A 45613-nucleotide genomic window follows, 5' to 3' on the forward strand; every position below is an offset into this window, starting at 1 on the left:
AGGGGCGAGACGTGCCTCGCCCCTGTGAAATGCAGGCAAAGCCGGCTTGGTCCTTGCAAGGGTGTTTTCACATCGAACGCGCGACCTCGCTCGTCATGCGGGGCCTCGGGACAGCCGCTAGGCGAACTTGACCTGACGCAGGTTGGCCGCGAGTTCGCGGGCGGTCTGGAATCGCTCGGCGGGCGCTTTCGCGACGCATTTCAGGACGACCTGGTCGAGCAGTTCCGGGATGCCCTCGACCAGTTCGCCCGGACGCGGCGGGTTTTCGGTCTGCTGGCGACTCAGCACGTCGCCGTCCAAGAAGTAGGTCTGTCCGGTCAAGATCTCATGCAGGACAAGACCGAGGGCGTAGAGGTCGGTCCGGGCGTCCACTTCTTCGCCGCGGCACTGCTCAGGCGACATGTAGCACGGCGTGCCCATGACCATATTCGGGCTGGTGAGGCGCATGCCGGTGCCCTTGGCGAGGCCGAAGTCCATTAGTTTCACGAGGCCGCCGCGGGCAATCACGATATTGTCCGGCTTGATGTCGCGGTGGACGATACCGGCGTCGTGGACGGCCTGCAGCGCGGAACATACCTGGCCGATGATGTTGATAGCCTCCCGGGGCGGGATATGCTGCTTCTGCCGCGTGTACCTGTGAAGATCCATTCCCTCTATATATTCCATGGCAATATAGGCGCGGCCTGCGCTGTCGCAGATGTCGTAGATACTTACGATGTTCGGGTGCGAGACCTTGGCTGCGGTGCGCGCCTCGCGCAGGAAGCGCATCCGGTATTCGTCCGAGCCATCGAGCAGTGTGCCCAGGAACTTGAGCGCGACTGGCCGGTCGAGCTGGGTGTCGCGCGCGAGGTAGACGACACCCATGCCGCCGCGTCCCAGTTCCTTTTCAATACGGTAGCGCGCGCCGATGGCGTTGGCGACCATGGTCATGATTTGCGTGGCGTCGTCCGGTCCGGAAGCGTGCTCCGTTCCCATTGCGCTGCCGGCGGGGAAGGCGGTGCGACCAAGGCCGTGTCCCATCGAAATGCGAGACTCGATACTGGACAGCCGCGTCTTGACATCGCGATACCCGACGTTCACGCTCTGGATCTTGAGCAGGACCTGCCTGGATTTTTCGAGTTCGCCAAGCTGTTCATAGGCCAGCGCGAGCATCCAGAAATACTCGATGTTTCCGGTGCGGACTCGTTCGCCCATGAGGTGGTTTTCGAGGGTTGCGGTGCAGTGGGCATAGTCGTGGAGTTCGTAGAAGCACCGGCCGAGCAGGGCGCGGGACTCATTGAAGTGCTGATGGTCTTCTTTCACGTTCTGGAACATCGCGATGGCGCTGTCCCATTTGTCCGCATGCACGAGAGCAAAGCCGGCGCCAAAAAACTCGCCTGCTCTTTCGTAACACTCGGCGGCGCTGACGGGGTCGAGCGCCTTCGAGAAGCAATCGCCCGCCTTTCGCCATTCCTGGCCGCCGCGGTAAGCCATGCCGGCTTCCTTCCAGAGTTGCTTCGATTCGTAGTAGCGCGCGCCGATGAGCACGGCCTCGCGTTCTTTGCCTGCTTGCTTCTTGCAGCGCGCGGCGTCCTCGAGGCGGCCCATGTGCAAGAAGACGTCGCCCGCACGATTGAAATCGCCGGCGGCCATAAAGAGGCGGGCGGCAAGGTCAAAGCGCTGCGCGGCCTCAAAACGGGTTGCCACGGCCTCCGCGAGCGCGCGCCTGTCTGCCTCGGGGAGTTTGTCCTTGCCTGCTGTCTCGCTCAGCAGGGCGTAACACTGGTCGGCGGCTTTGACCTGAAGGTCGCCCCCGTCGCGCGTCTGGGCGAAATAGTTCTTGAACATCGCGGCGGCCTGCGGGTAGCGGCCCGCTTTTGCATAGGCGGATGCGGCGCCGGGCAAGTCGCCCAGTCTGGCATATGCTTTCGCGGCGGCCATGTCTTTGCCCTTTTCCGCGAAGAAACGCGCGGCGGTGGCGTAATCGCCCGCGCGCAGGAGCATGCGCGCGGCCTTGAGCGTCTTGCCGGCCTTGGCCCATTCCATTGCGGCGCGCCGCTTGTCGCCGGCCTTGCGAAACCAGCGGGCGGCCTCTCGAGGCCGGTTCAACGAAGCATAGATCTCGCCGAGACGGTCATAACGCTTGGCGCGTTTCAGAGGTTCGATCGTGCCTTCGAGGTCCTTCGTGGCTTCAATTGACTGCACAAACCTGGAGTCTTGCGGACCCAGAGGGGAAGCGGTGGTGCCATCGAGCACGACGGCATCGCGCAACTTGCGTTTGCGCACGATACGCAGAAAGTAGAGGTACAGTTCGTAAATGACGAAAAGGATGACAATCGAGAGCAGGATTTTCAGGACCAGTGGCCAGGGCGGGTCCAGCGGTTGTCCTTTGAAAAACCATTGCTGGATGAGCCCGAGGAATTTGCCTAATATCCCATCCCAATACCAGGAAATGAACTTGCTCATGATTAGCACCCCGCGGGAAACGGCCTCGTTACCCGCGCAACATCGTAAAGCATGCCTTTTGTGTAGCGCAAGCGTGTCGGGATTCGCCCCTGCGAGGGCAGAAAGAGCCGTCTCTGAAACATTTGAAACTGTACGGAGTTTACAGGCAGAATAGCGTCACGAAAGGCCCTGATTGGCGAGTCTTCACCGGGTAGCACGAACTTGGATGCGGCGGCGCTGAGCGGGGAGGTGGTGTGCGCGAATCCCGGTCTATTCTGGGCGACAAGAGCCTCTGTGCTTTTGCCGAGGAGGTGTTTCGTTTGAGGTACGCGATCATTTCAGACATCCACGCGAATCTGGAGGCGTTCGAGGCTGTCCTGGAACGGATCGATGTACTGGGCGTGGACCAGATAGTCTGCCTCGGCGACGTGGTAGGCTACAACGCCAATCCGAATGAGTGCGCCAATCTGGTGCGGGAACGGAAAATCCCCACCATTATGGGAAATCATGACGCAGTGGCATGCCTGCTGGAGGAGCCGTGGGGCTTCAATCCGGTGGCGCTGGCTGCCGCATTGTGGACCCGAGAACAGCTTTCCGAGGAGAATCTGGCTTGGTTGCAGGGCTTGCCGGGACAGATACGGACCGAGCATTTCATGGCGGTCCATGGCGCGCCCGGCGACCGGGACATGTATCTGTTCGGCTGGGAAGATATCAGCGCCCATTTGCCGTTCTTGGAGGAGAGCGGAAGCCGCTTATGTTTGTTTGGGCATACGCATACGCCCGGGATATTCTCGGCGGACGGCGTTTACACAGTGGACGACGAGGGCAAATTCTTCTTGACCGGCGAAAAGGCCTTTTTCATAAATCCGGGTTCCGTGGGACAACCGCGGGACGGCGACCCGAGAGCGGCCTTCGGTTTGTTGGATACGGAGAAGAATGAATACGAGCAGGGACGCGTAAGTTATCCGGTTGAACGCGCGTACGCGCGAGTTATCGAGGCGGGATTGCCGCCGTTTCTGGCGGAACGGCTGACTATGGGCCGCTAACCAGTGGGACGATTCGAGAATGAGGCAGGCAAACATATCGCGCAGCACGGCGGAGACGACGATCACCGTTGTGCTGAAGCTTGACGGCGAAGGCAAGGCCGAGGTGCGCACGGGTGTCGGTTTCCTCGATCACATGTTGACGCATATCGCGCGGCACGGACTGTTTGACGTGACGGTGTCCGCCAAAGGCGACCTCGAAACGGATGCGCACCACACGGTTGAAGACATAGGCATCTGTCTGGGCAAGGCATTTCACGCCGCAGTAGGCACGCCGGCGGGATTGTCGCGCTTTGGCCACGCGGTCGTGCCGATGGATGATGCGCTGGCGGAAGCGGCGGTGGATTTCTGCGGCCGGCCGTTCCTGGCATTCGAAGCGGCCTTTGCAAAGCCGCAGGTAGGTGAATTCGACGTGGAATTGACGGAGGAATTCTTCCGGGCATTCGCGACACACAGCAAGGTGACGCTGCACCTGCTGTTGCGGCACGGGAAGAACGTGCACCATTGCATCGAAGCGCTGTTCAAGGCGTTCGCGCGCGCCATGCGCGAGGCCGTGCGCATCGACCCGCGGATAGCGGGCATTCCTTCGACGAAAGGGACCTTGGAAGCGTGATCGCGATTGTTGACTATGGCCTGGGCAACCTGCGCAGTGCGCAAAAGGGTTTGGAGAAGGCCGGCGCGCATGCCGTTGTCACGGATAATCCGGTGCGGATCGCGGCGGCGGACGCCGTCGTGCTGCCCGGCGTCGGCGCGTTCAAGGACTGCTATGATGGTCTGGCGTCGCGCGGATTGGTTGGGCCGGTAACCGAGGCCGCTAACAGCGGGCGGCCCTTTCTCGGTATCTGCGTGGGGCTGCAATTGCTGTTCGAATCCAGCGAGGAAGGCGAAGGCTCGCGCGGCTTGGGTATTTTCCCGGGCCGCGTCGTCCGTTTTCCGGACCTGCGCCGGGCCGGTCTGAAGGTACCGCACATGGGCTGGAACCGCGTGACGCGGACCGGACAGGACTGTCCGTTGCTTCCGAATGGCGATGCGCCTTACGCATACTTTGTCCACAGCTACTATGCGCAACCTTCAGACGCGCGGCTGGTGCTGGCGACCGCGGAGCATGGCGTAAGCTTCCCGGCCATCGTCGGGCGTGACAACGTGTTTGCGGTCCAGTTTCATCCGGAAAAGAGCCAGGAAGCGGGTATCGCGCTGCTGCGCGCGTTCGCGAGACTGGCAGAGGGCGGGACATGATCAAGCGTATCCTCGTGCCTACGGATGGCAGTGATGCCGCTGCGGTGGGCGTTCGCTATGCGATTGCCCTGGCGCTGAGGTGCGGGGCCACGGTATGCGGACTGCACGTGGTCGACGTGAAATTGCTCGAGGGGCCTTTTCTGCGCGATTTGTCGGCCTCGCTCGGGACGGCGCCTTACGTGAACTACCAGGGCAACATTGCGCTGCTGCTGGAAGAGCGGGGTCGCGCTGCCCTTGATGCATTCGAGCGGATGTGCGCGGAAGCGGGCGTGCCCTGCGAGGTGGCGCAATCCACGGGCATCGTGCCGCGTGAGATTGTGGAACGCAGCGGCCTCGCGGACGTCGTGGTGATGGGCAAGGGCGGAGAACACAGTCCCTGGCTCGAAGGCGTGCTGGGTTCGACTACCGAGGCAGTCGTGCGGCGCTCTCGCCAGCCCGTTCTCGTCACCGGTACGGACCGGCTGGGCAGCGAGAGACTTCTGGCGGCCTACGACGGCAGCCCGCACGCGGACCGCGCCCTGAAAGTGGCGGCGGAATTGTCCGCTGCATGGAGAGCGGCTTTGCACGTGTTGGTAGTGGGCGATGAAACGTGCGCGGATTCCGCCGCGGAAGCGCGCCAGTACTTGCTGGCTCACTCCGTAGAGGCGGCCTGGGAACACCGTGGCGGCGATCCGCGCGAGGAAATCGTGGCGTACGCCAAGACGTTCAAGGCTGACCTCCTGATTATGGGCGCGTACGGGCACAGCAAGGTGCGCGAACTCGTCCTTGGCAGCACGACGAACTACACCGTCCGCCATGCGCCGTGTCCCGTGCTGCTTACACGCTAGCACGAGGACCGGCCGGTGGCGCGTTCGCCGGGCAGATGGCATTGAGGCATGGCGGGAAGGGGACCGGTCGTGGCAGGTGTTGCAGATAGTCGCGTCCCATCAGGGACGCAGGGAAGGCGTAATAATGCATGCAGAAGAGGCATTGGAACGAGTAATAGCGTCAGTAGGCGACCTTCCGGCGATGCCGGCGGTGGTTTCCGAGGTCCTGCGCATGACGGAAGACCCTGCCTCGGAACTGGCGCAGGTGGGCCGGACCGTTCAGGCCGACCCGGCGCTGACGGCGAAGATCCTGCGCGTGGCCAATTCCTCGTATTACGGGATGAAACAATATGTGGGGACGCTGAAGCTGGCGCTCGTGATTCTGGGGGTGCGCGAGATTCGCAACATTGTCCTGGGCATAAGCGTATTCGAGACGCTGCGCTCCAAAAGCGACGACGTGCGCACGGGACAGGAAATCTGGTCGCATTCCCTGCGCGTAGCCGCGATTGCCAAGAGCCTGGGCGCGGAGATGGGCCTGGGCTTACAAGGAGAAGAATTCATTACCGGGTTGCTTCACGACATCGGCAAGATGGTGCTGCTTTGCCAGTTGGGCAAGGGCTACGCCCGTATCTACGATGAATACAAGAACGATCAGCAGGCCCTGTACACGGTCGAACAGGAGGAGTTCGGATTCACAAACGCCGATGTGGCCATGGCGCTGGCGCGGCGCTGGAACCTGCCGCAGGGACTTGCCGACGCGTTGTGGTATCAGTACCCGGACCCGGACCGGCCTTTGAGAAACGCCAAAGACCCCAAGCTGGCCGCAGTGGTCCGGATTGCGAAACGCGCCGCGCGCGACGACTTTAGTCTGGCCGAAGCGACGGCGATAAAGGCTCTGCAGGACACGGAGGCATGGGAGTCGCTGGAAGGAGTGAAACGGGTCATCACGCCGGACATGCGCCGCGAGGTTCTGGCTCGCTTTGTTCAGAAAGTCACGGAAGGCCCGGAGATTCCGTTCTGATGCAACTGTGGCCGTGCACCGCAAGCATGACGGCACAAGGCTGATATAGGGTAGGCTATGTCCAAGAAAGAAAAAGTGACCCTGGTACGGTCTGATGATTTCGAGAAGGTCGACCAGGAATTGACCGACGCCATGGCCCTTCTGGATTCCGCGAATGACCGCGTGAATGCGCTTTTGCAGGCGGCGCCCGAGTCGGAGAGAAGCGCTGCCGCGCAAGCACCGTCGGCGGACGGCGCCGCGGAGGACGCCGGGCGGGCGCCCGAGGGACAGGGGTGAACCCGAGAGCCTATCCGGCGGTGCCGCGGAACCGGGCTTACAATGAGCCTGTGCGCGGGGAATCACTCCATATATTGATGACGGATCCGCACTTGGCGGGTGGTGGTCAGGTCCGTTACGTTTCGAATCTGGCGCGGGAACTGCGCCGGCTTGGTTATCGCGTTACTATCGGGTGCAAAGGCGGCAGCGTGCTGGTGGCGCGCGCCGCGGAAGCGGGCGCGGAGCCTTATGACCGGTTCGCGTTCAAGGGCGGGCTGAGACCCCGGGCCTGGGCGCGCGATATCTGGCAGGTGAAGTCCTATATTCGTGCCGCATCGCCTGATGTGATCCACGCAAGCGGTTCTCAGGACCACTGGGTCTGCGCCCTCGCGAACCGCCTCATGGGGAGGCCTGTCTGCCTGGTCCGGACCCGGCATAACACCTATCCGGTGAAAGACCACCTGCCCAACCGCGTGCTCAACCACGACTGGACCGACTACCAGATTGTCGTCTGCGATGTCGTGCGGCGGAACCTGGCCGCCCAGCGGGCGTTTGACGCGGACCGCATGTGCTCAATACACAACGGGGTCGATGCCGCGCAGTTCCGGCCCGACCCGGGACTCCGCAGCCAAATGCGGGCCGCATTCGGCTATGGGGAGCAGGACTTTGTGTGCGGCATAGCGGCGCGGCTGGTTCCTGCCAAAGGGCACGAGTTTCTTTTCAAGGCCGTCGCCGCGATTCGGACAAGCGCGCCGCACGTCCGCGTGCTCGTGCTGGGGCAGGGCGACCTGGAGCAGCCGCTGCGCGCGCTGGCGGACGGCCTGGGTATCGCGGATATCGTGCAGTGGGCGGGTTTCCGCGAAGATATGGCCGCGTGCGTGCAGGCCTTTGACGTGGGCGCGCAGCCGTCCATCGACTGTGACACGTCGTCGTTCAGCCTGAAGGAGCAGATGGCCGCGGAGATTCCCGTGATTGCCTCGGATTATGGCGGCCTGACGGAAATCCTCACGGACGGGGTTGAGGGCTACATCGTGCCAGCGGGCACGGTGACGCCGCTTGCGGATGCCTTGCGGCGCCTGTTCAAGTCGGATGCGGACCGGAAGCGCATGGGCGCGGCGGGCCGGCAGCGTGTCTTGCGCGAGTTCACAATCGAGGTGTTCGCGGCGCGTACGGTCGAGGCCTATCACCGGGCAATATCGGTTCACCGCGAACGCAGGGGAAGACCGTCGTGATTGTCGCGCACTTGGATGAGCAGATGGACTGGCGCGGCGGCGAGCAGCAGGTCAGCTGGCTTGTGCAGGGACTTGCCGCGTCCGGCCACGGCGTGATCCTGGCCGGAAAGCCGAAAAGCGCGTTTCTGCAATCCGACCATGGAGGAATTACCGCCGAGCGGATAGAGCTCCCAGTGCGCGGTGAATGGGACGTGTGGTCTGCGCGGCGTCTGGCGCGTATCATCCGCGAGCGGTCCGTGGATATTGTGCATGCGCATACAAGCCACGCTCATGCTGTCGCCTGTATGGCGCGGAATTGGGCGGGACGCGGCAAAGTCGTGGTGTCGCGGCGCGTGGATTTCACGCCGCGCCGCGGACCGCTCAATCGCTGGAAGTACCGAGCGCCGGACCTGTTTCTTTCGGTGTCCCGCAAGGTCGATGAGGTGCTGGCGGCATACGGTGTTCCGGCGCGGTTGCGCGCGGTCGTGCACAGCGCGGTTGACCTGTCACGGGCTGAGGCGCCGCCGTTGTCGCGACTCGAACTGGGTGTCCCGGAAGCCGCGCCGTTGCTCGTCACCGCGGGGGCGCTCGTTGGACACAAGGACCACGCCAATCTGGTTGACGCGATGCCCGCGGTACGGCACGATTTCCCGGGAACACGGCTGCTTATCGCGGGCGACGGCAAGTTGCGCCGGGAATTGGAGAGACGCATCACGAACCTTGGGCTGGAGGAGTGTGTCACGCTCCTGGGGCATCGCTCAGACGCGCCGCGGATTATCCGGGCCGCGGATGTGTACGTGTCGTCGAGCTGGTCCGAAGGGCTGGGCACGTCGGTCCTGGAGGCGCTGGCGGGCGGCACGCCCGTGGTCGCGACGATGGCGGGCGGGGCCGCGGAGATGGTGCTGCCAGGCGAGACGGGCTACCTCGTGCCTTGCCGCGACCCGGAGGCGCTGGCCGACGCGATCGTGATGAGTCTGCGATACCGCGACAAGGCGCGCGCCATGGCCGCCCGGGGAAGAAACCTGGCAATCGAACAGTTTGGGGTCGAACGGATGGTCCGGGAGACTATTCGGGCGTATGAAATGCTGCTGCGGTAACGAGCGCGCCGCGATCAATCGCCTTCGCCCAGTTCTTCGAGATACTCTCCTTCCGTGTTGACGTTCCAGACGTTCGCCTTGTCCGTTTGGCCCGCGATGATGTTGTCTACGGCTTTCATTGCCGTGAGCATCGAGTGATCCTGATTGTTGTATTTGTGCATGCCGTTGCGGCCGACCAGGAACAGGTTCTCGACGGGGTCCAGACATGCGCGAATTTCGTCAAATCGGTTATACGCGCCCCAATAGGCGGGATAGGCCTTTTCGACGCGGACCACGACACCGTCCAGCACATCTCCCGGCACGACCGCGCCGAGCCGCGCCAATTCCTTGGACGCCAGATCGAGTATCGCTTCGTCGGAGAGGCGCCAGACCGCGTCGTCCCGGGTGCAGAAATACTCGAGGCCCAGCCAGTAATGGTCCGGCCGCGCTACCATATAGCGGCTCCAGTTGTTGTAGATCTGCAGTCGCCCCAGTTTCACGTCTGGTTCCTGGACATAGAGCCAGCTGTCCGTCAGCGGGCCTTTCGCAGCGCCTTCGTGAAGGCGCAGTTCCCGTACGCACATGCCCACGGTGATGAAGTCCCGGTAACACAGGCCCTGCGCCACTTCGCGCACCGCGTCCGGCGGCGCGGGGTCGAGTCCCGCGACTACTTCGGACACCGGCATGGACGAAAACACGAAGTCGGGCGTGAAGCGTTCGGTCTCTCCCGTTTGCAGATTTACCGCGCGCACCTCCGTAATGCGATTACCGGCAAGGGCGAGCCCGGTGACGCGCCGGTGATGGAGCAGCACCCCGCCGCGTTCCTTCACACGCTGTGCCGCTTCTTCCCAGAGTTGTCCCGGACCGAACTTCGGATACAGGAAATTCTCTGCCAGCGACGTGCTCGTTTGCGCTGCGTCGTGCCGCGCCAGCCGGAGTTGGCCGCGCAACCAGTGGCCCAGCGCCTTCGCGACGGACAGGTCCTTGATGCGTTGCGCGCCCCATTCGGCGCTGATGGCGTGGCACGGCATGCCCCACACCTTTTCCGTGTACGACTCGAAGAAAGTGTGATACAGGGCGTCGCCGAAGCGGTTGATGAGGAAGTGTTCCAGGTTTTCGACAGGCCGAACGGGCGAAATGGCCCGGCGCAGGTAGCTGAGGCCGATACGCGCCATCCGCTGCAGGCCGAGTTTGCGCAAGACGGAGGGCGTCAATCGCAGCGGATAGGGGAACAGCTTGCGGTCGAACAGGATGCTCGATTTGCGCCCGCGCAGCAGCATGACGCGGTCTTCGATATCGGGATCCGGGCCATCGCGCGCCCCCTGCACGTGGCGCGACCGATTCTGGTAGCGCAGGGTGATCGCATTCGCGTCGCAACGCTGCAGCGGCAGAATGTTGAACCACCAGTCGAGCACGCGATCGGATTTTGAAAAGAACCGGTGCCCGCCCATGTCGATGCGATTGCCCTGAAATTCGTGCGTGCGCGCCAGACCGCCGACATAGCCGCTGCGTTCCAGAACTACCGGAACGATGTCCGTGCGCGTGGCGAGTTCATAGGCCGCGGTGATGCCCGCAGGACCCGCGCCGATGATGATGGCGTGTCGCGACGTTACAGGAGCCATGCATTGCCTTTTCTTGACTTATCCCGCTGAAACATTGCGCATTTCAGGACGGTGACGGCATTCTAAATGATGGACCGTACGGGATGAAATTGCGAGACCGGATGCAGGCGTGACGGTGTCTTGTTTGGGCGGTAGCATTCACGTGAGGACGCGTCCCAGCCAAGGGAGGCGGTTGGACGATGTTCGAGGTAGTGCAGACAGGATGGGCTCTGCCATAAGGGCGCGCCGCACAATCGCAACCAAGGGGACGGGCGTGGTTCCCTGCGAGGGGACCTCTGGTGCGCGCGCCCGGCAGGACCGATGGCGGCGCGGACAGCGGGGCCTCCAATTCGCCCTCCGTCATCGCCCCGGGCAGTGGCCAGCATACCCCTGCCCGCCGTTCCAGCGGTTGGACGCGCCGGTGCGAGGCTCAGCTGGAATAATGCCGGAATGGGGTGGAAGCGGGGATCGTCGCGTGATACACTGCGTCGCCGAAGCCGAAGCAGGGACTGTAGTTCATGAATATCTTCACGAAGACGAAGACGATCTACGATTTTATCAAGTGGCGGGTCACGTGGGACTGGCGGAACACGCACTATAGGTACACGGTGCCGGGCAACCCGCGTTTCATGGGGCCGCGCGACGCGGTGAAGCTTATTCGCGACGGCGCGGTGGTGGGCCTGACGGGCCTGGGCGCAAACATGCGCGCGTCGATCATGTATTGGGCCATGCGCGAGGTGTTTCAGGAAACGGGGCATCCGCGCGGGCTGACGCTCTTGTGTCCCGGCGGTTTCGGCGGGCGCGGGCGCGTGCCGGGCACGCCGGAGGAACTGGGGCTGGACGGGCTCTGCACGCGCCTCTTCACGGGGCACACGGAGACGTTCAAGTCCCTCCTGCGTCTGGCGGACCAGGGCAAGCTGGAATTGCAGTGCATCCCGCAGGGCACGTTTATCCTGCTGATAGCGGCGATGGCGGATGGCGCGGAATCGCTGTTGACGGACACGGGCTGTGGCACGTTCATCGACCCGCGCGTCGGCCCGGGTTCGCGGGTCATGAACACGGGTCCGCAGTACGTTCAAGTGGAAGACGGGAAGCTGCGGTACACGTGCCCGAAACTCGACGTGGCGGTGTTCAATGTGCCGGCCGCGGACCGCAAGGGCAACCTGTACGTGAAACGCGCGGCCATGATCGGCGAGAGCCGCGAGATGGCGCGGGCGGCAAAGAGCAACGGCGGCATCGTGATTGCGAATGTAGGCAAGATCGTCAAGGAGGGTTACGACGAGGTGTTCCTGCGCGCGGACGAGGTTGACGCCGTCGTCCATTATCGGAGAACGGAGCAAACCGGCTCGAAGTACCATCGGCGCCCGCTGAAGTTCCTGACCACGGAGAGCAATCTGTCGCTGGACGAAGCGATTGAGCGCGTGCGCTACGTCAACCGGCTCGTCGGCGTGACGCCGCTGCGCTCGGAAGTTGACGCGGCCGTGGCGCGCCTTGCTGCGGTCGTGTTCGAAGAGCGCCTGCGCAAGGGCTGCCTCGTCAATTTTGGCGTGGGCATGCCGGAAGAAGTGTCGCGCCTGCTGTACGACAGCGGCCTGTTCAAAGACATGACGGGCTTCACGGAAAGCGGCGTATTCGGCGGCGTAGCCGCGCCGGGCATCTTCTTCGGCGCGGGCATTAACCCGACGGAGGTGGTGTCGTCGGCGGAAGCGTTCCGGCGCATGTACCGGCATCTGGACGCGACCGTGCTCGGGTTCCTGCAGGTAGACGCCGACGGCAATGTGAATGTGTCGAAACGCGGCGAAGGCGCGATCAATTACGTCGGTCCGGGCGGCTTCATCGACATCACGACGTGCGCGCAGCATATTTTCTTTGTAGGCGCATGGATGGCCAACGCGAAGTTCGCCATTGCCGACGGCGGCATCCGCGTCGAAAAACCGGGGCCTGTGAAGTTTATGGAACGCGTGGACGAGATCACCTTCAGCGGCGTGGAAGCGCTCAAACGCGGCCAGAAGGTCTTCTACATCACGCACGTGGGCGCGTTCCGCCTGACCGAACGGGGCATGGAATTATTCCGTGTCATGCGGGGCATCGACGTGCAGCGCGACGTGATCCAGGCCACGCCGATGAAGATCGTGCTGCCCGAAGACGGGGCGCCGCCCGTTGTCGATGCGTCGGTGATTACCGGCCGCGGCCTGAAACTGTCCCTGCCCGCGTAAGGCTATTCGAGCGGCTCGAGGCGCACCATGCGGAACTCGATGGGCGTGCCTTCGCTCTGCAGGCCGATGTAGCCGTCCGTTACCGTGCATTCCGTGGCGACGTTCTGCAATATGCCATTTACGTACACCAGAATCCGGTCTCCCCGGCATTCGATCATGTATTCGTTCCACTCGCCCAGCGGTTTTTCTGTCGCCGTTTCCTTCTTCGGCACGCGGCGGTCGATCTGGCCCTTGTGCTCCTTGAACTCCGTGCCGCCGATGACCCAGAAATCGCCCGCGTTGCCTGACATGAGTTGCGCTTCGATGGATTTCGGCCAGACTTCGTCCTGGTCCTGGATATGCAGCAGCACGCCGTTGTTACCGCCTGCGCCCGGCCAGCGCCATTGCACGCGCAGCCGGTAATTGGCGTATTTCGTTTCCGTGCGCATGTAGCCCGCGGGACTGCCTGTGCAACGGATGACGCCGTCCTGCACGGACCAGACGGCCGCCGGGTCGGCATTGGGGTCGGGGAGGAACAATTTCCAACCCGTGAAGTCCTTGCCATTGAAGAGGTCCACCGGTTCCTTTACGCACGCCACAGGCGCCACAGGGGCGGACTCCGCTTGATCCTTCGCGCATCCGGACGCCGCTTGTTCCTCCGCGCATCCGGACGCCGCGAAACCTGCCAGGGCCAACAGCAGCAACGCGTTTCTCATGAGCACCTCCTCAGCTTTCATTCGTTCGTGTTTCGTGACATCGGCGTTCACATCGCACCAGCGCAACCATTGTACTAATCGCTGCCGTGCCCGCAAAACCGGATGCGAGAACGAATGCTTCCTTGGAATTTCCGCTTCGCCGGTGTATTTTGTATGACCCTCATGGAGAGTTTTGTTCAACGGGAGAATCTCGGCATGAGAAGCAGCAGGAGCATCGTCGTGATTGGCGGCGTTGCGGCGGGCACGAAGGCGGCCTCGCGCGTGGCGCGGCTTGACCCCGCCGCGCAGGTAACGGTAATCGAAAAAGGCGCGCACTTCTCGTACGCGGGGTGCGGGCTTCCTTATTACGTGATGGACCTTGTCCCTGAGCAGAAGGCTCTCTTGAGCACGCCCGCGGGCGTCGTGCGCGACGCGGGTTTCTTCGCGAAGGTCAAGAACATTGCCATCCGCAGCCGCACCGAAGCCGTCGCGATAGACCGTGAACAGCGCCGCGTGCGCGTGCGCGACCTGAACACGCAGGAGGAGACCTGGGTCGGCTACGACACGCTCGTTCTTGCCACGGGGGCGCGCCCGGTGGCGCCGCCGCTGCCCGGCATGGACCTCGAAAACGTCACGCCCGTGCACCACCTGAACGACGCGGAACGAATCAAGGCGTTGCTGGGCTCCGGGGCCGGGCGCGAAGCGGTCATCATCGGCGGCGGCCTCATCGGCGTCGAGATGGCCGAAGCGCTTGTCGAGCGCGGATGCCGCGTAACGCTGGTCGAGATGCTGCCGCAAGTGCTTGCCATGCTCGACTGGGACATGGCGAAGCTCGTCGAGCAGCACATGGCCGCGAAGGGGGTACGCGTGCTCACCGGCGCGCGCGTGATGCGTCTGCAGGGCGAGGGCCGAGTCACGGGTGTCGTGACCAACGAAGGCGAGTACCCGGCCGGCCTGGTTATTGTGGCGGTGGGCGTGCGGCCCAACGCGGAACTCGCGAAGGCCGCGGGGCTTACGGTAGGCGCGCTCGGCGGCATTACCGTGGACGCGCAGATGCGCACGAGCGACCCGCACATCTACGCCGCGGGTGATTGCGTCGAGAACACGAACCTGCTCACGGGCAAGCCGTGTCTCGCGCCGCTCGGTTCCACGGCGAACAAACAGGGCCGCGTCGTGGCGAACAACATCTGCGGCGCGGCAGACACGTTCCCGGGCGTGCTGGGCAGCGCGGTCTGCAAGGTCTTTGACTTTTGTGTGGCGCGCACGGGACTCAGCATGGCGCAAGCGCAGACCGGGGGTCGCGATGTGGTCTCCGTTATCGCGCCCGGACCAGACAAGCCGCACTACATGCCCGCGGCCAAGCCGATTATCCTCAAGCTCGTCGTCGAAAAGATGACCCGGAAACTGATTGGCGCGCAGGCCGTTGGCCCGGGCGCCGGCGACAAGCGCATTGATGTGGCGGCGATGGCCATCACAGCGGGCATGACCGTCGACCAGCTTGCCAAGACGGACCTGTGCTACGCGCCGCCGTTCTCGCCCGCGATGGACAACATCATCACCGCCGCGGACGTGGCGCGGAACAAGCTCGACGGTGTATTCCAGGGCGTCAGCGCGGCCGAGGTGAAGGAGAAGCTCGACCTCGGCGACGATTTCATCCTGCTCGACGCGCGCAGCCCCGGCGAGTTTCGGGAAATGCGCCTGCCGCGCAGCGTCAACATTCCCCTCGGCGCGCTGCGCGCGCGGCACGGCGAACTCAGCAAAGACAAGGAGATTGTCACGTTCTGCAAGGTATCGCTGCGCGGGTACGAGGCCGCCTTGATCCTGAAGGCCGCGGGCTTCCAACGCGTGCGCGTCCTCGATGGCGGCATCGCCGCCTGGCCTTACGACAAGGAGACGTGAAGCACGTCCGGGTCTCTCTGGATTGCGGCTCGCTTTCTCGCCGTTACCAGCCGCGCTTGCGCATTGCGTCCATGGTTTCGCGGTCCGTCGCGAGCGGCGGGTCGATCGACAGCGCAGCGACCGCCGCCCGCTCCTCGGGCGTCAGGCGCAGTTCGAGACAACGGAGCGTCTCGTTGAATTGTTCGAGGTTGCGCGCGCCCACGATCGTCGATGTGACCAGCGGATGGCTCATGACCCACGCCACGGCCAGCGCGGCTGGGGAACGCCCGCGCTCCGCGGCATAGGCGATGAACCGTTTCGTAACCTCGACGTATACCGGGTTGCCGTAGCGCTGGCGGTACATTTCCACCTCCGTCAAGCGTCCCGCCTCGCCGCGCAGGTATTTGCCCGTCAGCATCCCCGCGCCAATCGCGTTATACGGCACAATCGCCAGCCCCGCATAGGCCGCAAGCGGAAGAATCTCCACTTCCGCCTGCCGCTTCAGCAGGCTGTACATCGGTTGCGCCGCTACGACCGGAGGATATCCTCGCGCCTCCGCTACGGCCAGGGCCTTCATCGTCTGCCACGCCGCGAAATTCGACACGGCGATATACATGACCTTGCCCTGTTCGACCAGCGTGTGCGCCGCTCCCAGCGTCTGCTCGATGGCCGCGTTCTCGTCCCAATGATGCAGATACAACAGATCGACGTAATCCGTCTGCAGCCGGCGCAGGCTTTTCTCGACCGCCCGCAGCAGGTTGCGCCGCGACAGGCCCTCGTCGTTCCTGCCTCCGCCCGTAGGAAAATAGACCTTCGTCGCGAGGATCAGTTCGTGCCGGTGCGGGCCGATCCACCGGCCCACGATCTCTTCCGTAACGCCCTTGTTGTAGTTCGTGGCCGTGTCGAAGAAATTGATGCCGGCGTCGAGCGCGCGGTCCATCAGCGCCCGCGACGCCGCCTCGTCCGCCTCATTCCCGAACGTCATCGTCCCCAGCGCCAATTCCGACACCAGCACACCCGTCCTGCCCAGCCGCACGTATTCCATCTGGCTTTGTTCTCCTCTTTCCTGGTCTATGCCGGTTTCGAGTTTATACTCATCCTTCCACGCCTCTGCAAGCGGCTTGGAGAACCCGCGTCGGGGATTGGCCCGAGCGAGCGAGTCCTCGATCGCGACGTGCCTGTACCTTGCAGGGGGGGATACTTGCAGATGACCGGCTGCTCCTCGTCCGCCAATTCGGTGTCGCTCTACGGCGGGGTGGTCCATGTCGAGTCTGGGACTGCCCGTATCCTCAATTGTACCTTCGGAAAAGGCTACTACCTGAGAAACAACAGCGCGGGAGACTCTGGAGGGGCCATTTTCGCGGCGGGAGGCGACATTGCAGTACTGAACAGCACGATTACTGCGAACGCGGCCGCATTGAGCCGCGGAGGCTATGGCGGCGGCCCTGCAATTGATGCCGCAGGCAGCGCGATTTGCCGGGTGGGAAACACAATCATTGCCGGAAACACTGCGATGACGGGCGAGCGCGGGGCAGAGATAGCGGGCGCTTTCGTGAGCCTCGGTCATAATCTCATCGGCGAGGCTGAAGGAGGCACAGGTTACGCGCCAACGGACCTCCTGGGTTCGCTTGACACGCCCTTGCTGCCGCTTATATCCCTTTCGATTGACGACGGAGGCGGTCCGGCAAGTCCGGACCTCACCTACATCCCCTACCCGGCAGCCCGGTGATCGACGCGGGGGACAAAGCGCTGCTGTTCCATCCCGATTTCGTGGGCGGGGCGTGTTTCGATGCGAGGCTGTCGTGTTGCCCGCGGGTGCGGGGGGCCGCGGTGGGCGGCGGCTTGACCTGCACGGGCACACACAGCGCCGACTGCGCGCCGCAGAACTGGCGCATCGAGATTATCGAACTCCTGCGCGTGGTCCAGTTGTACAACATGGGCGGGTATCACGTGTGTTTAGAGTGTGTTTAGAGGGAGAGGACGGGTCTTGCCCAAACCCGTAGCACGGGCGTCTCGTCCGTGTCCGTTCAGGTCGTCATGTTTGCTTGAGTATGGGTGAGACGCCCGCGCCACGGGGGAGTACTTGCCGTGATGTTGCAATGGGCCGGCGGGAACGGTAGGCTAGGTTCCGGTGTATTTCTGGAAGGTTGTGGGTTCCGGGCTTGTCATCCGTGGTTGTTCCGGGAAAAGAAGGCGAATCCTTCGCGGACGTGACCGCTACGCAGGCGCCGCAGTCCGCCGGAAACGCCTTTTCCGAAGAATACGGTTCGTTGCGGTCGCTGCGATTCCACGCGGCGGCGGAAGAGCGCGTTTCGGGGCTGGAGCGCGTGCTGCAGTGCGTCTGGTATGACCATCTCTTCCCGGAGGACGGGCTGCGCTTGGACGACGGCCGCCCGTTGCGCGTGCTGTCGCCCGGGTGGTGGAATCATGGGGAAGGGCCGGACTTCAAGAACGCGCAACTTGAGATAGCGGGCCGGCTGCGCACGGGCGACGTGGAAATCCATTTGCAGCACAACGGCTGGGAGGCCCACGGGCATCACCTGGACCCGCGCTATGACCACGTGTTGGTGCACGTGGTCTTTGAACGGACGCCGCCGGAATCGCCGCCGCACACGTCGCAGGGAAAGCCGCTGCCCACGTTTCTGCTGGCCGATTATGTCGATGCGTCGCTTGAGCGCCTCGCCGAGACCGTGGTGACGGACGCGTATCCCTACGATGTTCCCGCGGCGCAAGGTGCCTGCGCGGCGCTTGCGGTCTGGCGCGACACCGCCGCGCTCGAACATTTCCTCAACCTCGCGGGCGACTGGCGCATCCTCTACAAGGCCCGGGCGCTACGCGAGCGCATGGACCAGCAGGGCGAAGCGCAGGCGGTTTATGAATCGCTTCTGGCCGCGTGCGGCTACGGCCCGTTCAAGCAGCACTTCCGCACTATCGCGCGCCACCTCCCTTACGACCGCGCGCGCCAGTTGGCGCAGCAGGACCCTCTTGTGCTGGAAACGGCACTCTTCCAGGTCGGCGGACTGTTTCCTGAGTCGGCGCCCCCGGGAGGCACGGAATCGCCCCATCACGCGCGGCTCAGCACGCTGCGCCGGGAGCGCCTCGCCGGCCTGCGCGCGCTGCCCCTCGTGTGGCGGCGCACGGGCGTCCGGCCGAATAACTACCCGGAACGCCGCCTTGCCGGGGCCGCGCGGCTGGTTGCGCGCACTGCGCAGGACGGACTGATCGACAACCTGGAGAAGGTCTGGCGGCAGGATATGTCCCATGTGGCGCGGCGGCGGGCATTCGAGGCGCTGTTTCCAGGCCCGATGGGCTTCTGGGCGCAGCACTGCACGTGGACGGGCGCGCCGATGACTCGGCCGATTGCGCCGATCGGCGCGGACCGCGTCCGCGGCATCATCGGCAATGTGTTCGTGCCCGCGGCGCTGGCCCGGGCCCGCCGCGACCGGGACCGGCTGCGGGAGGAACAGGTTTTCGCCTTTTTCGCCGCCTTGCCGCGCGAACCGGAGAACCGGATCATGCGAGTCATGCTGCCGCGCATCCTGGACGGCAGCGTCGCCCTCAAGATGACCTTCCGTATGCAGCAGGGTCTGCTCCAAATGCACGAAGACTGGTGCGAACCGAACCCGTCCTGCCGCAATTGCGCCCTGCTTGCTCATGTGGCCGCGCAACAGCCCAGCCCGCACCCGAAGCAGGGTTTCCCGCCTGGCGCAACGCCGTTGTGATAGACCCTCTGGACGAAAGGGACGACGCAGGGGGGGTGCAGCCGGACTGCGGCCCCACTACTTGGCCGGAAACGGGGTCATCAAGTACACTTGGGGAAGAGTCAAGACGGAAACGCGACGCAGGTGCAGGTGTATTATTACCGCAGCTTCCTGGCAGCAAAGGACTTATGCGGAATCTTCCCCAAAGATGCATCATTCCGGCCCTGATGGTTCTTGGACTAGTCCTGTTACCTCACGGCTATGCGGAGGAGGATTGCGCGTCCTGCGGCGAGCCGGTCCTGGACGCGGTTTCTGAATCACGCCTGGCCGGAGCAGGATTCCCTCTGGACGAATTCCGTCTCTTGACGGCCTGGGAAGAGACTGCAAACGATGGCGCCCTGGTATATGGGTTCCGGATTGCGCCGCGCGAGGGCGGCGCGCCCTTCGACGCATATCTGGACGCCTCAGGCGCGCTTCTGGGCCTCGAAGACCTCGCCAGGATTGGCGTCTTGGCAAAAACCTGGGACGCCCCGCCTTTTTACTGGCCCGCGGAGGTCCAGCCGGGCCTGCCGTTGCTCCGCGAGGAGAGGCCCGCTCCTGCGCCGGTACGCGAGCGGGCGCCGCAGGCGCACGTCACGCTGCCGCCGCTCGACCTTGAGCCGGTGCGCCGCGAAGACGCCGCCGCCGAGGCTGCCGCCCCCAAAGCGCCCGTCCGTTTCGGGGTCTTCCGCGACCTGCCGGTTCCATCGCGCGCCCAAGTGGGGGAGGATGCTTGGGCGGCTCTGCCAAGTGGCGAATCCATCTGCAGCCGGGTGATCGCATCTCCCGGCGCTATCGGCATGCGCGTGCACATCGCGCGCTTCGATGCTCCTGATTCGGCGCTAGTGTACCTGTTCAATCCGGACGCTCAAGACGAGTGCTACGGTCCGTTCGACCCGTGCAACGACTTCTGGACGCCGACCTGTTTTTCAGACCGAGCGGTGGTGCCGTGCGTGCTGCCGCCGGGCGCGAATCCGGCGGATACGTCGCTTGAGATCGACCGGATCATCCATATTTATAAGGGATTCGGCGAACTTCCCTGGAGCAAGGCCGCGGGCGCGTGTAATCTGGACGTGGCCTGCTACGGCGATTGGGCCAATATCGCGCTTGGCGTCGGTGGGCTCGGCACCATCGGCAACGCGGGTTATCTTTGGTGTACGGGCAGCCTGGTCGCCGACGGGGACCCGGCCACGCAAACGCCATTTCTGATGACGGCTCATCATTGCGTAGGTTCGCCATCCGGGGCGAACTCCCTGGAAGTGTACTGGCTTTATCAGCGCCCGGTCTGCGGCGGCAGTGCGCCGGACCCGAAGACCGTGCCGCGCACTACGGGCGGCGCCGACTATCTCATCAGCAGTTCGTCCGAAACCGGAACGGATTTTTCGCTGCTGCGCCTGCGTAACGCGCCGCCCGCCGGTCTGATTTATCTTGGCTTGACCAGCGAAGCGCCCTCTTTGGGAACTGGCGTCACGTGTGTGCATCACCCGAGCGGCGACTATAAGCGCATCTCCTTCGGCGCGCTCAGCGACAGCGGCAGCCCCTCGCTCGGCGGCGCGCCGATGCAACCCCGGACGCGCTTCCACGAAGTGCTGTGGAACGAGGGCACCACGGAACCGGGCTCATCCGGGAGTCCATTGCTGCTTACGGAGGCACAAGTGTTCATCGGCCAGTTGTGGGGCGGCGGCGCCTCGTGTTGGCACCCCGAAGAGCCGGATTACTTCGGCCGTTTTGATGTGACCTTCCCGCTCGTCTCGGACCGCCTCGGCCCGGTGGTGAGCCCGTACGACGTTGACGGCTCGGGTGCCGTGAATGCTTCGGACCTGCAGGTTGTTATCAACGTACTGCTCGGCGAGGCCACCAGCGCCGCCGCTGATGTGGACCGCTCCGGCGGCGCGGACGCGCGCGATTTGCAGCTCGTTGTGCAGGCCATCTTGAGCGGGCGGTGAACATGAGGGTGTTTTACGTGATTTGCATGCGCATGGCCAGACAGAGATGCGCCACGTTGCAGACCGTTATGGCGGCATTGTGCGACCACAGCCGCCTGCGCCGTGCCGCGCGTGCGCGGCTGTTTCTTGTCTGCTTCCTGCCCGTCTGCTGCCTGGACGCGGTCTCGCTGGATGAAGCGCCCACCTATGAACAGGCGGCGGCGTTTCTCGCGACGCAAGGCTATCCCACGGGCCAATACACGCTGCTCCTGACGTGGTGCGAACGGACAGACGGGGACGAGCGGGCCATAGTGACCGGCTACCGCGTTGCGCGTGCGGGCGGTGGCGATCCCCGTGCCTTCGATCTCTACGCCAAGGACGGGCGCTTGCTTAGCCCCGAGGAACGGCACGCGCTCGGCATACGCGCGAAGACCTGGACGCCGCGCGCGATTTCCGCGCCGGCCGAGCCGGGCGCGGCCGTGGCGCTGAGTGCGCCGCAGCCAAGGACGCCCTGGTCCGTGCGGTACAGCATCGGCTTCGCGCAGGCGGCGCTCCTGCCGCCCCTAGACCCGGGCGCGTTCCTTGAGGAAGACGCGCGCGCCGACGCGTCCGGCGGGAAAGGTGTCGTGCGTACGGGCGTGTTCCGCGAGGTCATCCCGCCGTTGGAGACCGGTATAGGCACAGGCGCGGGCCCATGGCAGGCGCTGCCGGATGGGTCGCGCGTCTGGAACGTGCTGGTTCAATCGCCGAAAGCTATTGGATTGCGTATTGAAATATCAGCTGCAACGCTTCCCGCAGGCTGCGAAGTATTTGCCTACAACATGGGTGATACAAGGGAATGTTACGGCCCCTTCACGGCAGCAGACGCGGCCGGCGGGACATTCTGGACTCCGACCTGCTTTTCCGCGGACGTGGCGCTGGAATGCCGCGCGCCGGACAGCGTGGCCCCTGAAAGCGTCGCATTGCGCGTCGCGCGTGTAGCGCACTTGTACCGGGACCCCATTGCACTGCTCGAAACCCGCGCCTTCGCCGGCGCGTGCAATCTGGACGTGACTTGTTATCCGGCGTGGGCGGGCACGGCGCGCGGCGTCGGCGGCCTCGGCACGATCGGGCTGACGGGTTCGCTCTGGTGCACGGGTTCGCTCATCGTGGACTTGGATCCGTGCACGCAGACCCCGTATCTGCTCACGGCCAACCACTGCATCCCGACTGTCCAGCGGGCGGACTCTCTTGAGGTGTACTGGCTCTATCAGACGGATGGCTGCAACGGGGTCGCGCCGCCGCCCGCGACGGTGCCGCGCACGACGGGCGGCGCGGACCGCCTGGCGTTCATGGGCGGTCGCGGGGACACCGGCGGCGGCAATGACTTCTGTCTTCTGCGTCTGCGCAATGACCCGCCGCCCGGCCTTACCTTTCTCGGCTGGGCCACGAGTGTGCCGCCGCTCGCGACGCCCGTCGCGTGTATCCATCATCCGCGTGGCGATTTCAAGCGGATATGCTTCGGCGGCCTCACCAACACCGATAACCCGCATTCCACCTGGTTTCACGAGGTCACCTGGAATGCCGGCACCACGGAACCCGGGTCCTCGGGCAGTCCGCTGATGACCTCCGCGACCCAGCAAATTATCGGCCAACTTTGGGGCGGCGGCGCATCCTGTTCAACGCCAACCGATCCTGATTACTACGGCCGTTTTGATATCACGTACGTTATCATCAAGGATTACTTGAATTCCGTTGCCCAGGCGGGTTTCGCCGAGACGGCCCTTTCCGCCGCCGAAAACGCGGGTGTGTTTCCGGCCGGTGTCAGTCTGAGCAAGCCCGCAGGCGCCGCGGGCGCCGCCGTTTCCTACGCCGTGGCCGCAGGCAGCGCAACGCCCGGCGAAGACTTTATCGAGGAGTCCGGCTTACTGCACTTTGGCCCCGGCGAGGATGCGGCCAACATTGAACTGGTCATACTCAAAGATACCAGCTTGGAACCGGCGGAGACCGTGATTCTGACACTCAGCGACCCGCAGTGCGCAGAACTCGACCCGGCCGCTTCGTCCGTTGTCGTCACGATTCAGGATAACGACGTGGACACCGACGGCGACGGGCTTTCGGATGCAGCCGAGACGAGCGGGACCTATGGATATGTGACGGACCCCGGCGCCGCCGATACCGATGGCGATGGGCTAAGCGACTACGACGAGGTATTCGGCACGCAGGGACACGAGTCGAATCCCACATCTCGGGATTCGGACGGCGACGGCATCGATGACTTCACGGAGATCATCATGGGGTTAGATCCGGGCGACCCGGATGACGCGGACGCGTTGAGCAGTCTTCGCGTCCCCTGGTTTGGCGCGAATTACTCGAGGTAGCCGATTGCCCGAAGCGTTTCGTCCCGCTCGACGTCGACCGAGACCACTTGCTCGGCCTTGGGGCGGAACCGTTCCCGCAGCGTCAATTGCTCCGGCCAATGTTGCCGCACCCGTTGCTCCAGCGCCTCCACAAGTCCGCCGTGGTCCTTGCGAACGCTGCGTGTTTCGCCCGGGTCTTCATCAAGGTGGAACAGCCTCTTGCGCGGCGAATACAGGGGGCCAAACAGCTTGAACGCGCCTTGCATGGCGCTTATGCCGGTGGTCTTGCGCGCATCGCGGCCTTCATAGGAGAACAGGACGCGGTCCGGCGCGACCTGCGAAGCGCCTTCCCGCAGCGTGGGCCACAGGCTCATGCCCTGGAAGCCCGCGAAGGGCGCCAGGCCGGCGGCGTCGAGGAAAGTCGGCGCCAAGTCGAGCGATTGTACGTTTTCCGTGATGCGCACGCCCGCGGGGATGCGCCCCGGCCACACGGCGATCAATGGTACGCCGACTAGTTCGTCGTAAGGCTCGTAACTGTGGATTATCCGCCCGGGGTGCGCGCCGAAACCTTCTCCGTGGTCCGCCGTGAACACGATCAACGTCTCGTCCGCGAGGCCGAGCGCCGCGATTTCGTCCCAGATGCACTTGAAGTTCGCGTCGCTGAGCAAGATGCACTCGTCAAAAGCGTTGAGATGGTCTGCCGGATGCGCCGTCCACTTTCCCTGGTAGGGAGGGGCGCTCTCGTAGAACATTTCGCCTGCACCGCGGATGTGCACGTGGCATTCCATCGTGTGCACGTACGCGAAGAAGGGGTAGTCTCGGGTTTGTCTCAGGAACTCCTGCACGCGGCGGCGCGTGTCGCCGTTCCGGCCCGCGCTAAGTTCGTCGAAGTCCTCGACCATGCCGTAGGCGCGGCGCTTGGGCGCATCCGGCGGAGTGTAGGGGTTTTCCGTGAACGCCGCGGTGTTGTAGCCCGCTTGCCTCAGGAATTCGACAAACGTCGGGATGCTGCTGATTTCCGTGCTGTCGAAGCAATCCAAGCCGTGGGCCAGCATGTCTACGCCCAGAAATATCGAGGCCATGGACGGGCGCGTGCACGTGGCCGGGGCCAGGCAGCGGTTGAAGACCATGCCCTGTCGCGCGAAGCCGGTGAGGTTAGGCGCGGTCATACGGTCATAACCGTACATGGGCAGATGGTCTGCGCGCAGGCAATCCACCACGTAGAAGAGAATGTTCGGGACCTCTTGCGCGGCGATGGTCTGACGCTGCTGCACGATAATCGGGTTGGCCCACAAGGCGATATTGCCCGGCATAACGCAGTCCGTGCGCAGGACCAGACGCACGTCCTGATTCGCGTACGCGGAGAGGTCGGCCTCCATGTCGAGCCAGGAAGCGTCGGAAAGTACCTCCAGAGACGAGAGCGTACGCGACCCCGCGGCGGTGTACACGTCGAGCGAAAATGTCACGGCTGGTGCTTCGTTCACTATGCCGGCAGCGGCCGTGAAATGTGCGTCCGGCGGCAGGCGCAAAGCATATTCGGTTTTCGCGGGCGTGCGCACGTAGAGGCAGGAACGCAGCGAGTTGCCGATGCGAAATTCCCGGGCGCCCGCTCCCGATGGGAAGAGCGCCTGCTGCGTATTCAAGGTGGCCTCGTGCAGGGTCAGTTCGCCACCTCGCGGCAGGATGATGCGGAGGCCGTCGATTGCCCGCGCCTGCCAGCGGGGAAGGCTATCCACCCGGACGGCGTAGGTCTGCGGCGTGCCGGGTTGTGATACGCGGATAGGGATGATGCAATTCCCGTCTTCGTCGCACCAGTCCCACAGTGTGCCGGTCGGGTGCCACGATACCAGCACCTCATCCGAGCCGGAAACCGTCATGCGAATCGTAATCGAGTCGACCTCCGGCCCGTACCACGTGATGGACAGCGGGGATTGCAGGAAGTCACGGTCCTTGGCCGTTAAGGTGATGCCGTCTTCCTCGACTTCGAATACGGAGTCATGCTTGCCCGGTGTCCACCCGCCGGCGCCGGGAAACAGCGCGACAGCGCCGGGCTGCGATTCCCCGGAGGGGGGAGATGTCGTCACGGCTTCTTGGAGGTGCTCGTCCAGACGGTAGGCGTAGAATCTTCCTGGCGCCGCGGGGATCTGCGGAGTTGGAGCGCGGCTGGCCGTTGCCGGAATCACCATTTCCCGCAGCACCGAGCATGCCGGATATGCGGCGCGCACTTGTTCGAGGGTGCGGCGGGCCGCCTCCGGCTGGCTCGATGCGGCGAGCGCGCGCACCCATGCCACGGCCACTTCACCAACAAGACTCTCGTAAATGTTCGCGCCCGTCGGACTGTCGTCCCAGCCAACCTCGAACAGCCTTTCCGATAGCGTCTCGGGGTCGAGCGACGTTTCTTCCACCGTGTCAAGGATGCGCTTGTACTGTTCCGCGGCATCGCAGAACCGTTGCTGCTGTTCCAATGCCCGTGCGAGGTTCCATCGCAGCGCCGCATCTTCGAGCGAATCCGTGAGCGCCGCGCTGAAGGCATCGATTTCGGGGTCTTTCTGCAAGCGAACGAACCCCTGGGGCCGCGCGCAGGCATATAGCAGCATGTTCCAGCGTCCGGGAAAGACCGTCTTGGCCCACCGGATGTTCCGCAACGTGCAGTAACGCTCAAAGCGGCTGCCGTGGGCCGCGCCGACAATTGACGGGGGACGGCCAATGACCACCCAAGCGCGGTTCGTGCTGACAAGAGCCGTTTCAAGCGCATCGTAAAGGCCGGTCAGGCGGCGGCAGCCCGAAAGCGGCGGGTCAGGCCGCGCGAAGTTCATGCCGAACGCGTCCCTATCGGAATCGGGGCACAGCAGAATGGTTTCCCCCGCAGTCCAGCGCGCCTCGATATATCGGATGGGCCCGACATAGTTCGGGCCTGTCGGCAAGACCAGTTCGATCGAAGTGAGCGTGACGAAGGAGGCCAGGACCAAGGCTATGCCCGCCCTGCGCAGACCGTGCCGTGCGCAGTGCGCGCATGCGCCTGTGATAGCCAGATACGTTGCAGGCAGCACGTAGATAACATAGCGCGGCTGGAAGCAAGGCACGATCAGAAACGACAACGTGACTGTCAGGACGGTGGGCAGGACAATCCAGAGGAGTAGGAACGCAGCTTGTTCGCTGCGATATCCAGCGGCAGGCTCGGCGGTAGCCGGCGAAGCGGCCACGGGCCGAAGCGGACGGACCAGTGTCCCGAAGTATGCCAGATACGATACGATCACGCCGCCCGTCCAGACGCCGGCGGCGATTGGAAACGCCGTTGTGAGTGCGGAAGCCGCGGCGCCGAGGACCAGTTCGTCTCCCGCGATACGCACACCGTCCACTGCCATAGCGATACGATAGGCGTCCAGAAAGAAATAGCTTGCAAGCCAATCGTACCAAGTGGACGTCAGGGACGGTTCCGCCAGGCTGGACCGGCTCAGCACGAAATAAAGCAGCGGAACGATGCCCGGTGCGTGCGCCAAGGTCCAAAGCGCCGTGCCGCGCCAACGCCGGGGGCGAAATGCCAGCAGGGTCAACCCTTGCGCGAGCAGGAGCCAGCAGCCGAAGAGGTGTGACCAGACGAGCAATACGTTACAGAGCACATTCAGGCCCCACCACAGAAGGCCGCCCGTTTGCAGGGTCCTGGAAAAGGCGAATGCGGCGCACAGTCCCAGCAGCAATTCGAGAGGATACGGCCGTATCCCCTGACTGTGCATGATGCCGTAGGGAGACAGGGCCAGCAGCAGCGCGGCAAACCAGCCCCATCTACGGCCGAACATGCTTCGTCCGTAGGCGTACATCACGGGAATGGACAACGCGCCGATGACGACGCTGATCTTCCGCCAAGCCGCCAAGCCGCCGCCGAAGACGGCATCCCAGAGGTAAAGCAGCGCGAAGTAGAGCGGCATTTGTTCGCGGTTTCCGTGGTCCATAGGAAGCAGGCGGTAAAACTCGTGCGTATCCTGGAGCATCGTGACCGCGCAGTATTCATCGAACCACATGGACTGCCGTTCCAGGTCATGCGCGCGCAGCAAGGCCCCCACGGCCGTCAGAAGGAGGAGGCCGGCGATTGTCCATGCGCGGGAATAGTTGCGGCGGTCAATCTGCATTGGCGGTATCTCATTTACAGCGGGCCGGACTATACGCACATTCTAATGAACCGGGAACGTCAAACCAAAGAACACGCGGGCCTCCGCGGCGGCGCGGAACGTTGTGGTTAACCCTTTTGGCCTTTTTTCGCGCTTTGCTGCAGTTGTTTGGCCGTCGCAATCGAGCCGATATATTTGTCCCTGCCCACCCAATGGTCGAGGATGGGGTTGGTCTTGCCGGTCTGTTTGCAGCGTCCGTCGATCCAGCCGTTCATGCGCGCGCGCAGCATGTCCACGATTTCGGGCTCCTGGCCGGCGAGGTTGTGCGCCTCGCCTGGGTCTTCGATGAGATTGTAAAGCTCCACGGGCGGCTTGTCGTGGAAATCCGGTTCGAGCGCTTCCCAGAATTTCCAGATGGGGGTGCGCCAGCCGTGCTTGCGCATCCACGTGCACTCGGTGATGTAAAAATCGGAGCGCGGGCTGCCTTGCCGGTCCTCGAAATAGCGTGATAGCGAGACTCCATCGAATGAAAGGCCCTTCGCGTGTTGTTTCAGGCCGCAAACGTCCAGCAGTGTCGGAATCAGGTCCTGGTGCAATGAGACGGCCTTCGTGCGCGCGCCTTGCGGCACGTGCCCCGGCCAGTAGTAGATGAGCGGCACGACCAGCGTGGGCTCGTAGAGGCCGTGATGGTCGAAGAACGCCTCGTGATCGTACAGCGTTTCTCCGTGGTCGCCAGTGACCACGATGAGAGTGTCTTCCGCGCAACCGAGTTCCTCGAGCCGCGTCAGAATGCGCTGGCAGCAAGCGTCCATGTATGCGATTTCGCCATCGTACTGAGCGATCACGTAATCCTTGTCCCGGACGCCGGGCGGCATCCAGGATTTGAAATAGTCCGCGAAGGGCTTGAAGGCGAACACGGGCTTCATGGTGTCCGGCAAGCGCTTGTTGCACGGGTCCTTCGAGTAGAACAACTGGTCGAACGGCGGCGGCGGCAAGTAGGGTGAGTGCGGGTCCATGTGGCGCAGGAAAAGCAGCCAAGGCTTGCCTGAAGCGTGCATGCGTTCCATTTCCGGAATCGCCACCGCGTTCAGGTTCTCCGCCTTGCGCGCGGGACGGTCCTCCCACGCAGGCCAACCCTCGAAGTTCAGATATTTGTCGAAGCCCCGGTAGAAACCCTTGTCGAAACCCACGACGGCCGAACGATACCCCGCATGGCGCAGGATTTCCGGCAGTGTAGGGCGGTCCTCCGGCAGCGGACCTTTCGGCCCAAGCGCGACCTGTTGGTGTGACACCACGTCGAGCCCGGTCAGGATGCTCGAATAGGCGGGCGTCGTCGGGATATAGGCGCTGAAGGCATTCTCAAACAGGACGCCTCGCGCCGCAATCCGGTCGAAGTGCGGTGTTGTCAGGCGCGGATAGCCGTAGCAGCTCATGTGGTCCCGGCGGATGCTGTCGATGGCGAAAATCAGGACATTGGGCAAGCGTTTCGGCATCAGAGGTTCTCCCAATGGCTCATGTCAATAGCCCGGTTCGCGATTCATTACGCGTCGCAGGTCTGCAAGCAGGCGTTCAAGTACCCGTAACTCTCCGCGGCGATGATGGCGCACCGGCTGAGCGGATATTCCGCCGCACCGATGACTTCGAGGTTCACCGGCCCCGCGTATCCTGCTTCGGCCAGTACCCGGCAGTAGCCGCGCAGGTCAATATCGCCGCGTCCGCAGGCCTGCAATTCCGGCGGGCCGGGGCTGGGGCCCGGTCCCGCGCAATCGCGGATGTGTACGTGCCTCACTCGCGAAATGACGCGCTTCAAGGCGTCTCGTGGCATTTCGCCCGCGCGATGGATATGGCTCGGGTCCATGTCGATGCCGAAAGCGGGCGAATCGATGCGCGCCATGGCTTCGAGCGTGGTTGCCGTGTTCCAGATGGCCGCGCCCACGTGCGCCTTCACGCACAAGGTTACGCCGAAGGGCTCCGCTTTCTCCGCCAACGCGGCCATGAGGTCGACGCACCGGTCCAGGTCGCTGGGGTTGTCCTTCGAGCCGCCCGGGCCGATGTTTACGACGGGGACGTCCAGCGCGGCGCCCGCTTCGAACGCTCTCAGGAGCCGCTCCTCGTCCAGCGCGGCCTCTTCCATTGCCGTGATGGGCAGTTCCAAATCCACGCTGACCGCCTTGATCTCCGCCGCTTGATGCTGCCACGCGTCGAGGCGCAGATGCTCGCACATGCCCTGGATCGCGCTGATCTCCGCCGCGCCGTAGCCGGCCCACTTGATGTGCTGCATGGCTGTGCGGAAATCGAAGCCGCAGAAAAGCACCGTGTTTACGCCCAACCGCATCCTGTACTCCCCGGCGCGTTCAATACGCCACGTCGACGACCTTCCGCTGTTCCCATGAGGCGATACATGCCTCGATAATCTTCTGCGCGCGCAGCGCGTCCTCGCCCGACCCGTCGATGTCTTTCGGGGCGGCCTTCTGCTCGTTCTGCTCCAGCCAGCGGTGGATCCGCGACGAAAATGTCTCGCCGAATCCGGTCATGCCGCCAAGATGATGATACGTTTCGGCCGCCGTCGTGTCGCGGCCGCAGAAGGTCAGGTCAACGCACGCGTCGTCAAGAACGAAACGGCCGCGGCTGCCCGTCACCTCGCACCGTTCGAGACCGAAGCCGCCGCCTGCGTCATAGCTGCCCGTCAAATGGCCCAGTACGCCGTTCCGGAACTGCATGTTGGCCTGCACGTTCGACCAGCATTTGCGCTTCCGGCCTTCGCGGGTCTCGCCCCGCAGAAAGAATGCCTGAACGCTGACCACATCGCCGCAAAAATAGCGCATCACGTCGATGGAATGCGGATGCAGCGCGCGGATATGAAAATGCGGCGAGGTCTCGTTGGGATTGTCGATCCACATCGTCATGTTGATCATGTGAAGGCGGCCGAGCCTGCCCGTTTCCACCCATTCCTTCGCCAGGCGCGCCGCGGGCGTGAAACGATGGTTCAGGTCTATGCCGTAACGCAACCGTTTCTTTCTGGCCAGCGCCACCATCTCCCCGGCTTTGGCAATCTCGTTGGAAATGGGTTTCTCGCCCAGTACCGGGATGCCGCCTTCGAGCAGTTCCATCGTCGGGCGGTAGTGGTCGCCGCCGTTTTCCTTGCCCGCCGTGCACATGCTTGCGCAGTCGATCCGGATGCCGGACCGGAGAAGGTCCTGGACGCTGTAGAAGGCCGGGCAGCCGTAACTCGCGGCGGCACGGTCGGCGCGTTCCCGGATGATGTCGCACACCGCGGCAATCTTCGCGAACGGGTCCTGCTGATAGCACCGCGCGTGCACGTTTCCGATGTTACCCATGCCGACAATGGCCACGTTCAACGCCATGAAACCGTCCTCCTTGCGTTTGGATGCGCATTTCCCCGGGCAGGCGCGCCATTCAAGCATGACGCCATACTAAAATCAAATGGCGCGCGGTCCCGGCCGCTGAATCAGGCTGGTTCCCAGGCGCGCGGTCCGGGTTGCTGGCGCGAAAAGCCGGTGCACGCTTCATTTTACTTAACGGCCGCTTTTTCCGTATGATCTTTTCCGGATACATGGGTCACGCTGCTCGCAGTCGGGGGAGGAGTGCACTCGTACCGGGCGGCGGTAATCAGCGGAAGGGAAACAGACATGCGCAGACTGCTTCTTGTCGCACTTATACTGTCATTTGCCGGTTCGGCCTTTGCCGAACTCCAGAATATCATGGTCGGCGGCGAACTCCGCATTCGCGGACGCTACTTCCGTAACGGCGTCACAACGCTCATTGGCCGCGAACAGCGGTTTCCCGCCACGACCGTGCCGGAGCGGGCGCTGGGCTTGTTCGGCCTGACCAGCGTCTATGACGCGGACGACCGCGGTACGGACCGGACCTTTGTGGAACAGCGGACGGTGCTCAATGTTACCGCCAATTTCACCGACGACGTGTCCGCCTTCATCGAACTGGAGTCGTTTGGGTTTTGGGGCGAAACCAATGCGCTCGGGAACGAATTCCGCTCGAATTACCTGACAGGCGTGGACAGCAGGGCGTGGACGGGTGACGACGTAGAGGTGTTCCAGGCCTACATCGACGCCAAGGAGATACTGGGCTATCCAGTCTCGCTGCGCGTTGGCCGCCAGGAACTCGTTTTCGGCGAGAGCTGGCTCGTCGGCAGCCGCGTGTCCCCGACGCTGGGCATCTCGTACGACGGCGTGCGTGCTACCTATGCGCACGACGACTTCACGGTCGACGCCTGGTGGACGAAACTGGCCGAGCGTTTTGACGACTTCGCGGATGACGATATTGATTTTTACGGTGTCTGGGGTGCATACAAAGGCATCGAAAAACTCACGATTGAAATGTACTACTTGTTGCTCCATGACGGGACCGACATCAGCTTGACCAACCGGGGCCTGCTCTGGGAATGGCTCGAGGGCTTGGCGGACCTGGACAACTACGAGTCCACGAACGTGCAGACGCTCGGCCTCCATCTCGACGGGAAAGCCGCCAACTTCGACTACGACCTGCAACTGGCCTATCAGTGGGGGCGGGCCACGCCGTACCTGCAGAATCCAGCCACGGGCGCCTTTACCCTATATACGCAGACGCCGTTCCTGCTGTATGCCGATGACAGCGCTGAGTACGACGCCTACGCGGCGGATTTCGAAGTTGGCTATACCTTTGCCGACGCCAAAGTGAAGCCACGCGTCTATATTGGCGGCGCCTATTTTTCCGGCGACGATAATCGCGACATCTCTTTTTGGGACTGGTTGAACCCGTTTGACAAGCCTGAGCCGAGTCTTTCCTTTAACCGCATCTTTTCCGGCGTGTGGTACAGTGCCAACTTCGATATTCTCGGCGGCGCTTCTGCCTTGACGAACTTTCACCAACTGCGCACGGGTGTCAGCCTCGAACTGACGCCGGCCGTCAGTACGGGTCTGAGCCTTGCCTATTTCGGCATCAATGAGCCATTCGACTGGCCCGCCGGGTTCCGCCTGGGCGGGTATCACGTGCCGTATGCGGCCAACCTCAGCTTCTGGACCGAAGAAGCCGCGGACGACATCGGGTACACCGCTCACGCGTGGCTCATGTACAAGTACTCGAAGGACTGGTGGATCAAGATCGGCTGGGAGCGGTTATTCACGGGCGATGGGGTCCGTGACGGCAGCTTTGTGCTCAAGAATGGCCACGAATTGCTTGCCGGCACCGACGACGAAGAGATGGACTACGTCTATTTCGACACGCAGCTCAAGTTCTGATTTCGTTCTGACCTGTTGCGGGGACATGACGCCGGTTGTGTCCCCGCGATTGCTTTTTGGCCCCTATTGCAGGAAGAGCAGCGCCCGCCACCGCAGGTATTCGAGCCCTCTCATCAGGCGGATGCGGAGATCCGGGAAGAAGTGACTGAGCAATACCAGAATCACCAGGATGATGACCACGGTGCTCAGTGCGCTGTTGAAAAGCCGGTGCAGGCTGCGCAGGCCGGCCCGGCACAGGAGAAGCAGCTTGCCCGCCAGCAGCCGCGAGGTCCAGAGCACGTCGTTGCCGGTCGAGATGCCGCGACTGCGGCTTGCCAGCCCGCCGGGCACGCATTGGAGGTATAGGAAGGTGTCGCCTGCCTGCACTACCCCGCCCTGACGCACGACGCGCGAACGCAGACTGCCCGCGCGCCGCCCGTCGACGCGAACCACGGCCCCGTCTACGCAGCGTACGCGGTAACCGTCGCCCGCCGCGGTGATACGCGCATGGACGGGGCGGATCATGCGGTCCGTCGTGATGTTTACGGCGCACGCCGGGTCCGCTCCGATGTCGCAGGGCAGCCGCGTAATCGCGAAACCGGTTCCGTCCTCGGGGCCGTTGATAATCTCGAAGGTATCGTGAACGCCTTGCGTGTTCACGCGTTTTTCTCCTGCGCGCCGCGCGATGGCGCGCCCATGCGGAACGCGAGTGCGCCTTCATCATCCATCAGCACGTCGATCATGTCGCCCGCCTGGAACCGATCCTCCAGCAGCATCGCACTGATCGGGCTGGTGATGTATTCGTCGACGACCCGGCGCAATTCGCGCGCGCCGGACTCAGCGCAATTGCCCAGCTCGGCGAGGTGTTCGTACGCCCGCTGATACATGCGGACGCCGATGTTCCTCTCTTTCAGCCGCTTGCGCAGTTCGTTGATTTCGAGCCGCAGCACGCTGCGGATGTCCTCCGACAACAACGGGTGAAATGGCACGATTTCATCGATGCGGTTGATGAATTCAGGCCGGAAATGACGCCGCAGTTCCTCCAGCAGCGTGAGACGCGCGCTGTCGTTGCCACCGCGACACAACACGCTGGCCCCCACGTTCGATGTCATGATGATGATTGTGTTGCGGAAGCTGACTTCGCGCCCGCGCGTATCCTTCAGACGGCCCTCCTCAAAGACCGGAAGAAAAATGTCGAAGATGCGCGGATGCGCCTTCTCAATCTCGTCGAGGAGGAGGATGGAGAACGGCGTCGTGCGCACGGCTCCGGTCAGGCGGCCTTCCTCTTCGCATCCCGCGTAGCCCGGCGGCGCGCCCAGCAGCCGCGAAACGGAATGTTCCTCGACGTACTCCGACATGTCGAACGTGATGAGATGGTCCGCCGACCCGAACAGCGCGTCCGCCATCAGCTTTGCAAGGCGCGTCTTGCCTACGCCCGTCGGTCCCAAGAACAGCATGACCGCATCGGGGCGGTTCGGGTCCGCGAGGCCCGCCCGCGATTTCTTCACCGCGGCGACCGCCCGGGTCACGGCCTCGTCCTGGCCGATAAGCCGTTCCTTGAGCCACCGCTCGAGCTCCGTAAGGCGCAGCCGTTCCTCCCTCGTGAGTTCCTCGAGGGGAATGCGCGTGATCTGGCTGATTACCTTGCGGATGTCATGGGGCGTGATCTTGCCGTCGGGGCGCTGCCCCAGCAACTGCTCCGCGTGCAACTGGCTCTGGCTCGCCGCGATCGCGCGGAGCCGGTACCGCGCGCAGGCCTGGTCCAGCACGTCGATGGCCTTGTCGGGCAGTTGCCGGTTGGGCATGTGCCTTACCGTCAGTGTCACGGCAGCCTGAATTGCGCGGTTGCTGATGTGGACGCCGTGGTGCCGCTCAAATTTGGGTTTCAGGTGCTGCAGCACCTCTATGCTGGCCTCTTCGGACAACTGTTCAACGCGCAGCATCTGGAACCGCCGCTCAATTGCAGGGTCCTTTTCGACGCATTTGCGGTATTCTTGAAGCGTCGTCGCGCCGATGCACCGGATTTCGCCCCGTGCCAGCACCGGTTTCAGCAGATTCGCCACGTCCATGGAATCGCCTTCCGTGGCGCCCGCGCCCATAATAAGATGGGCCTCGTCAATGAACAGAATGGTGTCCCGCGCATGGCGCAGCTCCTCGATTAGCGCGAGCATCTTCTCCTCGAACGCGCCGCGATATTGTGTGCCCGCCAGCAGCGCGGCCATATTCAGTTCCAAGATGCGATAGGGGGGAAGAAGCCCCTGCGTCTCGCCCCCGGCAATCTTGACCGCGACGCCTTCCACCAATTGCGTCTTGCCCACCCCGGCCTCACCGACGATCATGACGTTGTTCTTTGTCTTGCGCGCCATGATCTGCAATATCTCGAACATTTCCTGGGCGCGTCCGATGGCGGGCGCAATCTCGCCCTGAGCCGCCGCAGCGGTCAGGTCTCGCGTCAGCGAAGCCAGACCGGATTTCGGCTTGGCGGCCGCCTGTTCCGGCCCCGGTAATTCCCTGTGATCGGAAGGGGGGCGCGCCTCGGGAACAAACTCGGGCAATTGGCTGAGTTCCGCGCGCAACAATCCCCCGCACTCGCGGCGGCCCAGTTGCAGCCCGTCCATGGCCCGGCTCGGCCCCGATAACGGGTCCGAAAGCACTGCCAGCAGCCAATGGCCGGCGCCCGCGGCGTCCCGGCCGAGCCGTTGCGCAAGCCGGGTTGCGGCGTTGGTCACAGCGATGCACCGGGGCGAATAGAAAATCTCGCCTGAAACGGACGGGACCGCGCCGCGCCAGCCCCGCCGGTTCACTTCGCGCGCCGCGGCATGCAGACTGTTCAAGTAGCGGTCCACCACGGCGCGCGGCAGTTTCTCGGGGTTTTCGAGCAGCGCCGTGAAGACATGCTCCACCCCCACGTAGAAGTTGCCTTGACCGACGCTCAGCGCCGTAGCCCGTTCCAGCAGCGCGGCCATCTCAGGTGACACTGTGAGTTGCACCAACACCCCTTCTGAAGGCAGTGTGCCAGCTACGCGCGCGCCGACACACTTCACCCTTCCGCATGGCCATTATTCGCGTTTTCTCCCGCCCATTCAACTCCCCGAAGCCGTTTCCCAATGAGGATGCTGCACGTTGCCCGCCGGTGCCGCCGCGCGGCAGCACAACCAGCGCGCCGCCCGAACGAAAGACGCAATTAGGGGAGAACAGGGTCAGGCTTCGACGCGGCAGTATTCCTGCTCGTACCACTGGCGCCATTGCGCGGCGTATTTATTGATCCATTCAAACACCGCCTCGGCGCCGAGGTCGCGTTGCGCCTTCTCCGACTCGATCCACTTGTGGTCCTCTATCGCCTTGCGTTCCATGGCCATCATGTGCTGCATCCGCCACTGCTTGGCGTGATGTTCCAGCCAATCCCTTATCGCAAAGTCCAGACCCACGTCGTACCCTTTCTGCTGCGACAAATGATACTTGTGCACCTCAATAGCCTTTAACTCGTCCTGACTGAAATCAGCCTCCATTCTTTGAGTACCTCATGCAGCCTAACCCAAGGCCTTCTACGCTTTGCACTCCGGCGCTGCGCGCATAATTATTGACGGATTATGGTTAGCGTTTATTCTCATTCAAATTCTCGCAGCGCAATCGACTACATACCCTATTTTATCACAGGAGACGGCCAAGATTGTCACAATTCGGAGAATATGTCAACACCGTTACAGCCCCTTCTTGGCATTTTCGGGAGGGCAACCCGTCCGTGACGCCCTATTCCAGGACCGGAGCGAAGTGTAAGACATGTCCGACACGATGTCAATCCCAAAATCACGAAATACTGCGATTTTGGCTATTATGTGTCTTTTCACCGGCCGGCTTCGGCACATCCGGGCTTTTCTGCTCGTATTTCTGGTTTCTTGGGTGCAACGTGGGGGGGGATGGCGGACATTCCCGCGTAGCACTGCCCGCCGCACTGCCCGGGGAACCTCCCGCGCCTTTTTGAGATAAAGAAGCACGTCGGCACATCGCATGGGGCACGAGGCGCGTGTCCGCCCCGCGAGGCGATTGGGGCCGTTCTGCGCGCCAGCGGCGTCGTGGCCCGGCGCTGTCTGCATGAATTCGTGCGCGGCAGATAGCGCGATGAGGCGCACGAGGGTTGGGACCATGCACGAGAAAACAGTCACGCGGACACATGTTGGGGCATTCATCTCCTGGTCTGCGCGCGCCCTGCTGTGCATACTGGGCTGGCGGGTGGTGGCGGAATCGCCGCCTGTAAAGAAGAGCGTCATTATTGCCGCGCCGCACACCAGCGCTTGGGATTTCTTCTACGGGTTGCTCGGGGCGCTGGCCATGCGGGTGCCTCTCTGCTTCCTTATCAAGGACACGGTGTTCCGGTGGCCGCTGAACCTGCTTCTGTACCGGCTAGGGGGCATCCCCGTGAACCGGCGCGAACGGAAAGGCGCAGTGGATCAGATAGCTGGGGCGCTCCGGCGGCATGACCGGCTCTACGTAATGATCACGCCGTCCGGGACGCGGAAGCGGGTACGTTATTGGAAAACCGGATTCTACTGGATTGCGCACCGGGCCGGGGTGCCGGTGTGGCTCACTTACATTGATTACCGGAACAGGGTCATGTGCGGCGGGCCGTTCCTGTACCCCACAGGCGACATTCACGCCGACTTCGAGCGCATCCGGGCCTTCTACGAGCCGGTTTTCGGCCCCATGCCCAGTTGCAGACCCGCGCCGCGGGAGTACGAAGAGACGCGGGAGCGGATGGCGAGTTGACACGTTGAAAGCCGGGAAAGCGCTCACGGCCAGGGCGGGCCCGGCAGTATCGCCAGCCGAATCTCGTTCGTGCTGTTCGGCCGGGCCGCTTCGAAATAGACGTACACTTCGTCGCCGGCGCGCAGCCAGTGCGAGTAACGCCAGGTATGACACGCGCCCGGCGTTGTGCTGCATAGCAGGGGCACATCGGGGGTCAGGTCGACGAAGGTCTTGAGGTCCAGCGTGTACGCCAGCCCGGTGGCGATGTTGTAGACAGGGTCGTACCACTGGAAATGGGAGCCCTCATACACGAACAGACAACCCACCGGCATGGGCAGGACGCATGCGGGACGCGTGAAGAAATCGTGCCAGCCTGAATTCGGCAACACCGGCGTCGCGCCGGCAGGCGACCATTCCATGCCGTCCCGGCTGACAAAATGGTGAATGCGTTCGACAAAATCCGTGCCGATGACGAACATGTGCCATTGTGAACCGTCCCAGTGCAGGACCGGGTCCTTGTATCCGCGCACGCGGGCGGTCTCGTCGCAGGGAGCATTGGGGGCGAGCACGACCCTTGCGGTTCGCGCGTCGAACCGTGCGGGGTCATCGACGTCGTCGAAGACCAGGATAGACCAGCCGGTCTCGAGCCCCGCGCAGCCGTAGAGGCGGAATTTGCCGGAGCCGGGCAGCTGCACCAGCGCGGGCCGCTCGAAGCCCGGCACGCGCGCGTCTTCACGCTTCAGATGATGGATAGGCGTGAAATGCTTGCCGTCCTCGCTTTTGAGCAGGCGCACCTCGTAACCGCGCTTGCCGCGGGGCGAATTGCCTTCGCGCATGCGTGCCGCGAGATAGAAGACGCCTGCCGTGGTGCGCACCACCGAGGGCGCGCCGGCCCACCATTCCGGCGTATCCTGGTCCGGCTCGAGGATGACGTGATACGACCGGAAACAATCGGCAAGGGGGATGTTGCTGGCAGTCTGTGAGAGCATGTTCAAGCACTCCGTTGTTTCCACAAAAGAGCAGAACGGCACACGGAACCGCTGCCCATTACTTGCCTGGCAGGCGCGCACACCTTGTTGCCGCTGAACGGGCTCGCAGGCTGGCCGCCTAATGCTTGCGCCACGAGGCTTCGCGCTTCTCGAGGAAGGCGCGCAGCCCCTCCTCCGCCTCGGCTGAACCGCGGGCGTCCATGTGAATCTCGACGGCGCGTTGGAGGTCGTCCGACAGGGGATGGTGCCATACCTCATCAAACCACACCTTGGTCTTGCGGACTGCCTCGGGGCCGCCCTGCAAGGCCAGATAGACCATCATCTCGATCTGCTCTTCAAGCATGTCTATCGGCACGCAGTGCGATACGAGGCCGATGGCCACGGCCCGTTCCGCTTTCACAATCTCGCCCAGCATCAGCAGTTCGCGAGCATGCCGCTCGTGCAGCAGACGGCGGACGAATGTCATGATCAACCCCGCGACCAGACCGCGCCGGACCTCGGGAAAGCCAAAAACGCAATCCGTTGTCGCAACGGCCAGGTCACAAGCGGACATGAGGCCCGCGCCGCCCGCCAGCGCCGCGCCGTGCACCCCGGCAATCGTGACCTTGGGCGAGTAATAGACCGTTTCGAGCAATCGCGCGAGCTGTTCCGCGGACTCGTGGCCCTTCGTGTCGTCCAGCGCCTCTTCCAGGTCGAGACCGGCGCAGAATACGGGGCCGTTGCCCCGCAATACAATGGCGCGAACCGCCTCGTCCCGGTTGGCCGTCTCGAACGCGTCGCTCAACGCGCGCAACATGGTGATATTCAGCGCATTTCGCTTCTCCGGCCGGTTTAACGTCACGTACGCAACCGATTCGGGGCCTTTGCTAAACAGTACCAAGCCGCTCATGGCGTTCCCCTTATCCGTTTCCCTTGCGGGGGCCATAACAGTCCCGTAGCAAGTCCTCATTTATCTCAACCTGCAGCTCGAGCAGCGCCTGACCCAGCGTCTTGCCCTGTGCGTCAATACGCACGCTGCAACTGCCGCCGCCCGCCAGCACGCGCGGCAGCACAAAATTCAACGCGCCAAGATTGGGTAAATCATACCGTTCCACCGGGCCGGGGTCCAGCGCCGCGAAGAACGCCGCGACACGCGCCGCGGTCAGGCATTCGCGCAGTACGACATACCCCGCGCGAGTGTACGCGATGACACCGATGTTTGCGCCGCCGCCTTTGTCGCCGCTGCGCGCATGTGCAATCTCGCCCAGCCGGATCCGAGTCATCGCGTTCTCCTATGCGTTCAGACATCAAACACGCGGGTTTCGACGGTGACATCCTCGCGCGCAATCAGGCACGGCCAATAACGGAACACCGGGCGCGGGTCCGGGCGCCCCGCCGCGTAGCCCGTGACGCCCTGCGGCCCGCTGGTAACCAGCGGCGCAATCTCGCTTGCGAAGCGCTCGACCGCTTCCTTGCGCGGGTCGGCCACGCTGATGCGCAGGACAGTCTCGAGCAAAGGCGGCGGCGCGAGCACCCCGGCCGCGCAGGCATTGGCGCCCAAGCATTCGATATTCGTGCGAGCGAAATCGAATCCCGCGCGGCGCAGGCGCTCCAGGATGACATCGCCGCACCGGCGCGCTTTCGTCACGGCGTCGCGTCCGAATATGGTGAGCAGGCCTTGTGCCCAATAGCCGTCGCGGTAGGTGGCGCTGACCTTGTAGGTATGCGTGGGGCGCGCGCCGCGCGCGTTGCGCACGCGCACCCGGTCGCGGCCCGCTTCCTCAAGGTGCAGCGTGGTGAAATCGACGCGGCAGTCCGGGCTCAGGTAATGGGCCGGATTGCCGATTTCATAGACGAGTTGCTCCTTGGTCGTTTCGAGGTTCACGCGTCCGCCGGTTCCTTCGGGTTTTGTCACGACGAACTCGCCGGATTCCTCCATCTCTACGATGGGGAATCCCATATCGGCGGGGTTGGGCAGGTCCAGCCAGTTCGTGGCAATGCCGCCGCAACACTGAACGCCGCATTCGATGATGTGGCCCGCCACCGTGGCGGCGGCGAGGCGATGAAAGTCGTTGAGGCCCCAGCCCCATTCATGGACGCAGATGCCCACGGTGAGACTCGGGTCCGCGACGCGTCCCGTGACCACGATATCCGCGCCCTCGGCAAGCGCGCGCGCCACGCCGTCTGCGCCTATGTAGGCGTTCGCGGTGACCAGCCGGTCGACGACCTGCGCAAGCGGGCGGCGGTTTTCCAGGTCCTGGAAATGCGCATTGGCCGGGTCCTCGCGAAGACGGGTCAGCACGTCATCACCGGAGACGATGCCGACTTTCATGCGGAACAACCCGGCCTCGCGCAACACGGCCACGCACGCTTCCGCGCATCCCACGGGGTTCAGCCCGCCGGCGTTACAGACCACTTTCGTGCGCTGGCCTTGTTTCCAGAAGGGGACGAGGCTGCGCACAACTTGCACGAAATCGCGCGCATACCCCGCGCGGGGGTCTCGGTCCCGCTGGAGCGCCATGATGCTCAGCGATACTTCCGCCAGGTAATCCAGCGTAAGGTAATCGAGTTCGGAACACTGCGAGAAGAGCCGCGCGGGCGCGTCGCTGCTGTCGCCCCAGAAGCCCTGAGCGTTGCCTATGCGGATACTCATATGAGAACCCATGATTTCAAGGTTACGCAGTCCAACAAGTTGAATCTGTGAGCGGCACAGACTGCTTCATCACGTCAAATCTCTATTGCCACTGTTCGCGGATGACATCGTCCCCTTCCGGGAAGTGCTTGTCGCGCGTCACCAAGGTCACGTCATGCGGGAGCGCCAGCGCGGCCATCCTGAGGCCGTTGCCGTGGGGCATCTTGCCTGTACGCCTCAGGGGGACATCCTCCTCCGATGTGCGGCCGCGGACCCTGAGCAAGCGAGAGGCCTCAACGCCAAGCGGTCTGCCGGTCCCAAGTTCCGGAACGTACTTGAGGACGCGCACTTGAAGCTGCTCGGGCGCGCAGTCGGCCTCGCGCACCTTTTCATCGCGGATCTCGGGCCTCACCCCTGTACCCTCCCATCAGTTCTTATCAGGCGCCAGACATGGGAATGCGCGAAACCCACGCGAATGTGCATATTCTACCCGGAAATACTGCCGGAAGACACGTTTGAAACTGGCGCGGGAATGATGCGGTTCTTCAGGACTTTCACGTCTGAATGACGCCCGTATGGAAACGGACGCCGGGCCTTGGCCGCTTCACAAGGCCCAGGGTCGTGATCAGCACTTCGCGAGTCTTGTCGGGCGGTATGATCGCGTCCACCCATCCGCGTGCGGCGGCGTAGCGGATATCGGTTTGCTCCTCGTAGTCATCATGCACCTGGCGGCGCAGCGCCTCGAGCTCACCCTTGTCTACCTCGATGCCCTGTTTGCGCGCTTCCTCTTCAAGCACTTTCTGGCGAATGGAGAAGATTACGCCGCTTGCCTGGGCCGCGCCCATGACGGCGTACTTTGCGTTCGGCCATGCAAATATGAAGCGCGGGTCATACGCCTTGCCGCACAACGCGTAGTTGCCCGCGCCGAAACTGCCTCCGACGACTACGGTGACCTTGGGCACGACGCTATTGCTCATGGCGTTAACGAGCTTCGCGCCGCTCCTGATGATTCCGGACTGCTCCGCCTGTTTGCCCACCATGAATCCAAGCACGTCCTGCAGGAACACCAGCGGCAGGCCGGTCTGGTTGCAGTCCAGAACAAAACGCGCCGCCTTGTCCGCGCTATCGGCGTAGATAACGCCGCCAATCTGCATGCCTTGCTGCGGCGCCTGGCATTGCAGCCGCTGATTGGCGACGATGCCCACTGCCTGGCCGCCGATGCGCGCAAAGGCCGTGATAAGCGTCTTGCCGAACTCGGGTTTGTACTCGACGAACGAATCCCGGTCGATGATCGTCTCAATGAGCCGGTGCGCGTCGTACGCCTTTCTGCCGTCCACGTCTACCAGCTCATACACTTCCTCGGGGTTTCGCTCAGGCGGGATGCTAAAGGCCCCCTCGTGCGGCCAGGTCCAGGATTCCGCGGGCAGCAGCGCGATTAGTTCGCGGATGCGCGCCAGGCACGCAGGGTCGTCCGGTTCGCGGAAATCGACGGTGCCGCTGATCTCGGCGTGCATGCGCGCGCCGCCGAGATCCTCCGGGGCCGTGTCCTGGCCGATGGCCGCCTTCACCAGTGCCGGTCCCGCGAGGTATAGCCCGCTGCCGTCCGTCATGAGCGTCCTATCGCAGAGTACGGGCAGATACGCGCCGCCCGCGATGCAGTTGCCCATAATCGCCGCATACTGGGGGATGCCGGCCGCCGAAAACACGGCGTTGTTCCGGAAGATGCGCCCGAAATCGTCCTCGTCGGGAAAGATCTCGTCCTGCATCGGGAGGTACACGCCAGCGGAGTCGACGAGGTATATCACCGGCAGCGCATTCTCGAAGGCGATGCGCTGTGCGCGCAACAGTTTCTTGCATGTCATGGGGAAAAACGCGCCGGCCTTCACCGTTGCGTCATTGGCGATGATCATGCAGGGGCGGTTGTGGACCAGGCCGATCCCCGCGACGCAGCCCGCGGCGGGCGTGTCCCCGACCTCCGGGTACAGCCTGTAACCGGCCCAGAGCCCGAGTTCGAGGAAGAATTCGTCGTCGTCAAGCAATCGGGCAAGGCGCTCGCGCACGAACAGGCGGCCCAGCTTGTGCTGCCGTTCCAGGCCCTTCGCGCCGCCGCCCTGCTGCAGCGCGTGTTCTTGCTCCAGGAAGGACTCGGCGAGCGACCGCAGGTTGTGCCGTCTTGTCTGCGATGGTTCGTTTGCCTTCGCCACGCCGCGCACCGCCATGCTCAGCACCCCGTGAGGCGCCGCGCCACGTTGCGGACGGCATCGTCATGGTTGCGCACAATGCCGCCCAAGGCCCGGTCAATCGTATCCAGGGCCAAGGTGCAGTACAACTTGCCGGTGGCGAGGTTCGTGGCTGCGTGTTCGTCCCGGGCCGATTCGCTGTCGAGGCGCCCAAGCACCGCGGTCATGCCGTAGAGCGCCATGGCGGCATCCGCAATGCGGTTCAATTCCAATTGAGCATCCAGGATTGTTTCCCGGTAGTGGACAATCAAGCGTTGCACGGCCAGGCCGAATCTGCGCACGCGTTCGCCCAGTTGCCGCGCCTCTTCCCGCAGTTCCGGTTTACGTACGGGCACGGACGGCGTCACGAGCAGCTTGCGGGCGCTGTCCTTGCCGATCCCGAAGATCTTGCCGATGAGCATGCGCGGCTTGCCAAGCGTGTCCGCAACGTCCTTGAACTGCATGCCGATATCGCGCATCCCGACGAGGCCGATAAACGCGCGCAGCACGTCGTTCGAGCCCTCGCCGATCGAGTTTAATCGCGCGTCGCGCATCATGCGCTCGAACGGCTCATCCGTGAAAAAGGAGCGGCCCCCGAACAGCTGCATGGTGTCGTAGAGGATGTCCCACTGCTTCTCGCTGGCGAAGACCTTGAGCATCGCCGTCTCGAGCATGTAATCCTCTTCGCCGCGGTCCACCAGTCCGGCCGTGAGTTGCGTCATCGCGTCCATCGCATAGGCATATGCGGCCATACGCGCGATCTTCTCTTTAACCAAGTCGAAATGGGCGATGGATTGCTTGAATTGGACGCGCTTCTGGACATGATCGATGGCGCGCTCGACACAGTATTTCGCCGTGCCCGAACAGGTTGCCCCGAAGGTCGTGCGCCCGAAATCCAGCGCGTGCAGGGCAATGTGCAGACCCCGGCCCAGTTCGCCGAGAACGTTCGCCGCGGGCACTTCCATGTCTTTGAATGCCAGTTTTGCCGTGCGCGTGCCGCGCATGCCCACCTTTTCCAGGGCAGGCGCGGTCACCTTGAACCCCGGCATGTCCGGCGTGACCAGGAATGCCGTAATCTTGTCTTCGCCTTTGATTTCCGTTCGCGCCATGACCGTAAGCACGTCCGCGATGGAACCATTGGTGATCCACTGTTTTGTGCCGTTGATTACCCAGGCGTTTTTCTCAGGGTGGAAGACGGCGCGGGTCTGAACGTTCGCGGCGTCCGAGCCTGCGTGCATCTCGGTCAGCGCGAACGCGGCCAGGGCCTCCCCGCGCGCAAGCCGCGGCAACCAGGTGTCTTTCTGTTCTTCCGTGCCGTAGAGGAGCAGCGCCTTCATGCCGATGCTCTGGTGCGCATTGATGAAGAGCGCCGTGGACCCGCACCGGCGGGCCACCTGTTCGACCGCTCTGCAATATTGAGTTTGCGAGAAGCCCAGCCCGCCATACCGTTGATCGATGGTGCAACTGAGGAGACCGGTATCCGCGAAACCACGGATCAGGTCCCGGGGAATGTCCGCGTTCCGGTCTATGGCGTCCGGATCGAGATGCGCGTCCATAAAGGCGTTCAACCGCTGAATGAACGTCTCGCTCTCACGCGTCTCGGCTTCTGACGGCTGCGGAAAAGGAAACACGCGGCCCGCATCGAACAGCCCGGCATACAAACCCTTGGCGAAGCTGGGCAGGCGCTCGCCGGAAAACAGCAGTTCCTCGGCGAGCTTGAGCTGTTCTTCCTTTACCGCCTGATCCATTGGCATGACGCTTCCTTCCAGCTCATCGCAGGGACTATTGGGACACATGCAGGGTATAATGAAAAACCGCACCCCTGCGGCGCTTATTCCTTTCGCGGCCGGGCGGGCTGCCTGCCGGGACAGTGGCCATGCGGGACACGCGGGAAGAAGATCGGTGCGCACTGCCGCACCGGAGAGGAGGCCGACATGTCAATCAGACTGGGCAAAGCGGTTGTGGAAGTGGTTGAGGGCGATATCACCGGGGAAGAGGTGGACGCCATCGTCAATGCGGCGAATAGCAGCTTGTTGGGGGGCGGAGGCGTGGACGGGGCTATCCATCGCGCTGGGGGGCCGGCCATTCTGGCGGAATGCCGAAAGCTGGGGGGGTGCGCCACCGGCGACGCCAAGATCACGAGCGCGGGGCGCATGCCCGCGAAATACGTGATTCACACGGTCGGGCCGGTCTATCGCGATGGTCAGCACCGGGAACCCGAACTGCTCGCCAGCTGTTACCGGCGCAGTCTCGAGGTAGCGGCCGA

Annotated in this window: 36 protein-coding genes; 18 read left to right on the forward strand and 18 right to left on the reverse strand. The window is 63.4% G+C overall.

Annotated features, from left to right (window positions below; translation table 11 throughout):
- Positions 1 to 117: 117 nt before the first annotated feature.
- Positions 118 to 2445, reverse strand: a complete 2328-nt coding sequence (locus tag KA184_05660) for a protein kinase (protein MBP8129048.1) — start codon at positions 2443 to 2445, stop codon at positions 118 to 120.
- A gap of 299 nt (positions 2446 to 2744) precedes the next feature.
- Between KA184_05660 and KA184_05665 the strand changes: the two genes are divergently transcribed.
- From KA184_05665 to KA184_05700, 8 genes are all read left to right on the forward strand, one after another.
- Complete coding sequence (locus KA184_05665) at positions 2745 to 3470, forward strand: metallophosphoesterase family protein (GenBank protein MBP8129049.1); 726 nt, start codon at positions 2745 to 2747, stop codon at positions 3468 to 3470.
- 19 nt (positions 3471 to 3489) lie between these two features.
- A complete protein-coding gene (gene hisB, locus KA184_05670; protein MBP8129050.1) occupies positions 3490 to 4080 on the forward strand; it encodes an imidazoleglycerol-phosphate dehydratase HisB in 591 nt (196 codons plus the stop codon).
- Entirely contained in the window at positions 4077 to 4703 is a 627-nt protein-coding gene (gene hisH / locus KA184_05675) for an imidazole glycerol phosphate synthase subunit HisH (protein ID MBP8129051.1), read from the forward strand. The genes hisB and hisH overlap by 4 nt, the downstream gene beginning before the upstream one ends.
- Positions 4700 to 5530 (forward strand): universal stress protein, encoded by an 831-nt coding sequence (locus KA184_05680; GenBank protein MBP8129052.1) that lies wholly within the window; start codon positions 4700 to 4702, stop codon positions 5528 to 5530. The genes hisH and KA184_05680 overlap by 4 nt, the downstream gene beginning before the upstream one ends.
- Positions 5531 to 5654: 124 nt before the next feature.
- Complete coding sequence (locus KA184_05685) at positions 5655 to 6530, forward strand: HDOD domain-containing protein (protein ID MBP8129053.1); 876 nt, start codon at positions 5655 to 5657, stop codon at positions 6528 to 6530.
- Between the two features lie 57 nt (positions 6531 to 6587).
- Positions 6588 to 6806: a hypothetical protein gene (locus KA184_05690; protein MBP8129054.1), complete on the forward strand. Its 219-nt coding sequence runs from the start codon at positions 6588 to 6590 to the stop codon at positions 6804 to 6806.
- 77 nt (positions 6807 to 6883) lie between these two features.
- Entirely contained in the window at positions 6884 to 8017 is a 1134-nt protein-coding gene (locus KA184_05695) for a glycosyltransferase family 4 protein (GenBank protein MBP8129055.1), read from the forward strand.
- On the forward strand, positions 8014 to 9093 hold the full coding sequence (locus tag KA184_05700) for a glycosyltransferase (GenBank protein ID MBP8129056.1): 1080 nt from the start codon (positions 8014 to 8016) through the stop codon (positions 9091 to 9093). Before KA184_05695 ends, KA184_05700 begins: the two co-directional genes overlap by 4 nt.
- A 14-nt stretch (positions 9094 to 9107) precedes the next feature.
- Here the strand turns inward: KA184_05700 and KA184_05705 are convergent, their stop codons facing one another.
- Positions 9108 to 10694, reverse strand: a complete 1587-nt coding sequence (locus tag KA184_05705) for an NAD(P)/FAD-dependent oxidoreductase (GenBank protein MBP8129057.1) — start codon at positions 10692 to 10694, stop codon at positions 9108 to 9110.
- 497 nt (positions 10695 to 11191) lie between these two features.
- On the opposite strand from KA184_05705, the gene KA184_05710 reads away from it, so the two are divergent.
- Complete coding sequence (locus tag KA184_05710) at positions 11192 to 12889, forward strand: hypothetical protein (GenBank protein ID MBP8129058.1); 1698 nt, start codon at positions 11192 to 11194, stop codon at positions 12887 to 12889.
- Between the two features lie 2 nt (positions 12890 to 12891).
- Here the strand turns inward: KA184_05710 and KA184_05715 are convergent, their stop codons facing one another.
- Complete coding sequence (locus tag KA184_05715; protein MBP8129059.1) at positions 12892 to 13584, reverse strand: DUF1080 domain-containing protein; 693 nt, start codon at positions 13582 to 13584, stop codon at positions 12892 to 12894.
- A 195-nt stretch (positions 13585 to 13779) separates the two neighbouring features.
- Between KA184_05715 and KA184_05720 the strand changes: the two genes are divergently transcribed.
- Positions 13780 to 15462, forward strand: coding sequence for an FAD-dependent oxidoreductase (locus tag KA184_05720; protein MBP8129060.1), 1683 nt, complete (start codon positions 13780 to 13782; stop codon positions 15460 to 15462).
- 43 nt (positions 15463 to 15505) lie between these two features.
- Here the strand turns inward: KA184_05720 and KA184_05725 are convergent, their stop codons facing one another.
- Positions 15506 to 16486: an aldo/keto reductase gene (locus KA184_05725; protein ID MBP8129061.1), complete on the reverse strand. Its 981-nt coding sequence runs from the start codon at positions 16484 to 16486 to the stop codon at positions 15506 to 15508.
- A 162-nt stretch (positions 16487 to 16648) separates the two neighbouring features.
- On the opposite strand from KA184_05725, the gene KA184_05730 reads away from it, so the two are divergent.
- The 5 genes from KA184_05730 (at position 16649) to KA184_05750 (ending at position 23466) form a co-directional block, all read left to right on the forward strand.
- Positions 16649 to 17170 (forward strand): hypothetical protein, encoded by a 522-nt coding sequence (locus tag KA184_05730; protein ID MBP8129062.1) that lies wholly within the window; start codon positions 16649 to 16651, stop codon positions 17168 to 17170.
- Positions 17167 to 17412, forward strand: a complete 246-nt coding sequence (locus KA184_05735) for a hypothetical protein (protein MBP8129063.1) — start codon at positions 17167 to 17169, stop codon at positions 17410 to 17412. Before KA184_05730 ends, KA184_05735 begins: the two co-directional genes overlap by 4 nt.
- Positions 17413 to 17612: 200 nt before the next feature.
- Entirely contained in the window at positions 17613 to 19163 is a 1551-nt protein-coding gene (locus KA184_05740; GenBank protein ID MBP8129064.1) for a DUF2851 family protein, read from the forward strand.
- A gap of 167 nt (positions 19164 to 19330) precedes the next feature.
- A complete protein-coding gene (locus KA184_05745) occupies positions 19331 to 21127 on the forward strand; it encodes a trypsin-like peptidase domain-containing protein (GenBank protein ID MBP8129065.1) in 1797 nt (598 codons plus the stop codon).
- Positions 21128 to 21159: 32 nt separating this feature from the next.
- Positions 21160 to 23466 (forward strand): trypsin-like peptidase domain-containing protein, encoded by a 2307-nt coding sequence (locus tag KA184_05750; GenBank protein MBP8129066.1) that lies wholly within the window; start codon positions 21160 to 21162, stop codon positions 23464 to 23466.
- On the opposite strand, the gene KA184_05755 is transcribed toward KA184_05750, so the two are convergent.
- The 4 genes from KA184_05755 to KA184_05770 form a co-directional block, all read right to left on the reverse strand.
- Positions 23454 to 27572, reverse strand: a complete 4119-nt coding sequence (locus KA184_05755) for a sulfatase-like hydrolase/transferase (GenBank protein MBP8129067.1) — start codon at positions 27570 to 27572, stop codon at positions 23454 to 23456. The two genes, KA184_05750 and KA184_05755, sit on opposite strands and share 13 nt — an antisense overlap.
- A 107-nt stretch (positions 27573 to 27679) precedes the next feature.
- Entirely contained in the window at positions 27680 to 29044 is a 1365-nt protein-coding gene (locus KA184_05760; protein ID MBP8129068.1) for a sulfatase, read from the reverse strand.
- Positions 29045 to 29091: 47 nt separating this feature from the next.
- The gene (locus KA184_05765; GenBank protein ID MBP8129069.1) at positions 29092 to 29886 is read right to left on the reverse strand and encodes a sugar phosphate isomerase/epimerase; all 795 of its coding nucleotides are present in this window, start codon (positions 29884 to 29886) and stop codon (positions 29092 to 29094) included.
- A gap of 19 nt (positions 29887 to 29905) precedes the next feature.
- A complete protein-coding gene (locus KA184_05770) occupies positions 29906 to 30916 on the reverse strand; it encodes a Gfo/Idh/MocA family oxidoreductase (GenBank protein MBP8129070.1) in 1011 nt (336 codons plus the stop codon).
- A 285-nt stretch (positions 30917 to 31201) separates the two neighbouring features.
- Here KA184_05770 and KA184_05775 point away from each other — a divergent pair, with 285 nt between their 5' ends.
- Positions 31202 to 32806 carry an alginate export family protein gene (locus tag KA184_05775; protein ID MBP8129071.1) on the forward strand — a complete coding sequence of 535 codons (1605 nt, stop codon included), beginning with the start codon at positions 31202 to 31204 and terminating at the stop codon, positions 32804 to 32806.
- A gap of 63 nt (positions 32807 to 32869) precedes the next feature.
- Here KA184_05775 and KA184_05780 read toward each other — a convergent pair whose 3' ends face one another.
- The 3 genes from KA184_05780 to KA184_05790 all read right to left on the reverse strand — a co-directional run bounded on the left by KA184_05780 (position 32870) and on the right by KA184_05790 (position 36294).
- The gene (locus KA184_05780; protein ID MBP8129072.1) at positions 32870 to 33445 is read right to left on the reverse strand and encodes a hypothetical protein; all 576 of its coding nucleotides are present in this window, start codon (positions 33443 to 33445) and stop codon (positions 32870 to 32872) included.
- A complete protein-coding gene (locus KA184_05785) occupies positions 33442 to 35775 on the reverse strand; it encodes an ATP-dependent Clp protease ATP-binding subunit (GenBank protein ID MBP8129073.1) in 2334 nt (777 codons plus the stop codon). Before KA184_05785 ends, KA184_05780 begins: the two co-directional genes overlap by 4 nt.
- A gap of 210 nt (positions 35776 to 35985) precedes the next feature.
- Entirely contained in the window at positions 35986 to 36294 is a 309-nt protein-coding gene (locus tag KA184_05790; GenBank protein ID MBP8129074.1) for a hypothetical protein, read from the reverse strand.
- A gap of 634 nt (positions 36295 to 36928) precedes the next feature.
- On the opposite strand from KA184_05790, the gene KA184_05795 reads away from it, so the two are divergent.
- Positions 36929 to 37549 (forward strand): 1-acyl-sn-glycerol-3-phosphate acyltransferase, encoded by a 621-nt coding sequence (locus KA184_05795; GenBank protein ID MBP8129075.1) that lies wholly within the window; start codon positions 36929 to 36931, stop codon positions 37547 to 37549.
- Between the two features lie 23 nt (positions 37550 to 37572).
- On the opposite strand, the gene KA184_05800 is transcribed toward KA184_05795, so the two are convergent.
- The 7 genes from KA184_05800 to KA184_05830 all read right to left on the reverse strand — a co-directional run bounded on the left by KA184_05800 (position 37573) and on the right by KA184_05830 (position 45095).
- Positions 37573 to 38517, reverse strand: a complete 945-nt coding sequence (locus KA184_05800) for a hypothetical protein (GenBank protein MBP8129076.1) — start codon at positions 38515 to 38517, stop codon at positions 37573 to 37575.
- A 118-nt stretch (positions 38518 to 38635) separates the two neighbouring features.
- Positions 38636 to 39406, reverse strand: coding sequence for an enoyl-CoA hydratase/isomerase family protein (locus tag KA184_05805; protein ID MBP8129077.1), 771 nt, complete (start codon positions 39404 to 39406; stop codon positions 38636 to 38638).
- Positions 39407 to 39416: 10 nt separating this feature from the next.
- Entirely contained in the window at positions 39417 to 39779 is a 363-nt protein-coding gene (locus KA184_05810; GenBank protein ID MBP8129078.1) for a hypothetical protein, read from the reverse strand.
- A gap of 17 nt (positions 39780 to 39796) precedes the next feature.
- Positions 39797 to 41149 carry a DUF1446 domain-containing protein gene (locus KA184_05815; protein MBP8129079.1) on the reverse strand — a complete coding sequence of 451 codons (1353 nt, stop codon included), beginning with the start codon at positions 41147 to 41149 and terminating at the stop codon, positions 39797 to 39799.
- 82 nt (positions 41150 to 41231) lie between these two features.
- Positions 41232 to 41540, reverse strand: coding sequence for a hypothetical protein (locus tag KA184_05820; protein MBP8129080.1), 309 nt, complete (start codon positions 41538 to 41540; stop codon positions 41232 to 41234).
- A 142-nt stretch (positions 41541 to 41682) separates the two neighbouring features.
- Positions 41683 to 43347 (reverse strand): acyl-CoA carboxylase subunit beta, encoded by a 1665-nt coding sequence (locus KA184_05825; protein MBP8129081.1) that lies wholly within the window; start codon positions 43345 to 43347, stop codon positions 41683 to 41685.
- Positions 43348 to 43349: 2 nt separating this feature from the next.
- On the reverse strand, positions 43350 to 45095 hold the full coding sequence (locus KA184_05830; GenBank protein MBP8129082.1) for an acyl-CoA dehydrogenase family protein: 1746 nt from the start codon (positions 45093 to 45095) through the stop codon (positions 43350 to 43352).
- A gap of 186 nt (positions 45096 to 45281) precedes the next feature.
- Between KA184_05830 and KA184_05835 the strand changes: the two genes are divergently transcribed.
- Positions 45282 to 45613: macro domain-containing protein (locus KA184_05835; GenBank protein MBP8129083.1), on the forward strand; the 332-nt coding region annotated here is incomplete at its 3' end.

Source organism: Candidatus Hydrogenedentota bacterium, assembly GCA_018005585.1.
Taxonomy (GTDB): domain Bacteria; phylum Hydrogenedentota; class Hydrogenedentia; order Hydrogenedentales; family JAGMZX01; genus JAGMZX01.

Excerpts from the sequence above, each read along its gene's own strand:
- KA184_05660 (MBP8129048.1), bottom strand. The coding sequence starts at position 2,445 with ATGAGCAAGTTCATTTCCTGGTATTGGGATGGGATATTAGGCAAATTC.
- hisB (MBP8129050.1), top strand. The coding sequence starts at position 3,490 with ATGAGGCAGGCAAACATATCGCGCAGCACGGCGGAGACGACGATCACC.
- KA184_05680 (MBP8129052.1), top strand. The coding sequence starts at position 4,700 with ATGATCAAGCGTATCCTCGTGCCTACGGATGGCAGTGATGCCGCTGCG.
- KA184_05685 (MBP8129053.1), top strand. The coding sequence starts at position 5,655 with ATGCATGCAGAAGAGGCATTGGAACGAGTAATAGCGTCAGTAGGCGAC.
- KA184_05690 (MBP8129054.1), top strand. The coding sequence starts at position 6,588 with ATGTCCAAGAAAGAAAAAGTGACCCTGGTACGGTCTGATGATTTCGAG.
- KA184_05695 (MBP8129055.1), top strand. The coding sequence starts at position 6,884 with ATGACGGATCCGCACTTGGCGGGTGGTGGTCAGGTCCGTTACGTTTCG.
- KA184_05705 (MBP8129057.1), bottom strand. The coding sequence starts at position 10,694 with ATGGCTCCTGTAACGTCGCGACACGCCATCATCATCGGCGCGGGTCCT.
- KA184_05710 (MBP8129058.1), top strand. The coding sequence starts at position 11,192 with ATGAATATCTTCACGAAGACGAAGACGATCTACGATTTTATCAAGTGG.
- KA184_05715 (MBP8129059.1), bottom strand. The coding sequence starts at position 13,584 with ATGAGAAACGCGTTGCTGCTGTTGGCCCTGGCAGGTTTCGCGGCGTCC.
- KA184_05720 (MBP8129060.1), top strand. The coding sequence starts at position 13,780 with ATGAGAAGCAGCAGGAGCATCGTCGTGATTGGCGGCGTTGCGGCGGGC.
- KA184_05725 (MBP8129061.1), bottom strand. The coding sequence starts at position 16,486 with ATGGAATACGTGCGGCTGGGCAGGACGGGTGTGCTGGTGTCGGAATTG.
- KA184_05730 (MBP8129062.1), top strand. The coding sequence starts at position 16,649 with ATGACCGGCTGCTCCTCGTCCGCCAATTCGGTGTCGCTCTACGGCGGG.
- KA184_05745 (MBP8129065.1), top strand. The coding sequence starts at position 19,331 with ATGCGGAATCTTCCCCAAAGATGCATCATTCCGGCCCTGATGGTTCTT.
- KA184_05750 (MBP8129066.1), top strand. The coding sequence starts at position 21,160 with ATGGCCAGACAGAGATGCGCCACGTTGCAGACCGTTATGGCGGCATTG.
- KA184_05755 (MBP8129067.1), bottom strand. The coding sequence starts at position 27,572 with ATGCAGATTGACCGCCGCAACTATTCCCGCGCATGGACAATCGCCGGC.
- KA184_05760 (MBP8129068.1), bottom strand. The coding sequence starts at position 29,044 with ATGCCGAAACGCTTGCCCAATGTCCTGATTTTCGCCATCGACAGCATC.
- KA184_05765 (MBP8129069.1), bottom strand. The coding sequence starts at position 29,886 with ATGCGGTTGGGCGTAAACACGGTGCTTTTCTGCGGCTTCGATTTCCGC.
- KA184_05770 (MBP8129070.1), bottom strand. The coding sequence starts at position 30,916 with ATGGCGTTGAACGTGGCCATTGTCGGCATGGGTAACATCGGAAACGTG.
- KA184_05775 (MBP8129071.1), top strand. The coding sequence starts at position 31,202 with ATGCGCAGACTGCTTCTTGTCGCACTTATACTGTCATTTGCCGGTTCG.
- KA184_05790 (MBP8129074.1), bottom strand. The coding sequence starts at position 36,294 with ATGGAGGCTGATTTCAGTCAGGACGAGTTAAAGGCTATTGAGGTGCAC.
- KA184_05795 (MBP8129075.1), top strand. The coding sequence starts at position 36,929 with ATGCACGAGAAAACAGTCACGCGGACACATGTTGGGGCATTCATCTCC.
- KA184_05800 (MBP8129076.1), bottom strand. The coding sequence starts at position 38,517 with ATGCTCTCACAGACTGCCAGCAACATCCCCCTTGCCGATTGTTTCCGG.
- KA184_05805 (MBP8129077.1), bottom strand. The coding sequence starts at position 39,406 with ATGAGCGGCTTGGTACTGTTTAGCAAAGGCCCCGAATCGGTTGCGTAC.
- KA184_05810 (MBP8129078.1), bottom strand. The coding sequence starts at position 39,779 with ATGACTCGGATCCGGCTGGGCGAGATTGCACATGCGCGCAGCGGCGAC.
- KA184_05815 (MBP8129079.1), bottom strand. The coding sequence starts at position 41,149 with ATGAGTATCCGCATAGGCAACGCTCAGGGCTTCTGGGGCGACAGCAGC.
- KA184_05825 (MBP8129081.1), bottom strand. The coding sequence starts at position 43,347 with ATGGCGGTGCGCGGCGTGGCGAAGGCAAACGAACCATCGCAGACAAGA.
- KA184_05830 (MBP8129082.1), bottom strand. The coding sequence starts at position 45,095 with ATGGATCAGGCGGTAAAGGAAGAACAGCTCAAGCTCGCCGAGGAACTG.